This window comes from Dermacoccus sp. Ellin185, assembly GCF_000152185.1.
GTDB lineage: Bacteria > Actinomycetota > Actinomycetes > Actinomycetales > Dermatophilaceae > Dermacoccus > Dermacoccus nishinomiyaensis.
The window spans coordinates 1-55,749 of record NZ_AEIQ01000042.1; the positions used below are offsets into that span (position 1 = coordinate 1).

At 69.3% G+C, this 55,749-nt stretch carries 57 protein-coding genes and 1 pseudogene (1 of these 58 only partly in view); 22 read left to right on the top strand and 36 right to left on the bottom strand.

Annotated features, from left to right (window positions below):
- The 11 genes from hemA to HMPREF0321_RS02545 form a co-directional block, all read right to left on the bottom strand.
- Positions 1-672 (bottom strand): glutamyl-tRNA reductase (gene hemA / locus HMPREF0321_RS02500; RefSeq protein ID WP_006943985.1); only part of this gene is annotated, 672 nt, incomplete at its 3' end.
- Positions 669-1,343 (bottom strand): redox-sensing transcriptional repressor Rex, encoded by a 675-nt coding sequence (locus HMPREF0321_RS02505; RefSeq protein ID WP_006943965.1) that lies wholly within the window; start codon positions 1,341-1,343, stop codon positions 669-671. The genes HMPREF0321_RS02505 and hemA, both read right to left, overlap by 4 nt.
- Positions 1,344-1,539: 196 nt before the next feature.
- A complete protein-coding gene (locus tag HMPREF0321_RS02510) occupies positions 1,540-1,842 on the bottom strand; it encodes a glutaredoxin family protein (protein ID WP_006944000.1) in 303 nt (100 codons plus the stop codon).
- Between the two features lie 85 nt (positions 1,843-1,927).
- Positions 1,928-2,026, bottom strand: coding sequence for a 30S ribosomal protein bS22 (locus HMPREF0321_RS15315; RefSeq protein ID WP_003792170.1), 99 nt, complete (start codon positions 2,024-2,026; stop codon positions 1,928-1,930).
- Between the two features lie 236 nt (positions 2,027-2,262).
- The gene (locus tag HMPREF0321_RS02515; protein ID WP_006943961.1) at positions 2,263-3,459 is read right to left on the bottom strand and encodes an acetoin utilization protein AcuC; all 1,197 of its coding nucleotides are present in this window, start codon (positions 3,457-3,459) and stop codon (positions 2,263-2,265) included.
- Positions 3,460-3,463: 4 nt separating this feature from the next.
- On the bottom strand, positions 3,464-4,021 hold the full coding sequence (locus HMPREF0321_RS02520; protein ID WP_006943987.1) for a GNAT family N-acetyltransferase: 558 nt from the start codon (positions 4,019-4,021) through the stop codon (positions 3,464-3,466).
- Between the two features lie 265 nt (positions 4,022-4,286).
- A complete protein-coding gene (gene proC / locus HMPREF0321_RS02525) occupies positions 4,287-5,096 on the bottom strand; it encodes a pyrroline-5-carboxylate reductase (protein ID WP_006943993.1) in 810 nt (269 codons plus the stop codon).
- Between the two features lies 1 nt (position 5,097).
- Positions 5,098-6,042 carry a hypothetical protein gene (locus HMPREF0321_RS02530; protein WP_139023531.1) on the bottom strand — a complete coding sequence of 315 codons (945 nt, stop codon included), beginning with the start codon at positions 6,040-6,042 and terminating at the stop codon, positions 5,098-5,100.
- A 92-nt stretch (positions 6,043-6,134) separates the two neighbouring features.
- Entirely contained in the window at positions 6,135-6,941 is an 807-nt protein-coding gene (locus HMPREF0321_RS02535; protein ID WP_006944003.1) for a sugar phosphate isomerase/epimerase, read from the bottom strand.
- Complete coding sequence (locus HMPREF0321_RS02540; RefSeq protein ID WP_006944028.1) at positions 6,938-7,861, bottom strand: Ppx/GppA phosphatase family protein; 924 nt, start codon at positions 7,859-7,861, stop codon at positions 6,938-6,940. Before HMPREF0321_RS02540 ends, HMPREF0321_RS02535 begins: the two co-directional genes overlap by 4 nt.
- Before the next feature lie 18 nt (positions 7,862-7,879).
- Positions 7,880-8,731: a hypothetical protein gene (locus tag HMPREF0321_RS02545; protein ID WP_006944001.1), complete on the bottom strand. Its 852-nt coding sequence runs from the start codon at positions 8,729-8,731 to the stop codon at positions 7,880-7,882.
- An 88-nt stretch (positions 8,732-8,819) separates the two neighbouring features.
- Here HMPREF0321_RS02545 and HMPREF0321_RS02550 point away from each other — a divergent pair, with 88 nt between their 5' ends.
- The 8 genes from HMPREF0321_RS02550 to HMPREF0321_RS02580 all read left to right on the top strand — a co-directional run bounded on the left by HMPREF0321_RS02550 (position 8,820) and on the right by HMPREF0321_RS02580 (position 16,086).
- Complete coding sequence (locus HMPREF0321_RS02550; RefSeq protein WP_006944013.1) at positions 8,820-9,671, top strand: hypothetical protein; 852 nt, start codon at positions 8,820-8,822, stop codon at positions 9,669-9,671.
- Positions 9,672-9,831: 160 nt separating this feature from the next.
- Complete coding sequence (locus tag HMPREF0321_RS02555; RefSeq protein ID WP_006943984.1) at positions 9,832-10,077, top strand: hypothetical protein; 246 nt, start codon at positions 9,832-9,834, stop codon at positions 10,075-10,077.
- The gene (locus HMPREF0321_RS16925; RefSeq protein ID WP_255569631.1) at positions 10,078-10,170 is read left to right on the top strand and encodes a toxin-antitoxin system HicB family antitoxin; all 93 of its coding nucleotides are present in this window, start codon (positions 10,078-10,080) and stop codon (positions 10,168-10,170) included.
- Positions 10,171-10,197: 27 nt separating this feature from the next.
- Positions 10,198-11,190, top strand: coding sequence for a phosphotransferase enzyme family protein (locus HMPREF0321_RS02560; protein WP_006943978.1), 993 nt, complete (start codon positions 10,198-10,200; stop codon positions 11,188-11,190).
- A 189-nt stretch (positions 11,191-11,379) separates the two neighbouring features.
- Positions 11,380-12,759 carry a DNA repair protein RadA gene (gene radA / locus HMPREF0321_RS02565; protein WP_006943940.1) on the top strand — a complete coding sequence of 460 codons (1,380 nt, stop codon included), beginning with the start codon at positions 11,380-11,382 and terminating at the stop codon, positions 12,757-12,759.
- Between the two features lie 358 nt (positions 12,760-13,117).
- On the top strand, positions 13,118-13,963 hold the full coding sequence (locus HMPREF0321_RS02570) for a CoA ester lyase (RefSeq protein WP_006943934.1): 846 nt from the start codon (positions 13,118-13,120) through the stop codon (positions 13,961-13,963).
- Between the two features lie 132 nt (positions 13,964-14,095).
- Positions 14,096-15,193, top strand: a complete 1,098-nt coding sequence (disA, locus tag HMPREF0321_RS02575; RefSeq protein ID WP_040014335.1) for a DNA integrity scanning diadenylate cyclase DisA — start codon at positions 14,096-14,098, stop codon at positions 15,191-15,193.
- Entirely contained in the window at positions 15,190-16,086 is an 897-nt protein-coding gene (locus tag HMPREF0321_RS02580; RefSeq protein WP_006943954.1) for an A/G-specific adenine glycosylase, read from the top strand. Before disA ends, HMPREF0321_RS02580 begins: the two co-directional genes overlap by 4 nt.
- Positions 16,087-16,127: 41 nt before the next feature.
- Here HMPREF0321_RS02580 and HMPREF0321_RS02585 read toward each other — a convergent pair whose 3' ends face one another.
- The 4 genes from HMPREF0321_RS02585 to HMPREF0321_RS02600 form a co-directional block, all read right to left on the bottom strand.
- Positions 16,128-16,715, bottom strand: a complete 588-nt coding sequence (locus HMPREF0321_RS02585; RefSeq protein WP_006943996.1) for a gluconokinase — start codon at positions 16,713-16,715, stop codon at positions 16,128-16,130.
- Positions 16,716-16,875: 160 nt separating this feature from the next.
- A complete protein-coding gene (locus HMPREF0321_RS02590; RefSeq protein WP_006943952.1) occupies positions 16,876-18,330 on the bottom strand; it encodes a GntP family permease in 1,455 nt (484 codons plus the stop codon).
- A gap of 157 nt (positions 18,331-18,487) precedes the next feature.
- Positions 18,488-18,988, bottom strand: a complete 501-nt coding sequence (locus HMPREF0321_RS02595) for an amino-acid N-acetyltransferase (RefSeq protein WP_038569464.1) — start codon at positions 18,986-18,988, stop codon at positions 18,488-18,490.
- A 164-nt stretch (positions 18,989-19,152) separates the two neighbouring features.
- Positions 19,153-21,777 (bottom strand): ATP-dependent Clp protease ATP-binding subunit, encoded by a 2,625-nt coding sequence (locus HMPREF0321_RS02600; protein ID WP_006943950.1) that lies wholly within the window; start codon positions 21,775-21,777, stop codon positions 19,153-19,155.
- A gap of 249 nt (positions 21,778-22,026) precedes the next feature.
- On the opposite strand from HMPREF0321_RS02600, the gene HMPREF0321_RS14620 reads away from it, so the two are divergent.
- Entirely contained in the window at positions 22,027-23,481 is a 1,455-nt protein-coding gene (locus HMPREF0321_RS14620; protein ID WP_006943936.1) for a hypothetical protein, read from the top strand.
- Positions 23,482-23,553: 72 nt separating this feature from the next.
- Here HMPREF0321_RS14620 and HMPREF0321_RS02610 read toward each other — a convergent pair whose 3' ends face one another.
- The gene (locus tag HMPREF0321_RS02610) at positions 23,554-24,060 is read right to left on the bottom strand and encodes a DinB family protein (protein WP_006943948.1); all 507 of its coding nucleotides are present in this window, start codon (positions 24,058-24,060) and stop codon (positions 23,554-23,556) included.
- 39 nt (positions 24,061-24,099) lie between these two features.
- The gene (locus tag HMPREF0321_RS02615; RefSeq protein ID WP_006944046.1) at positions 24,100-24,894 is read right to left on the bottom strand and encodes a Ku protein; all 795 of its coding nucleotides are present in this window, start codon (positions 24,892-24,894) and stop codon (positions 24,100-24,102) included.
- Between the two features lie 49 nt (positions 24,895-24,943).
- Here HMPREF0321_RS02615 and ligD (HMPREF0321_RS02620) point away from each other — a divergent pair, with 49 nt between their 5' ends.
- The gene (gene ligD / locus HMPREF0321_RS02620; protein WP_006943935.1) at positions 24,944-25,924 is read left to right on the top strand and encodes a non-homologous end-joining DNA ligase; all 981 of its coding nucleotides are present in this window, start codon (positions 24,944-24,946) and stop codon (positions 25,922-25,924) included.
- Positions 25,921-26,799, top strand: coding sequence for a non-homologous end-joining DNA ligase (gene ligD / locus HMPREF0321_RS02625; protein ID WP_006944050.1), 879 nt, complete (start codon positions 25,921-25,923; stop codon positions 26,797-26,799). Before ligD (HMPREF0321_RS02620) ends, ligD (HMPREF0321_RS02625) begins: the two co-directional genes overlap by 4 nt.
- Before the next feature lie 121 nt (positions 26,800-26,920).
- On the opposite strand, the gene HMPREF0321_RS02630 is transcribed toward ligD (HMPREF0321_RS02625), so the two are convergent.
- The 5 genes from HMPREF0321_RS02630 to HMPREF0321_RS02650 all read right to left on the bottom strand — a co-directional run bounded on the left by HMPREF0321_RS02630 (position 26,921) and on the right by HMPREF0321_RS02650 (position 30,400).
- Complete coding sequence (locus tag HMPREF0321_RS02630; RefSeq protein ID WP_006943971.1) at positions 26,921-27,256, bottom strand: Lsr2 family protein; 336 nt, start codon at positions 27,254-27,256, stop codon at positions 26,921-26,923.
- A gap of 161 nt (positions 27,257-27,417) precedes the next feature.
- Complete coding sequence (locus HMPREF0321_RS02635) at positions 27,418-27,672, bottom strand: hypothetical protein (protein WP_038569485.1); 255 nt, start codon at positions 27,670-27,672, stop codon at positions 27,418-27,420.
- 71 nt (positions 27,673-27,743) lie between these two features.
- Positions 27,744-28,601, bottom strand: coding sequence for a pantoate--beta-alanine ligase (panC, locus tag HMPREF0321_RS02640; RefSeq protein WP_006943928.1), 858 nt, complete (start codon positions 28,599-28,601; stop codon positions 27,744-27,746).
- 90 nt (positions 28,602-28,691) lie between these two features.
- Positions 28,692-29,651, bottom strand: a complete 960-nt coding sequence (locus tag HMPREF0321_RS02645; RefSeq protein WP_006943972.1) for a Rossmann-like and DUF2520 domain-containing protein — start codon at positions 29,649-29,651, stop codon at positions 28,692-28,694.
- Positions 29,652-29,842: 191 nt separating this feature from the next.
- Positions 29,843-30,400, bottom strand: a complete 558-nt coding sequence (locus HMPREF0321_RS02650; RefSeq protein ID WP_006943968.1) for a hypothetical protein — start codon at positions 30,398-30,400, stop codon at positions 29,843-29,845.
- Positions 30,401-30,470: 70 nt separating this feature from the next.
- Between HMPREF0321_RS02650 and HMPREF0321_RS14625 the strand changes: the two genes are divergently transcribed.
- Both HMPREF0321_RS14625 and HMPREF0321_RS02665 read left to right on the top strand, forming a co-directional pair.
- Positions 30,471-31,619 carry an SAM-dependent methyltransferase gene (locus HMPREF0321_RS14625; protein WP_006944054.1) on the top strand — a complete coding sequence of 383 codons (1,149 nt, stop codon included), beginning with the start codon at positions 30,471-30,473 and terminating at the stop codon, positions 31,617-31,619.
- A 292-nt stretch (positions 31,620-31,911) separates the two neighbouring features.
- Positions 31,912-32,202, top strand: a complete 291-nt coding sequence (locus HMPREF0321_RS02665; RefSeq protein ID WP_006944037.1) for a hypothetical protein — start codon at positions 31,912-31,914, stop codon at positions 32,200-32,202.
- 48 nt (positions 32,203-32,250) lie between these two features.
- Here HMPREF0321_RS02665 and HMPREF0321_RS02670 read toward each other — a convergent pair whose 3' ends face one another.
- Positions 32,251-32,793, bottom strand: coding sequence for a CGNR zinc finger domain-containing protein (locus tag HMPREF0321_RS02670; protein WP_006943974.1), 543 nt, complete (start codon positions 32,791-32,793; stop codon positions 32,251-32,253).
- An 83-nt stretch (positions 32,794-32,876) separates the two neighbouring features.
- On the opposite strand from HMPREF0321_RS02670, the gene HMPREF0321_RS02675 reads away from it, so the two are divergent.
- The 3 genes from HMPREF0321_RS02675 (at position 32,877) to HMPREF0321_RS16330 (ending at position 37,028) form a co-directional block, all read left to right on the top strand.
- Entirely contained in the window at positions 32,877-33,962 is a 1,086-nt protein-coding gene (locus HMPREF0321_RS02675; protein ID WP_006943939.1) for a DMT family transporter, read from the top strand.
- A gap of 452 nt (positions 33,963-34,414) precedes the next feature.
- Positions 34,415-35,590, top strand: a complete 1,176-nt coding sequence (locus HMPREF0321_RS02680) for an NADH-quinone oxidoreductase subunit D (protein ID WP_006944020.1) — start codon at positions 34,415-34,417, stop codon at positions 35,588-35,590.
- Between the two features lie 334 nt (positions 35,591-35,924).
- Entirely contained in the window at positions 35,925-37,028 is a 1,104-nt protein-coding gene (locus HMPREF0321_RS16330; protein WP_006944052.1) for a DUF6801 domain-containing protein, read from the top strand.
- A gap of 182 nt (positions 37,029-37,210) precedes the next feature.
- Here the strand turns inward: HMPREF0321_RS16330 and HMPREF0321_RS14635 are convergent, their stop codons facing one another.
- The 9 genes and pseudogenes from HMPREF0321_RS14635 to HMPREF0321_RS16930 form a co-directional block, all read right to left on the bottom strand.
- Positions 37,211-37,744 carry a DUF3180 domain-containing protein gene (locus HMPREF0321_RS14635; RefSeq protein WP_006944007.1) on the bottom strand — a complete coding sequence of 178 codons (534 nt, stop codon included), beginning with the start codon at positions 37,742-37,744 and terminating at the stop codon, positions 37,211-37,213.
- Positions 37,741-38,712, bottom strand: coding sequence for a 2-amino-4-hydroxy-6-hydroxymethyldihydropteridine diphosphokinase (gene folK / locus HMPREF0321_RS02695; RefSeq protein WP_006944019.1), 972 nt, complete (start codon positions 38,710-38,712; stop codon positions 37,741-37,743). The genes HMPREF0321_RS14635 and folK overlap by 4 nt, the downstream gene beginning before the upstream one ends.
- Positions 38,709-39,668 (bottom strand): dihydropteroate synthase, encoded by a 960-nt coding sequence (gene folP / locus HMPREF0321_RS02700; protein ID WP_139023532.1) that lies wholly within the window; start codon positions 39,666-39,668, stop codon positions 38,709-38,711. Before folP ends, folK begins: the two co-directional genes overlap by 4 nt.
- Positions 39,669-39,688: 20 nt before the next feature.
- Positions 39,689-40,282, bottom strand: a complete 594-nt coding sequence (gene folE, locus HMPREF0321_RS02705; protein ID WP_006944026.1) for a GTP cyclohydrolase I FolE — start codon at positions 40,280-40,282, stop codon at positions 39,689-39,691.
- A gap of 5 nt (positions 40,283-40,287) precedes the next feature.
- The gene (gene ftsH, locus HMPREF0321_RS02710; protein WP_006944042.1) at positions 40,288-42,336 is read right to left on the bottom strand and encodes an ATP-dependent zinc metalloprotease FtsH; all 2,049 of its coding nucleotides are present in this window, start codon (positions 42,334-42,336) and stop codon (positions 40,288-40,290) included.
- Between the two features lie 237 nt (positions 42,337-42,573).
- On the bottom strand, positions 42,574-43,125 hold the full coding sequence (hpt, locus tag HMPREF0321_RS02715; protein ID WP_038571717.1) for a hypoxanthine phosphoribosyltransferase: 552 nt from the start codon (positions 43,123-43,125) through the stop codon (positions 42,574-42,576).
- 73 nt (positions 43,126-43,198) lie between these two features.
- Positions 43,199-44,260, bottom strand: a complete 1,062-nt coding sequence (gene tilS / locus HMPREF0321_RS02720) for a tRNA lysidine(34) synthetase TilS (protein ID WP_006943953.1) — start codon at positions 44,258-44,260, stop codon at positions 43,199-43,201.
- Positions 44,257-45,312 (bottom strand): zinc-dependent metalloprotease, encoded by a 1,056-nt coding sequence (locus HMPREF0321_RS02725; RefSeq protein ID WP_006944029.1) that lies wholly within the window; start codon positions 45,310-45,312, stop codon positions 44,257-44,259. The genes tilS and HMPREF0321_RS02725 overlap by 4 nt, the downstream gene beginning before the upstream one ends.
- Before the next feature lie 91 nt (positions 45,313-45,403).
- Positions 45,404-45,577 (bottom strand): annotated as a pseudogene (locus HMPREF0321_RS16930) (ferritin); the annotation flags it as partial.
- Between the two features lie 206 nt (positions 45,578-45,783).
- On the opposite strand from HMPREF0321_RS16930, the gene HMPREF0321_RS15900 reads away from it, so the two are divergent.
- Positions 45,784-46,023, top strand: coding sequence for a hypothetical protein (locus HMPREF0321_RS15900; RefSeq protein WP_136788504.1), 240 nt, complete (start codon positions 45,784-45,786; stop codon positions 46,021-46,023).
- On the top strand, positions 46,013-46,246 hold the full coding sequence (locus tag HMPREF0321_RS02735; protein WP_040014337.1) for a CopG family transcriptional regulator: 234 nt from the start codon (positions 46,013-46,015) through the stop codon (positions 46,244-46,246). The genes HMPREF0321_RS15900 and HMPREF0321_RS02735 overlap by 11 nt, the downstream gene beginning before the upstream one ends.
- Before the next feature lie 105 nt (positions 46,247-46,351).
- Here the strand turns inward: HMPREF0321_RS02735 and dacB are convergent, their stop codons facing one another.
- Positions 46,352-47,749 (bottom strand): D-alanyl-D-alanine carboxypeptidase/D-alanyl-D-alanine-endopeptidase, encoded by a 1,398-nt coding sequence (dacB, locus tag HMPREF0321_RS02740; protein WP_006944031.1) that lies wholly within the window; start codon positions 47,747-47,749, stop codon positions 46,352-46,354.
- A 126-nt stretch (positions 47,750-47,875) separates the two neighbouring features.
- Between dacB and HMPREF0321_RS02745 the strand changes: the two genes are divergently transcribed.
- Entirely contained in the window at positions 47,876-48,466 is a 591-nt protein-coding gene (locus tag HMPREF0321_RS02745) for an inorganic diphosphatase (RefSeq protein WP_006943947.1), read from the top strand.
- Positions 48,467-48,792: 326 nt separating this feature from the next.
- Complete coding sequence (locus tag HMPREF0321_RS02750) at positions 48,793-50,052, top strand: CapA family protein (RefSeq protein ID WP_217490510.1); 1,260 nt, start codon at positions 48,793-48,795, stop codon at positions 50,050-50,052.
- 36 nt (positions 50,053-50,088) lie between these two features.
- Here the strand turns inward: HMPREF0321_RS02750 and HMPREF0321_RS02755 are convergent, their stop codons facing one another.
- The gene (locus tag HMPREF0321_RS02755; protein WP_006944027.1) at positions 50,089-51,342 is read right to left on the bottom strand and encodes a TerD family protein; all 1,254 of its coding nucleotides are present in this window, start codon (positions 51,340-51,342) and stop codon (positions 50,089-50,091) included.
- Positions 51,343-51,380: 38 nt separating this feature from the next.
- Positions 51,381-52,769, bottom strand: coding sequence for a nitrate/nitrite transporter (locus tag HMPREF0321_RS02760; protein WP_006943986.1), 1,389 nt, complete (start codon positions 52,767-52,769; stop codon positions 51,381-51,383).
- Between the two features lie 323 nt (positions 52,770-53,092).
- On the opposite strand from HMPREF0321_RS02760, the gene HMPREF0321_RS02765 reads away from it, so the two are divergent.
- Positions 53,093-54,022, top strand: a complete 930-nt coding sequence (locus HMPREF0321_RS02765) for a bile acid:sodium symporter family protein (RefSeq protein ID WP_083803181.1) — start codon at positions 53,093-53,095, stop codon at positions 54,020-54,022.
- A gap of 88 nt (positions 54,023-54,110) precedes the next feature.
- On the opposite strand, the gene HMPREF0321_RS14640 is transcribed toward HMPREF0321_RS02765, so the two are convergent.
- On the bottom strand, positions 54,111-55,238 hold the full coding sequence (locus HMPREF0321_RS14640) for a hypothetical protein (RefSeq protein WP_006944036.1): 1,128 nt from the start codon (positions 55,236-55,238) through the stop codon (positions 54,111-54,113).
- 161 nt (positions 55,239-55,399) lie between these two features.
- Between HMPREF0321_RS14640 and HMPREF0321_RS02775 the strand changes: the two genes are divergently transcribed.
- Positions 55,400-55,749: the 5' portion of an ABC transporter ATP-binding protein gene (locus HMPREF0321_RS02775; protein ID WP_006943938.1), read on the top strand. The gene runs 571 nt beyond the window's last position; only the first 350 of its 921 coding nucleotides appear in the window; its start codon is at positions 55,400-55,402; the stop codon falls past the right edge of the window.

Genomic DNA, 55,749 nt, shown 5'->3' on the forward strand with positions numbered 1-55,749 from the left:
GTCGGCGAGGCGGCGGGCGGCGTCGAACGTGCGGTTGACGACCGTCACCTCGCCAAGACCGTGACGCACGAGCGTGTGGGTGGCGAGGGAGCTCATGGCGCCCGCCCCGACGACGACGGCGCGCACACCCGTCAGGTCGCCGAGCATGTTGCTCGACAGGTCGAGGGCGCGCTCGACGAGGGAGCGGCTGACGGTGTCGATGCCCGTCTCGGAGTGCACGCGCTTGCCGACGCGCAGCGCCTGCTGCACGAGCCGCGACATGACGGGGCCGATGCGCCCGGAGCGCTGCCCCTCGCGCAGGCTCTCGCGCAGCTGGGCGAGGATCTGGCTCTCCCCCACCGCGAGTGAGTCGAGGCCGGCGGCGACGTTGAACAGGTGCGCGACGGCGCGTTCGTCGAAGTGGACATAGAGGTGTTCACGCAGCTCGCCGAGGCCGACACCCGTCGCGGCAGCGAGCGCCTCACCGATCTCGGTGACGGCGCCGTGGAACGTCGTCGCATCGGCGTACACCTCGACGCGGTTGCACGTCGACAGCACGATCGGCTCGTCGACGTTCTCCCCCGCGAGCAGCCGCTCGAGCAGCGCCTGCTGACCTGCGGGGTCGAGAGAGGCGCGCTCCAGCACGGCGAGTGGCGCCGAGCGGTGGGACAGGCCGAGGACGATGACGCTCATGCCAGGAGCTCCTTCGTGGTGCGAGAGCGGGCGAGGCGTGAGTGCTGCTCACGGAACGCGAGGATCTGGAGTTCGCCCGCCATGTCGACGCCGCGCACCTGCACGTCGGCGGGCACGGTCAGGACGGTGGGGGCGAAGTTGAGGATGCTGCGCACACCGGCGACGACGAGGCGGTCGGCGACCTGCTGCGCCGCGGTGGCGGGCGTCGCGATGATGCCGATGACGCCCTCCCCCGGCTCGGGTCGCAGCGCCTCGAACGGGACGATGACGCGGCCGCCGACGTCCGTGCCGACGACGCGCGGGTCGTCGTCGATGAGCCACTTGATGTCGAAGCCCTTGACGCCGATGCCGCCGTACGTCGCGAGCGCACGCCCGAGGTTGCCCATGCCGACGATGGCGACGGACCACTCGCGCTCGAGGCCAAGAGCGCCGGCGACGTGGTCGGCGAGGGTGACGATGTCGTAGCCGACACCGCGCACGCCGTACGAGCCGAGGGCCGACAGATCCTTGCGCAGCTTGGCGGAGGAGACCCCGGCCTGCTCGGCGAGCGCCTCGGAGGAGATTCGCTCCTGCCCCACCGCGGCGCGCTCGTTGAGCACGCGTAGATACACCGGTAGCCGATTCACGGTGGCGTCGGGAATCTCCCGGCGCTCTACGTGCTCGGTGCTCACGGCAGCTACGGCCTTTCCTCGGGGCTCACGCGCTCACTTCGCGGTGCGGGGCGCGTATACCAAACGCCCGCACAGGCGTTCGCGGGACCCCCCGAGCTTAGACCTTGTGCACCGAGGCACAAAGTGGCGTGACGTCGTTCACGTCCGCGTGATGACGCGGAATGAGGGCCATTTCGACGCGACGGGACCTTGGTCCCTACCTCCGCCGACGCCCGCCCGTGACGGCGCGGCGCAGCCGATCCTCGTCGACGCGCCAGTAGTCGTGCTGCTTGCCGTCGACCAGCGTGACGGGGATCTGCTCGGCATACTTCGCGACGAGATCGGGCTGCTCGAGCATGTTGATCTCCTCCACCTCGGCGCCCGTCTCGGCGGCGACCTTCTCGACGACGGCGCGCGCGTCGTCGCACAGGTGGCAGCCGGGCTTGGTGATGAGGGTGATTCTTCTCACAGCATCATCGGGGGTGCGCCCGAGAGCGCGTCGCAGCGGGGAGACGTTCATCGCATCAGCCTAGGAGCATGCCCCGAGCATGCAACAGGCCCCTGCCGCGGGGCGGCAGGGACCTGGAGCGTCAAGAGTGATCAGGTCACTTCTTGTTGCGACGCTGGTGACGCGTCTTGCGAAGCAGCTTGCGGTGCTTCTTCTTGGCCATGCGCTTGCGGCGCTTCTTGATGACGGAGCCCATGAGTGAACCGTTCCTTACCTGTTGTCCTTGGCGATGCCCGTGCCGACATTCGCCGGTGCGTTCCTGCCCCACCGCGAGGTGGGTCGGCCACGGGAATATCTGAGCCATCCTATCGTCTGCTGTTTTGCTGCGCGACTCGTGGGGGTGACGCGCCGTTCACCGGCGAGTGCTTCGACGTCCCGTCGTGGCGCTCGCGCCCATCGCCCACGGGTCGTCACTGCCGGGCAAGGTGGACGTCAGTCGAACCAGACGTCGAGGCCATGATGCGGGAAGACGGCTTCACGTGTCGCCATGACGGCCTGGTCGACCTGCGACTCGGGATGCATGCCGGAGGCCCACGACTGGAACCATACGTCGTCGTTCTCGGCGACACCGTCACCCATCTTCGTCGGCGCCGTGCGCCCCGTGATGGCCTCGACGTGGCGGCGCCACTCGTCCGGCGTCGGCGTCTCGAGCGGGATCGGGTGATCGGCGGCGATGGCCGTCAGGTGCGTCCACGAGCGCGGGACGACGTCGACGAGCTCGTACCCGCCGCCGCCGAGCGCGACCCAGCGCCCGTCGCACACGTCGTGCGCGAGCTCGTGCAGCGACTGATGCGCCATCTTCTGCGCGTCGACCGTCAGCACCATGTGCGCGAGCGGGTCGGAGTAGTGCGAGTCGCAACCGTGCTGGGTGACGAGCACCTGCGGCGCGAAGGCCGTCACGACAGGGTGGACGACGGCGTGCAGCGCGCGCAGCCACTCGGCGTCGCCCGTGCCGGGCGGCAGCGACACGTTGACGGCCATGCCCTCGGCCTCGGGCCCGCCGCAGTCGCGGGCGAAGCCGGTGCCGGGGAACAGCACGGTGCCCGACTCGTGGATCGAGATCGTCAGCACGCGCGGGTCGTTCCAGAACGTCTTCTCGACGCCGTCGCCGTGGTGGACGTCGATGTCGACGTACGCGACGCGCTCGACGCCCTGATCGAGCAACCACTGGATGCCGATCGCCGCGTCGTTGTAGATGCAGAAACCGCTCGCCGCGTCGGGCATCGCGTGGTGCAGGCCGCCGGTGAAGTTGACCGCGTGCTCGTACTCACCGGTGTGCACGGCCTGGACGGCGCGCAGCGTACCGGCCGCGATGAGCGCGGAGACGTCGTGCATGCCGACGAACGCCGGGTCGTCCTCCGTGCCCAGACCGAACGACGTATCGGCGTCCGCCGGGTTCGCCGATGCGGCCTTGACGGCGTCGACGTACGCGCGCGAGTGGACGCTGAGGAGGAACTCGTCGCTTCCGTCGGGCAGGCGCGGCGCCTCGACGTCGACATGCCCCAGAACGCCGAGACCCTCCGCGAGGCGCGCAGTCAGCGCGAGCCGCAGAGGGTTCATCGGGTGACCCTCACCGAAGTCGTACCGCGTCAGCGCGGCGTCCCAGATGACGAGGGTCGGGTGGGGCATGACGTCAGTGACGCGCGTCGAGGACGTCGCTCGGGATGGAGGTCTCGTCGGCACCGACCGGGTAGACGAACGCAGCCTCTTCCTCGGACTCGGTGTCGGACGAGTTCGGGTTCATCGGACGACGGTGCTCGGTCGGCAGGAAACCGCGGCTCGACGCGAACGCCACACCACGCGCGTTGTCGGTGCCGACCCAGTAGATGACGGCGCCCAGGTTCTCCTTGCGCGCCTGCTCGAGAACAGCTTCGAGCAGCGCGACGGCGACGCCCGTGCCACGCGCGTCGGGCGTGACCCACAGGCCGAACAGCTCGCCGTACGGCGACTCCTCGTCGTCACGCACATCGCTGCGGAGCGAGACGACGCCGACCTTGTCGCCGTTCTCGTCGGTCGCGAGGATGCGGCGCGCACGCGCCATGCGTCGACGCCACGCGCTCTCGTCGAGCTGCTTCTCGGCGGACGACGACGCCGCGAAGGCCTCGGGCGACTCCTCGAGAGCGCTCAGGCGAACGTCGCGGTAGATCTGCCAGTCGTCTTCGCCAAGGGTTCGTACAGTCAACGCAGTCATACGCATATCGAACCACGTTTGGCTGAGCCGATGGGCGCTGGGGGGGCCGTGCGCCGGATGCCGGGGGCAGCGGCCGCGATGAGGCGCGCAATCTGCTTGCCCGTCAACGTTCTTGGATGGGTGAACATCGGGTGAACGAGCGATCGAGGGGCGGACGGAAGCGAGTCGAGGAAGCGCCGAAGCGTCGCACGAACGACACGCCCCACTGATTCAGCCGTGTTGATTCTTCCCTGCTGGTTCTTCCCGCCGATCGAGCCCTACGAGCTCAACCCATCGACGCGGACTTGTCGTGGCAGGCCTTCATCGCCGCCACCATCGCCGCGCGCACGGCCCGCTGGTCGAGTTCGGCGAGCGCCGTGATCGTGGTCCCGCCGGGGCTCGAGACCTTCTCGCGCAGCTGGACGGGCGACTCCCCCGACTCCGCGAGCATCGTGCCCGCGCCGACGATCGTCTGAACGGCGAGCCGGTGCGCGACATCGCGCTGCAGGCCGAGCAGGACGCCCGCCTCGATCATCGCGTCGGCGAGGTAGAACAGGTACGCCGGGCCGCTGCCGGAGACCGCCGTCACGGCGTCGTGGTCCTTCTCGGCGACCGTGATGACGTCGCCCGACGCGGCGAGGAGCGTCTTCGCGCGCGCCAGCTGGTCGTCGTCGCAGTGTGCGCCGGGCGTCACCGCGTGCATGCCCGCCCCGACCATCGCGGGAGTGTTCGGCATGACGCGGACGACCGCGGCGCCGTCGGGCAGGTGCTCCTCGAGCGAGATGGTCGATCGCCCCACGGCGAGGCTGACGACGACGGCGCCGTCCGCGAGATGCGGGCCGATCTCCTCGAGCACGTCGTCGAGCTGGTACGGCTTCACGCCGAGCACGACCGTCTCGGCGCTCGCGACGGCGTCGGGGTTCGACGTCATCGTTGCGACGCCGTACTTCTCGCGCAACTGCGCGCCACGCTCCTCGCGACGCGACGTGGCGACGACGTCATCCGCGTCGAAACCGCCTGCGAGAGCGCCGGCCATGACGGCCTCGTTCATGTTGCCGGTGCCGATGAACGCGATGCGGCGGGCGGACTTCGTCATGTCATCTCCTGCGTCGAACGGGGTTGGGCAGCGTCAGTGCCAACGACGGCCGTCCCGCGAGCGCGCTCGCGACGTATGTCGACCACATCGGGCCGTACGGGACGACGACGCGGCGCGCGAAGGCGTCATCGTGGTGGGTCGGGGCCGTGACGCCGAGCGGGGTGACGACCTCGGCGCCCTGCGCGTCATGGCGGCGCACGAGGGAGGCGGCGATGTCGAGCAGCAGCGCGTCGTCGGTGTCGAAAGCCGTGACGGCCTGCGCGTCGAGCAGCGCCTTCGTGATATCGACGAACGCGTTGCCGCTCTCGCGCGCCGATGTCATGCCGAGCGCGGCGTCGAGGCGTTCCGTCGTCAGACGCACGCGACGCCCGTTCGTGGCGAGGTCGCTCAGGTCGTCGGACGCGCCGCGCAGGCGGGTGGGCAGCACGATGCCGGTCTCCGGAAAATCCTGGCGCAGTTCGTCGCCGAGCACGTAGACGGCCTGGATGTAGAGGGGGTCGGTGACGGTGAGCGTCAGCGTCACCCCCGCGTTGCGCGCGGCCTGCCCGACCTCGCGCAGACTGTTGATGAGGACGCCGCCCCAGACGTCATCGGCGAAGACGCCGAACGTGCCGACGTCGATCGTCAGATCCGGTGACGGCGCGCCGGTCGCGGCGAGCGCGCTCACTGCGCCGATCGTGTCGGCCTGGACGGTGAGCAGGTCGTCCGTGCTCGCCGGCGGCACGAGCAGCGGGCGCCACGAGATACGGGGATGTTCGTCGGGGCTTTCAGCGGTAGTGGCGGCTGCTGCGCTCGTGAGTTCGTCGGTGAGGCGGATGGCGTCGTCGATGCTCTCACCGGCGACGAGCGACTTCGCCGCGGCGCGCGCGATCGGCCCACGCGACGCCGCCGAGACGACCTTCGACGTGGCTGCGGGCAGACGCGGACCGAACGAGTACTTCGGCATCGGCGCCACCTCCTTCGTCGACGTTTCGACCCAGCCTACGTGGCCCATCCGTGCGTCGGCACACCGTCTCGCGGCTGCACGGGGCGGGTTCGTCAGAACGGCGAACTGATGCGTCCGGCCCCGATCGCGAGGTGCAGCCGCGCGAACGCGAGCGCCTCGGCGAGGTCGACGAGCCGGTCTTCGTCGGACAGGCGTCGCGTGCCGACCTCGACGACGACGTCGCCGCCGAACTCGTCACGCGCGAGCATCTCGAGCATCTGCGCGCACGGCTGCGTGCCGCGCCCCGGAACGAGGTGCTCGTCCTTGTAGGAGCCGAGCCCGTCGGCGAGGTGGATGTGGCTGAGGCGGTCGCCGAGTTCTTCGGCAACGGCGATGGCGTCGCTGCCGGACGTCGCCGTGTGCGACAGGTCGAGCGTCGTGTGCGCGTAGTGGTTGCGCCGCAGATCCCAGTGGGGCAGGTACGCCTGCACCTCGCGTCCGCGAGCGCGCCACGGGAACATGTTCTCGACGGCGAGCTTGATCTCCGGGTGGCGGGCCTCACGTTGCGCGACGCCGTCGACGAACCCCGTCGCGTACTCCTTCTGCCACCGGAACGGCGGGTGCAGGACGACCGTGCCGGCTCCCACGTCGCGCGCGAGGTCGACGGAACGGTCGATCTTGCCCCACGGCTCGTTGCCCATGACACGTTGCGTGAGCAACAGCGTCGGGGCGTGGATCGACAGGATCGGCACGCCGTGACGTTCGGACAGCTCGCGCAGGGCCCGCGCGTCCTGGCTCGCCGGTTCGGTCCAGACCATGACCTCGACGCCGTCGTAGCCGAGTTCGGCTGCGATGCGGAAGGCCGCCGCCGTGCTCAACGGGTAGCACGACGCGGTGGACAGACCGACGCGGATGCTCACGCCAGCGCGTCCAATCGGCGCAGGATGAGCCCCTCGCGCAACGCCCAGGGGCACACGTCGAGGGAGTCGACGTCGAACAGATCCATCGTCGCCTCGATGACGACGGCACCGGCGAGCACCTGCGCGCTGCGTTCGACGCTGACGCCGGGCAGCTGCGCGCGTTCGGTCGCCGTCATCGCCGCGAGTCGCGGGACGAGGTCACTGAGGCCTGCGCGGGCGAGCGAGCGCGGCGCGAACGGGCCGTCGCTCGACGGCGCGGCCCCCGTCAGGCGCGCGAGGGAACGGATCGTCTTGCTCGTGCCGACGGTGCGATCAGGTGTGCCCCAGCGCGTCAGATCCCGTGCGACGCCGGCGATCTCGGCGCGCACGCGCGTGCGCAGGGCGCGCAGATCTTCCGCGGACGGCGGATCGCCCGCCAGCTCACGCGTGAGGCGCCCGGCCCCCAGCGGCAGACTGACGGCGGTGTCGGGCGTCTCGTCGATACCCGTCGCGAGTTCGAGCGAGCCGCCGCCGATGTCGATGCCGAACAGTCGCCCGCTCGACCAGCCGAACCAGCGGCGCGCGGCGAGGAACGTCACGCGCGCCTCCTCCTCGCCCGTCAGCACGCGCAGCTCCTGGCCGGTGTGCTCACGCACATGATCGAGGACGGCCTGACCGTTGGGCGCCTCGCGCACCGCGGACGTCACGAACGACATGAGTTCGCTGATGCCGGTGTCTTCGGCGATCGTCACGCATTCGCCGACGAACTGCGTCAGATCGGCGATACCGGATGCGTCGATGAAGCCGTCGGCGGTGACGTGTTCGGACAGGCGCAGCACGCGCTTGTGCGACATCGCGGGCAACGGCTGGGCGCCGGGGTGCGCATCGACGACGAGCAGGTGCACGGTGTTGGAACCGACGTCGATGACTCCGAGGCGCATGGTCGCAGGGTATCCGGCTCAGCGGAACGTGGGGTACCAGGCGTCGTAGTCGGTCTCCAGCTGGGTGAGGCCCTTGTGGAAGTGCCGCTGCGCGAGGGTCTCGATGTCGGTCGTCGTCGTGACGGCGTCGGTGTAGAACGCCATGACGGCGCCGTTGCCGTACGTGTCGCGCAGGAAACGCGCGAACGTGAACGCCACGTAGTACGCGTCGGCGGCGTTCGCGCCGCGCAGTTCCTCGTCGCTCGGCAGATGCGGACGGATGTCGGTGCGCTTGTGCGGCGCCTGCGGGACGAGCTTCTGGCCGACGTACTCGGCCCACCCCTCGAGCAGCCACAGCGGCCGCGTCTCGCGCAGCTTCTCGAGCGTGAGGGCGTGGAACGCCTCGTGTGCGAGCGTCTCGCGGGCCGTCACGTCGTTCGCGTGACGCACCGTCCACGGCGCGGCGACGACGAACGGCAACGTGCCGCCGCGCGTCACCGTGCTCGCGAGCTGGCTGCCCGGCTCGGTGCCCGTGTACTTCTTGAAGTCGGCGTCGTCGCGCGGCACGACGACGAGCAACGGGTTCGCAGAGGCGTGACGGTCGAGGCCGCGCACGGCGGAGACGGCGCGCTCACTCGCCGTCACGATGCCGGAGGGGATGACGGCGTGCGCACCGGCGACGATCATCGCGCCACCCTTCGACTGCGTGCGCGGCGTAGCCCCGGCCTTCTCGGCGATGCCGCTCTGCGCCATCCGGGCCGCGGGCGTGGTGGCGGGGCTCGTCGTCGAACTCGAGGTGGGGTTCGAGGCGCTGCGCGTCGTGAGGGCGCTGCACCCGGTCAGCAGGGAGAGTGCGAGGGTGCCGGCAGCGAGGCTCGTGCGCGAGGTCATGCGTGGCCTCCCCTGTCGGCGTCGCGGGTGTCTGCGGCGGAACCTCGACGATACCCGCGCCGGGCGGCGAGCACCTATCATCGCGGGCGTGGCTGAATGCGATCTCGAGATACCGCGCACCTGGGTCGAGTTCGACGACCCGGCGAGCGAGGCGGACGCCGTCGAGCGCTACCGCTGCGACCTCACGTGGTTGACGTCGAACTGGACGTGCACGTTCGGCGACGAATGCTGCGGCATCGATGCGTCGAAGCCCGACCTGGGATGCTGCGTGCTCGGCGCGCACTTCACCGGCGACGAGGACGAGGCGCACACCGCGTCGGTCATGAAGACGTTGACGCGCGACGAATGGCAGTTCTACGACGAGGGCCACTCGGCTGACGGCTGGGTCGAGGTCGACGAGGACGGCGACCGCAAGACGCGCGTCGTCGAGGGTGCCTGCATCTTCTTGAACCGGCCGGGATTCGGTGACGTCACCTCGTCGGTGGAGGGTTCGGACGACGTGAGGACGGCCGGCCCCGGCCTGGGTTGCGCGCTGCATCAGAAGGCGTGGGCGACGGGCGTCGAGCCGTGGTCGCTCAAGCCCGAGGTGTGCTGGCAGTTGCCGATCCGACGTTCGTATCGTCGCGTGACGCTGCCCGACGGTGAGGAGTATCTCGAGACGACGATCGCCGAGTACGACCGTCGCGGATGGGGTTCGGGCGGCCACGACCTCGACTGGTACTGCTCGGGCAACTCCGAGGCGCACGTGGGAGCCGAGCCGGTCTACGTCTCGCAGCGACCCGAATTGGTCGAGCTCATGGGCCAGGCCGCCTACGACGTGCTCGTCACGTACTGCGAGGCGCACCTCGCAGCGGCTGCCGCGCTGGCCGTCACCCCTGCCGGACGCGACCTGCTGCCGTTGTACGTGCATCCCGCGACGCTGGAGGCCCAGGGCCGCTGACGCACTGTCGTGCATGAGGATGCCCTGCTCGGTGGGGCGGCAGGCATGGCCCGCTCACACCCCTTGGCGTTCAATACCGTGACCGTGGAAACATTGGGATGCGGCGACGGGCGAAGCGAGCCCTCGACGCCGCCGTCAAGCCCCAGAGGAGCACTGTGCCGTGAACGCCACCGCCCCCTCTGCCGCCGAGTACGACTACCGCGTGGTCTGGTCATCGGTTGATGGCGCGTTCGTCGCCACCTGCGCCGAGTTCCCCTCGCTCTCATGGCCGGCCGACTCCCAGACGGCTGCGCTCACCGGCATCGCCACCTTGGTGGACGACGTCCTGACCGACATGCGCGCGTCGGGTGAAGAACCGCCGCTGCCTTTTTCGCGGCGGACGTACTCGGGAAAGTTCAACGTCTGACTGCCGCAGGAGCTTCACCGTCGACTGGCGCGGGAGCCGGCCCAACAGAATGTCAGCCTCAACCAGTACGTCGTGAGCAAACTGGCGTCGTGACGAGCTGCGGCATGGTGCACTGCCGGGGTGACTCTTGAACCGGCCGTGGAGATGCTCTGGGAAGATGCCGACCCGCCTGTCGTTCTCGCGGAACGGTTCGGCTTCGACTCCGCAGGTGCCGCGGCAAACTGGGTCGCGGGCGCGCTTTCTTCTCGGTACTCGCTGGCACCTGACGCCTGCGACCGCATCATCCTCAGTGACGGCAACGCTCTCGCGTGGGTCACGTGCGATGGCGAACCGTTCATCGCAAAGTGGTCCGTGGTGCCGGATCGCTTCGCGCGGCTGGCCGCCACGGCGCGGCTGACGACATGGCTCGGCGATCGCGGGCACCCTGTCTCCGCACCTGTCGCCGCACTGGACGGCCGCACTCAGCTCGAGCTCGACGGCATCTCACTCAGCGTGCAGCGGGTCGCGCCCGGCCAGCACCTCGACGTCGGGGATCTGCAGCTCGTCCGTGAGGCAGGCGCCACACTGGCTCGACTCCACGCCGACCTTGCCGCTTACCACGACGCCGCTGATTTCCCGCGGCCACGAACGCCCGCCCTCTCGTCGAAGGAATCCATCGAGGCCTGGGCTGCAGGTGATCTGCAGCATCTGCCGGCTGACGCGGTGAGACTTCTCGTGCGCATGCTGGCGAACGTGTCGGATGCCCAGCCGCCCGCACATCTCGTCCACGGCGACTACCGGTCGGCAAACATCCTGACGCGGGACGGTGAGATCACGGCCGTGCTCGACTTCGAAGAGTTGCGCTTCGACTCCCCCGTCGGTGAACTCGCGCGATCCGCCGTCATGCTCGGCACGCTCTTTCACGGCTGGGAACCGGTCTCTCCCGCTGTGCATCGAGCCTTCAAGGATGGCTATGAGGACGTCAGAGCACTGTCGGAGGACGAGTCGAGATGGTGGCCCCTTCTGACGCTGTGGTGGTCGCTGCTCATGGTTCCGGCCGGCGACGATCCGACAGGGTGGGGTGCGGCTACCGACGAGATGGCGCGCCGCCTGACCCGCGACACCGAGTGCTGACCTGGCCGGGTGCCGTCATCCCTCGATTTTCGCCGATCTTGCGTCATGAGCGCGCGCCGTTTTCACGCGTTGATGACACAACATCGCGACGGCCGTGGCTGAGGGGGCGAAGGACGCTCCCGAGGGCGGCTGAGCGCACGATTACCCGCTATCCCGGGGTTGTCGGCGCTCACGTCTAGGGTTTCGACCATGGCGAGCAAGGCTTCGAAGCGAACGACGTACCGCTGCACCGAGTGTGGGTGGCAGACGGTCAAGTGGGTCGGGCGATGTGGTGAGTGTCAGGCGTGGGGCACCGTCGAGGAGGTCGGCGGGCCCGTCGCCGTGCGCACGCAGGCGGCGTCGAAGGTCGCCAACCCGGCGAAGCCGATCCGCGAGGTCGACGCGACGAAAGCCTCCATCACGACGACGGGGGTCGGCGAGTTCGACCGCGTCCTCGGTGGTGGCCTCGTACCGGGCGCCGTCATGCTCGTCGCGGGAGAGCCGGGCATCGGCAAGTCGACGCTGCTGCTCGACGTCGCCGCGCGCGCGGCACGCGCTGACACGAAGGTGCTCTACGTCAGCGGCGAGGAATCCGCGGCGCAGGTGCGTCTGCGCGCCGACCGCACGGACGCCGTCGCCGACACGCTCTACCTCGCGAGCGAGACCGACCTCGCCACCGTGCTCGCGCACATCGATGCGGTCCAACCGACGTTCCTCGTCATCGACTCCGTGCAGACGATCGCGAGCGCCGAGGTCGACGGTTCGGCCGGCAACGTCTCGCAGGTGCGCGAGGTCGCGGCCGCCATCATCCAGGTGGCGAAAGCCCGCAACATCTCGACGGTGCTCGTCGGGCACGTGACGAAGGACGGTTCGATCGCCGGCCCCCGTCTGTTGGAGCACCTCGTCGACGTCGTCATCACCTTCGAGGGCGAACGTCACTCGCGTCTGCGGCTCGTACGCGCGGTCAAGAACCGCTACGGGCCGACCGACGAGGTCGGTTGCTTCGACCTGTCCGACGGCGGCATCCAGGGTCTGTCGGACCCGAGCTCACTGTTCCTCACCTCGCGCGACAAGCCCGTCGCGGGTACGTGCGTCACGGTGACGCTCGAGGGTCGCCGACCACTCGTGACGGAGGTACAGGCGCTCGTCGCGCCGTCGGCAGGTGGTTCGCCGCGCCGCACGACGTCAGGGGTCGACTCCTCGAGGACCGCGATGATCCTCGCCGTCCTCGAACGCCGCGCGGGTGCCCCCGTCAGCCGTGCCGACTGCTACGTCTCGACGGTCGGGGGCGCGAAGCTGAGCGAACCGGCGTCCGACCTCGCCGTCGCGTTGTCCCTGCTCAGTTCGGCACAGGAGAAACCGCTGCCGGCGGGGCTCATCGCCGTCGGCGAGGTGGGACTTTCGGGAGACATCCGCGCCGTCAGCGGTGTGGCGCGACGTCTCGCCGAGGCCGCGCGCATCGGGTTCGACAAGGCGATCATTCCTGCCGGGTCGCTCGGCACCGAGAAAGCCCCCGCGGGCATGCGAATCGCCGAGTGCGCCGACCTCGGCTCGGCGATGCGTGCCGTCGGAACGGCATCAGGTGATTGAGCGGCCCGGTCAGCGATGCCCCGAGGGCCCGGATTCCCACCTGCCAGTTGAGTCGTTTACGTCCCGACGATTCAGTCACGACTGACTCATCCTCACCCACGTGACGCAGCCGCCCCGCCACCGCGCCCGAGACACCCCAGGCGACCATCAGCACCCCCACCGACCACGACGTGATCCATCCACCCACCCCGGCCACGGTTTCCCTAACCTGGAAGACAACCCCTCACCACGTGTGGCCACCATCACAGGCCGCAATCGGTACTGCGAAGTAACCCAAACCCGGCACTAAGGTGCCAGAGGCATCGAGCGCGCCGCATGGCTGCGCCGAGTACGACGACGACCTGAGGATGAACCAGACGTGTTTTCCGGACGTAACGCCCGCGCTGCCGCTCTGCCCGCGCAGCTGTCCCGTAGCTGGCTGCTCGCCAGCGCCATGAAGCCCGAACTCTTCGACGCGGCCCTCGCCTCCGAGGCCGATTCCGTCATCTTCGACATCGAGGATGCCGCGCCTGCGGCCGACAAGTCCACGGCGCGCGACAACGTCGTCAAGGCCCTCGAGGACGGCGCGACCGGTTGGGTGCGCATCAACGACATCAACACCGAGTTCTGGGAGGACGACCTCAACGCCCTCCACGGCATCCCCGGCCTGCGCGGCGTCATGCTCGCGAAGACGGAGAAGCCCGAGCACGTCACGCTGACGGCGATGCGCCTCAACCCGGGAACCCCGGTCCTCGCGCTCGTCGAGTCGGCCATCGGCATCGAGAACGCAACGTCGATCGCGTCCGCCCCGGGCACCTTCCGCCTCGCGTTCGGTGTCGGCGACTTCCGCCGCGACACCGGCGCGGGCGCCGACCCGATGGCGCTCGCGTACGCACGCTCCAAGCTCGTCGTCGCCTCCCGCGTCGGCCAGCTGCCCGGCCCGATCGACGGCCCGACCCTCACCGACTCCGAGGACGAGCTGCTCGAGGCGTGCAAGGTCACCCAGAACATGGGCATGACGGGCAAGCTGACGCTGCGCATCGACCAGACCGACCCGATCAACCGTGGCCTGTCCCCCAGCCACTCCGAGATCGAGTGGGCCGCCGAACTGCTCGACTCGCACGAGCACGGCGGCGGTACGCGCGACGGCAGCTACGCGCCGCGCCTGGCACGAGCGCAGAAGATCCGCAATCTCGGTGAGTCCTACGGGCTCTGGACGGTCTGATCAGCAGACATCGCGACACCTGAGCGGGTGGGTGCGGGCCGCCACGTCACGATGTGGTGTCGGCGCGTGCTCGCCCGCACCCGCAGTCAGTAGAGTTCACGGTGGGTGAGGAACGAGACGAGCAGGTGGGTCATGGCAAAAGAGGCAAGTGTGACTGAGCGATCCAACGAGGCCCTGCTCTGGGAGACCCTCGCCGTCATCGCTCCCGGCACCGAACTGCGTGACGCGCTCGAACGCATCCTGCGCGGGCGCACCGGAGCGCTCATCGTCGTCGGGCACGACGACGTCGTCGACAAGATCTCGACGGGCGGCTTCCCGATCAACATCGACTTCTCCGCGACGCGCCTGCGCGAACTCGCGAAGATGGACGGCGGCATCGTCGTCAGCTCCGACCTGGAGAAGATCATCGGTGCGGCGATCCAGTTCGTCCCCGATTCGAGCATCGAGACGCGCGAGTCCGGCACCCGTCACCGCACGGCCGAACGTGTCGCGAAGCAGACCGGTTTCCCCGTCATCTCCGTCAGCCAGTCGATGCAGATCATCGCCGTGTACGTCGGCGGCATGCGTCACGTGCTCGAGGGCTCGCCCGCGATCCTGTCGCGCGCCGGGCAGGCGCTGCAGACGCTCGAGCGGTACAAGAAGCGCCTCGACGAGGTCACTGGCTCCCTCTCCGCTCTCGAGATCGAAGACTTGGTGACGGTGCGTGACGTCGCCCAGGTGCTGCAGCGCCTCGAGATGGTGCGGCGCATCAGCGAGGAGATCTCCTCCTACGTCGTCGAACTCGGCACCGACGGACGCCTCATCGACCTGCAGCTGCAGGAACTCATCGGCGCCCTCGGCAACGACCGTGAACTCGTCATCCGTGACTACCTGGAATCCGCACGCGACGGCTACCCGCTCGAACAGGCCGACGCGAACCTCGCCTCGCTGAGCAACGACGACCTCATCGACGTCAGCGCCAACGCGCGCGCGGTCGGCTTCCCCGTCGCGGGTGACGCGCTCGACGCCCTCGTCACTCCGCGCGGCTACCGCCTGCTGTCGAAGGTGCCGCGCCTGCCCGCCGCCATCATCGATCGCCTCGTCGACCACTTCGGCAGCCTGCAATCCCTGCTCGCCGCCGACTTCGACGACCTGCTCACCGTCGACGGCGTCGGCGAATCGCGTGCCCGTGCGGTCCGCGAGGGTCTCTCGCGCCTGGCGGAGAGCAGCATCCTCGAACGCTACGTGTGAGCACGCCGCTGCCCGAGGAGCGTCGCGACGACCTCGTCGCACGTCTCAACGCCTGGTTCCTCGATGCCGCGCGCCCGCTGCCATGGCGCTCCCCCGACACGACGCCGTGGGGCATCTTCCTGTCCGAGGTCATGAGCCAGCAGACGCCCGTCGCGCGCGTGGCTCCGATCTGGCAGGAATGGCTCGAGCGCTGGCCCACCCCGTCGGACCTGGCGGCCGCCGCGCCAGGTGAGGCCGTCCGTCACTGGGGCCGCCTCGGCTACCCGCGTCGTGCCCTGCGGCTGCACGACGCCGCCGTCACGATGGTCGAACGGCACGGCGGCGAGGTGCCGTCGACGCACGACGAGCTGCTCGCGCTGCCCGGCGTCGGCGAGTACACGGCAGCGGCTGTCGCGTCGTTCGCGTTCGGTGAGCGCGTCACCGTCATCGACACGAACATCCGACGCGTCGAGGCGCGTACGGTGACCGGCGTCGAGTTTCCCCGACCCAACCTGAGCGCCGCAGAACGCCGACTCGCCGCGCTGCTGCTGCCGCAGGACGATCACGTGCTGTGGAACGCCGCGTCGATGGAGTTCGGAGCGGTCGTGTGCACCGCGAAGGCCCCCGCCTGCGGTACCTGCCCGATCATCGACGCCTGCGCCTGGCAGCTCGCGGGCGCGCCCGTCTACGACGGCCCCGCCCGGCGCGGGCAGGCCTGGGCCGGCACCGATCGGATGGTGCGCGGCAAGCTGCTCGCGGTGCTGCGCGAGGCGCACGGCCCCGTCGAACGCGCCCGCCTCGACGAGGCCTGGGACGACGACGCCCAGCGTGAGCGCTGCCTCTCATCGCTCATCACGGACGGTCTCGTCGACCCCATCGACGACGAGCTGTTCGCGCTGCCCGGCCACCGCTGAGCCACCCCCTCAGACGACGATGTCGGTCGGTCAGTGAAGCGTCAGCTCGCGTGATCGGCGTGCGGCCCGGCCTCCGTCGGCTTCACGTACGCAGCCTCGGAGTTGGCCGGCGCGTGGAGGTGGAGCGATTCCATCACCTCGGCGAGAACCGCTTCCTGCCCACCCTTCGCCTCGACGACGATGCCCGGCTCGTCAGCCTGCAGCGGCTCGAGCGTGTCGAGCTGGCTCTGCAGCAGGGACGCCGGCATGTAGTGGCCCTTGCGCTCGGCGAGACGCTGTTCGAGCTGCTCGCGCGAGACGTCGACGTGGCAGAACGACACCGTCGGGCGCCCCTCGCGGAGCAGCTCACGGTAGCTGCGCTTGAGCGCACTGCACGTGATGACGGCGCTCTTGCCGAGGCTCTCGTGCTCGTCGATCCACTCGCCGATCTTCGTCAGCCACGGCCAGCGGTCCTCGTCCGTCAGCGGGATGCCGGCGCGCATCTTCTCGACGTTGGCCTGCGGGTGCAGGTCGTCGCCCTCGACGTACGTCCACCCCATGGCGTCGGCGAGACCCGTCGCGACGGTCGTCTTTCCCGAGCCCGAGACGCCCATGACGATGACGAACTGGGACTGCGGTTGTGTGCTCATGCTTTTCACCCTAACGTTCGATTCTTCACCCGAGAACTGGCTCTGGCCACCGGCCCGTTCGCGGACATCGGTCCCCCTGGACGACGAACCCCCTTGCGCGCAGATGCACCCGGGTGCATCTGCGCGTAAGGGGGTTCGGTGAGTGCGAGCGCCCTGCGTCTCAGACGATGAGGTGCAGGATCCAGACGCAGGCGAAACCGACGACGGAGATCACCGTCTCCATGAGCGACCACGACTTGAGCGTCTGCACGACGCTGAGACCGAAGTACTCCTTGACGAGCCAGAACCCGGCGTCGTTGACGTGGCTGAAGAACAGCGAACCCGCGCCGATGGCAAGCACGACGAGGGCCAGCTGGTTGGAGTCGAGGTGCGCCACCATCGGCGCGACGATGCCGGCCGCGGTGATCGTCGCGACCGTCGCCGAACCCGTCGCGAGACGGATGCCGACGGCGACGAGCCACGCGAGCAGCAGCGGCGAGAAGTTGCTGCCGTCGGCCCAGTCCTTGATGACGTTGCCGACGCCCGCGTCGACGAGGAGCGTCTTGAAGCCACCACCGGCGGCGACGATGAGGATGATGCCGGCGACGGCGGGCAGGCCCGCGCTCATGATGCCGTTCGTCTTCGCGATCGACAGGCCGGCGCCCTCGCCGAGCAGGATCATCGCGACCATGGTCGAGATGAACAGCGCGACCGGCGGGTTGCCGAGGAACTCGATGACGGACAGCGCCGTGCCCTTCTTCATGCCGGCGATCTCGGCGATGGCCGAGATGAGCATGAGGACGACGGGCAGCAGGATGCACGTGATCGCTGCACCGAACGACGGGCGACGCGTGGGCGTCGTGTCGTTCTTCGCGTCGACGGCGGTGGCGCCGTCGTGCTCGCCACCGCCATGCGCGCCCGAACCCGCGTCGCGGACCGAGCCGTCGGCAGCGAGCGCCGCAGGAGCATCGACGGGCACGAGACGCGCGACGAGGCGCCCGAGCAGCGGGCCGGCGACGATGAGCGTCGGGATGGCGGCGATGATGCCGAACAGCAGGGTGCGGCCGGTGTTGGCGTGGACGGCCTCGATCGCGGCGGCGGGGCCGGGGTGCGGCGGCACGAAACCGTGGAGCACCGACAGGCCGGCGAGGGCCGGGATGCCGATGAGCAGCACCGGCTGCTTCGTGCGGCGCGCGACCGACAGGACGATCGGGATGAGCAGGACGACGCCGATCTCGAAGAACATCGGCAGGCCGATGATCGCGGCGACGAGCGCCATCATCCACGGCAGTGCGGCGGCCTTGACGCCGCCGACGAGCTTGTCGACGATCGCGTTGCCGCCGCCGGAGTCGGCGAGCAGCTGACCGATCATCGCACCGAGGGCGACGAGCAGACCGACGGAGCCGGCGGTCTTGCCGAAACCGGTCGTGAAGCTGTCGACGGCGGGCTTGCCTGGCACCTGGGCGACGGCGGCGAGCGCCGCGCTGCCGAGGATGAGGCCGAGGAACGGGTGGAGCTTGAACGCGCTGATCGCGAGGACGACGACGGCGATGCCGGCGAGCGCCGCGAGGGTGAGTTGCCCGGACGACGCGTGGGAGATCGGCCCGGTCGCGTCCGCTGCAAGAAGGTGAACCATGTGCGATGGCCCTTCCCTGATGGGTGGTCAATGAGGCGCGGCCACTCGTCCAAGAACGGCCAACCGGCTCACAGTAGTCGTCGAGCCCATGCATGCACCTCTGCATCGGCTGACGAATGGACAACAAACGTTTTGCTCAACCGCGCTCTTCCGAGCGTCAGAGCGTCAGCAGCATGCGCGTGTTGCCGAGGGTGTTGGGCTTGACGCGGTCGAGGTCGAGGAATTCGGCGACACCTTCGTCGTACGACTGCAGCAGTTCGTCGTAGACGGTTCGCTCGATCGGGATGCCTTCGATCTCGACGAACCCGTGGCGCGCGAAGAAGGCGGTCTCGAACGTCAGGCAGAACACGCGGTCGACGCCGATGATACGCGCCTGGTGGATGAGGGCGTCGAGCAGGCGCCCTCCGACGCCGTGGCCGCGGACGTCGCCGGACACGGCGAGCGTTCGCACCTCCGCGACGTCCTCCCACATGACGTGCAGCGCACCGCATCCGACGATGTCGTCGTCGAGCTCGGCGACGATGAACTCGCTCAGGTTCTCGTAGTAGCTGACGGCCGGTTTGTCGACGATCGCCTTCGACTCCACGTACGGCGTCACGAGCCGTCGGATGCCTCGCACATCGGCGGCGCGGGCACGGCGAAGCACGACGGAACTCATGCACTCCACCCTAGGCACTCGCTTCGGGGCCGCAGCCGCGCGTCCCAGCTGACGAACCCCGTCAAGCCCACCCGACGAGAACACGACGGTGCGGCCCGCCTCCCCCCAGGGAGGCGGGCCGCACCGCACAGGTCACCGCGCATCAGACACGGTCGGAACGTCGATCAGACCGCGGCAGCGCCTTCGCCGCCACCGGGACCACCGCCGACGGCGCCACCGAAGTCGATCGGACCCGACAGGTCGTCACTGCTCGGCGTCGCGCCCTTCATGTCGGTGTCGACCTTGTCAGACGCCCGCGTGTGCTTCGACAGCGAGATCGGCGTGCCGGAGAACGTGAACGTCGCCTCCTTGCCTTCGCCCTCGACGTCGACGAGCACGAGGTCGCCCTTCGAGATCTCGCCGAAGAGGATCTTCTCGGACAGCTGGTCCTCGATCTCGCGCTGGATCGTGCGACGCAGCGGACGTGCACCGAGAGCCGGGTCGTACCCGCGCTTTGCGAGCAGATCCTTCGCGCCCTGCGTGAGCTCGATCGCCATGTCCTGATCCTTGAGGCGCTCGTCGAGCTTCGCGACCATGAGGTCGACGATCTCGACGATCTCGGCCTGCGACAGCTGCGGGAACACGATCGTGTCGTCGACACGGTTGAGGAACTCGGGACGGAAGTGCTGCTTGAGCTCCTCGCCGACCTTCGCCTTCATCCGGTCGTAGTTGCTGCGCTGGTCGTTGCCCGCGGCGAAGCCGAGGGAGACGCCCTTCGCGATGTCGCGCGTGCCGAGGTTCGTCGTCATGATGATGACGGTGTTCTTGAAGTCGACGACGCGGCCCTGGCTGTCGGTCAGGCGGCCGTCCTCCAGGATCTGCAGCAGCGAGTTGAAGATGTCGGCGTGAGCCTTCTCCACCTCGTCGAACAGCACGACCGAGAACGGCTTGCGACGCACCTTCTCCGTCAGCTGGCCACCCTCTTCGTAGCCGACGTAGCCGGGGGGCGAACCGAACAGACGCGAGACGGTGTGCTTCTCCGCGTACTCGGACATGTCGAGCGTGATGAGCGCGTCCTCGTCACCGAAGAGGAACTCGGCGAGCGACTTGGCGAGCTCCGTCTTGCCGACACCCGTCGGGCCGGCGAAGATGAACGAACCACCGGGACGGCGCGGGTCCTTGAGGCCCGCACGCGTGCGTCGGATGGCCTGCGACAGCGCCTTGATGGCGTCGTCGTTGCCGATGACGCGCTTGTGCAGCTCGTCCTCCATGCGCAGCAGACGCGAGGACTCCTCCTCCGTCAGCTTGAACACGGGGATACCGGTCGACGCGGCGAGAACCTCTGCGACGAGCTCCTCGTCGAGGACGGCGGCGAGGTCGACGTCGCCGGCCTTCCACTCCTTCTCCTTGGCCTCCTTCTCCTCGACGAGCTTGCGCTCGTCGTCACGCAGGGCAGCGGCCTTCTCGAAGTCCTGGCTGTCGATGGCCGATTCCTTCTCACGACGCACGTGAACGATCTTCTCGTCGAACTCGCGCAGCTCCGGCGGAGCCGTCATGCGACGGATGCGCAGACGCGCGCCCGCCTCATCGATGAGGTCGATCGCCTTGTCCGGCAGGAAGCGATCGGTGATGTACCGGTCGGCCATGTTGACGGCCCCGACGAGCGCGGCGTCCGTGATCGTGACGCGGTGGTGCGCCTCGTAGCGGTCGCGCAGGCCCTTGAGGATCTCGATGGCCTGCGGGATCGTCGGCTCGTTGACCTGGATCGGCTGGAACCGGCGCTCGAGCGCCGCGTCCTTCTCGATGTGCTTGCGGTACTCATCGAGCGTCGTCGCACCGATCGTCTGCAGCTCGCCACGAGCCAACATCGGCTTCAGGATCGAGGCAGCGTCGATGGCACCCTCGGCCGCACCGGCACCGACGAGGCTGTGGATCTCGTCGATGAACAGGATGATGTCGCCACGCGTGCGGATCTCCTTGAGCACCTTCTTGAGGCGCTCCTCGAAGTCACCGCGGTAGCGCGAACCGGCGACGAGCGAGCCCAGGTCGAGGGTGTAGAGGTGCTTGTCCTTGAGCGTCTCGGGCACGTCACCCGCGACGATGTCAGCGGCAAGACCCTCGACGACGGCCGTCTTGCCGACGCCGGGCTCACCGATGAGCACCGGGTTGTTCTTGGTACGGCGCGACAGCACCTGCATGACGCGCTCGATCTCCTTCTCACGCCCGATGACCGGGTCGAGCTTGCCCTCACGGGCAGCCTGCGTGAGGTTGCGACCGAACTGGTCGAGCACCGTCGAACCGGCCGGGGTGCCCTCGGCGGGGCCACCCGACGACGACGCGCCGACGCCCGCGGCCTGCGGCTCGCCCTTGCCCTGGTATCCGGACAGGAGCTGGATGACGGTGGTGCGCACCGTCGACAGGTCTGCGCCGAGCTTGACGAGCACCTGCGCGGCGACGCCCTCACCCTCGCGGATCAGGCCGAGCAGGATGTGCTCGGTGCCGATGTAGCTGTGACCGAGCTGCAGCCCCTCGCGCAGGGACAGCTCGAGAACCTTCTTCGCGCGCGGCGTGAAGGGAATGTGGCCGGACTGCGTCTGCTGCCCCTGGCCGATGATCTCCTGAACCTGCTCGCGGACGGCGTCCAGCGAGATACCCAGGGATTCGAGCGCCTTCGCGGCGACGCCCTCCCCTTCGTGGATGAGGCCCAGGAGGATGTGCTCCGTGCCGATGTAGTTGTGGTTGAGCATGCGCGCTTCTTCTTGCGCGAGCACCACGACCCGACGGGCGCGGTCGGTGAACCGTTCGAACATGTCATCTCCTCGATGCCGAGATCTCACACGATGCTAGCCGGGGCGGGTGACGACGTCAGCGTGACGCCGCATCCACCACCGGTCTTCGAAGGTGCCAACGCCGCGTGTGCCCGCCGTGTTCCGCTCCGGGCGCGTTTGGCTGCTGCGTTCGCCCAGGGCGGAACCTCGCGCCCCGATCCCGGTCGGCAGGGGCGCATGCCCTCGTGGGTCTGCCCCACCCATGACGGTCGTCACGGATAGGCTGGACACATGACTGACGGCCCCCTCGAGCTTCGCGTCTTCGGCCTCGACTTCGCGGTGAACGTGCAGCCCGAGCGTCGTGACGCCGTCGCGCGTCAGTGGCACTGGTGCCGCCCGGACGCGCCGTCACAGCGCACGATCGCGCCCTTGCCGAGCGCGCCACATCGGGTGGGTCGGGGTGGCAGTTCGGTCGGCAGCGAGAGCGCTGCAGGCTTGCGAGCAGCCGGGACGGCTGAGGTCGAGCCGGTCGACATCGCAAAGACGATCACCGTCGATCGAATCGATGACGCCCCCGGCAGCGGCTCCGACACCGGCGACTACACGTTGACGACGACGCTCACCGGCCGCGCCATCTCGGCGCGTGCGGGCGAGTTTGTCATGCTCCACGCCGGTGGAGTCTGCGACCCCGACACGGGCGTCGTTGCCGGTCTGTTCGCAGCGTCGGGCACCGGCAAGACGACGGCGACGCAGCACTACTGCACGCACGGCTACGGCTACGTCACCGACGAGACGCTCATCTTCAACGACCGCCGCGACGTCATGCCCTACCCCAAGCCGCTGTCGGTGCTCGTCAACCCGGGTGTCTCCGGCGTCAAGACGCAGCACTGCCCCGACGACCTCGACATGGCGCCGCCTCGTGACGGCGCGTTGCGGCTCGGGCCGCTCGTCCTGCTCGACCGCATTCGTGACGACGCCCGCCCTGACGAGAGCGTCAACGGCGGCGATGCGGAAGCTGACGCCACGCGCGCCGCGCCCGACCGTATCGATGCCGAGGACGACAACAGCGCCAGCACTCACGAGCCCGGCGAGGCCGAGCTGAGCGAGATGCCGCTGTTCGAGGCGTTGACGCTCATCCTGCCGCAGTCGTCGGCGATGCCGCAGATCGACGGTTGCCTCGACCTGCTCGCCCGGATAGCCTTCGCCGGCGGCGGCGTCCAACGTCTGCGTTATCGCGAGATCGCCGACACGCTCCCCCTCTTGCGCGACGTGTTCACGCTGGCGCCGCAGGAGCCGTTCTGGCGTCACGTGCCCGGCACGTGGTGGACGCAGCAGCCCGACGTCGACCCCTACCTGCCGCTCGCGTCGGCGACGCTGGATGCCGACGTCACGGCCGGCGATGGCGACGATGATCGCGCCTTCGCCACGCGCGAGGATCCCGTCGCGAGCCCTGCGGACAGCGCCGAGGCCCTGACCAACGACACCGTTCTGACGCTCGCACCCTTCGTCGACGCCCTCGTCGACGAGGACGCGCTCGAGGTGCTGACGCTCATCGGCTCGACGCCCGCGCACCTGCACGGTCTCGGCGCCGTCATCCACCTGACGCTGCTCGACGGCCCCCGCTCGCTGGCTGACCTCGTCGACGTCTGCACCGCCACCCTCGGCGAGCACCCGGATGCCAACGCGCTCGTCAGACGTGCGGCCCACGACCTGCTGACGAACCGCGTCGTCCGCGTCATCCGCTGACACCTGCCCCGCTGGGGCGTTCCGCGCCGATCGACATGGCCGGCGCCGCCAACAGCCGGGGCGCCGAGGCGATCACCTCGAGCGGCTACGTTCCATGAGGACCTGTTCGCGCAGGATGTCGGCGTGCCCGCAGTGCTGGGCATGCTCGCGAAGCACGTGGAGCAGGATCCAGCGAACGCTCAACGGGCCGCGCCGGTTTCCTGACCAGATGGTGTCTCCGCCCACCCCGTCCACGGCGCGTCGCGATCGTTCGCAGGCGCGAGCGAAAACGTCGAGCACAGACGCCGACGTGTCGGCGTCCGTCAGGTCGAACGACTCGTCGGGCCCGGGCTGCAGGCCGAGTTCTGCACGGCTGCGCCCTGTACGGGCCTCCTCGAACCAGACCCGTTCGACGAACGTCGCGTGCTTCACCAGGCCGAGCAGCGTCGTCGTCGACGGGACGAGCCGACGTCGGGCCTCGGCCTCGCTCAACCCGTCGAGGGACGTAGCGATCATGGCACGGTGCTGGTCGATGAACACCCCGATCTGCTGCTCGAACGAAGCGTCGTAGACGTCGGGCGCGTCGGGGTTCGCCATCATCGTCCGAGTATCACACGGCGCCCAGCGCGGCTGAGCGCGTCAGCTCGCTGCTTCGCCGCGTGCTTTCTTGGCCCGGTCGACGCTGGCCTGCAGGGCGGCGAGCAGGTCGACGACCTCGGCGCTCTCCTCCGGCTTGTCTTCGGGTTCCTTGACCTCGCCGCCCGCGAGCTTGGCCTCGACGACCTCGCGCACGGCCTGCTCGTAGGTGTCCTCGTACGCCTCGGGGTCGAAGTCACCCGACAACGACTCGACGAGCATCGCCGCCATCGCCTGCTCCGAATCCGTCACCTCCGCCTTCGCCTCGAGGACGGCGAAGTCGGGCTCGCGCACCTCGTCGGGCCACAGCAACGTCTGCAGGACGATGGCCTTGCCCTCGACGCGCAGGACGGCCACCGTCACGCGCGTGCGCAACGACACCGTGACGACGGCGACGCGCCCGCTCTCCTCGAGCGCGCTACGCAGCAGGGCGTACGGCTTGAGTGCCGCCTTGTCGGGCTCGAGGTAGTAGACCTTGTCGAGCACGAGCGGGCTGATCTGCTCGGCCGGCACGAACCGGTCGACGGCGATCTCCTTGCTCGTGACGAGCGGCAGGTCGGCAAGGTCTGCGTCCGTCAGCACGACCATCTGCCCCTCGGGCGTCTCGTACCCCTTCGCGATGTCGCTGTAGGCGACCTGCTCGCCGTCGATCGAGCAGACACGCTGGTACTTGATGCGTCCGCCGTCCTTCTCGTGCACCTGACGGAACTGCACGTCGTGATTCTCCGTCGCCGAGTACACGCGTACCGGCACGTTGACGAGGCCGAAACTGACGGCACCCTTCCAGATCGCTCGCATGCCCTTCGCGCCCTTCTCGCTCGTGCGGTGTCACATCTAGGGTGAGCCTATGCGCCCGATGCTCGCGACACCGACACCTCACGTGCCGTGCGGGCCCGCGTGGCGCCACGAGGTGAAGTGGGACGGCATCCGCGCCATCGTCACCGTCCGCGGCGGTGAGGTGACGATCGCGACGCGCTCCGGCGCCGACTGCTCCGCGCGCTTCCCCGAGATCACCGGTTCACGCCTGCGCGACTTCGACGACCTCGTCCTCGACGGCGAGCTCGTCGCCCTGACGAACGGGCGGCCCGACTTCCGCGCCGTCATGCACCGACTCGCCCCCGGCGGCGGACGCTCACGCATGCGCGCCGCCAGCCCCGACGAAGCCGCGGCCCTCGCACGAACTCCTGTGCAGCTCATGACGTTCGACGTGCTGCGCGCCGCCGGGCACGACGTCATCACCCTGCCGTGGAGCGCGCGTCGTGAACTGCTCGACGGCGCCGGAATCGGTGGCTCGGGCGACGACGGATCGAGCGCCACGGCCTCCGCGATCCAGGTGTCGCCCGCGCATGACGACGGCGACGCGCTGCTCGCCGCGACCCGTGACGCGGGCCTCGAGGGCGTCGTCAGCAAGCGCGTCGATTCACCGTATCGCCCGGGCGTGCGCAGCGAGGACTGGCTCAAGAGCGTCCACCGCACCCGCGAGACGTTCGTCGTCCTCGGTTGGCGACCGGTCGACGGCACCGTCGGCGCGCTGGGCGCGATCCTCGTCGGCGAATGGGCCGACGGCGAGCTCGTCTATCGCGGACGCGTCGGCACCGGATTCTCGGCCGCGGCCGGGCGCGCGCTGCTCGAGTGGCTGACGCCGGCGCCCGAGCCGGCCGTGCCGCGCGATGCTCTCGCCGCGGAGGACGCCGTCGGCACCCACTGGGTGCGCCCCGAGATCCTCGTCGACGTCACCCACCTGGGGCGCAGCTCCGGCGGGCGGCTGCGTCAGCCCGCATACACCGGGCTGCGCCTCGACATCGCCGCACGTGAGGACGACGCATGAGCCCCGAGGTGAGCCCCACCGTCGTCGAGGTCGACGGGCGGACGCTGCGCCTGACGAATCTCGACAAGATCCTGTACCCCGCGACGGAGACGACGAAGGGTGAGGTACTGCACTATTACGCGAGCGTGGCACCGCGAATTCTCGCGCAGACGAAAGACCGGCCAGTCACCCGGCTGCGTTTTCCGCATGGTGTCGGAAAACTCGAGTTCTTCGAGAAGAACACCCCATCGGGCGCACCGCACTGGATCGAACGCGAAGAGATCGACAAGGTCACCTACCCGTTCGTCGATTCCGTCGCCGCTCTCAGCTATTTCGCGAACCTCGCCTCCCTCGAATTCCACACTCCCCAGTGGCGCTGGCGGGATGGCGAACGCGAAAATCCTGACCGCATCGTTCTCGACCTCGACCCGGGCGCTCCCGCGGGGCTCGACGAATGCGCCGCGGTCGCCGTCATGCTGCGCGAACTGCTCGGTTCTCTGGGCTGGCCCAGCGTTCCTGTCACCTCGGGCAGCAAAGGAATGCAGATCTACGCACGCCTCGACGGCACCCATTCGAGTGACGACATTCGCGAGTTCGCCCGCACCCTCGCGGAGAAGCTCACCGAGATGCGCCCCGAACTCATCACCGCGAAGATGACGAAATCACTACGCCCCGGCAAGGTGTTCATCGACTGGTCGCAGAACGTCGCGGCCAAGACGACCATCACCCCATGGTCGCTGCGTGGCCGCAACCGGCCGTTCGTCGCCACGCCGCGAACGTGGGACGAGATCGAGACGGCCCGCACCAAGCCCGGCTCCCTGCGGCAGCTCGACCTCCACGACGTGCTCGACGAACGACTCGACCGGCCCGACCCGATGGACGCCCTGCTCCGCTGAACGAATCAAACAACGAGACAAGAGCACGCAAGCGCGTCGAGCCGACACGACAGAAGGGCCCTGCACTTTCCACACGGAAAGCACATGGCCTCTCTGGAAGTTCTTCGCGCCGTGGCGAACGTCAGTTCTTCGTGGCGGCGTCGTAGGCCTTCATGAGGTCGGCCGAGACGCGGCCTCGGTCACTGACCGTCCAGCCGTTCGCGCGGCCCCAGTCACGAATGGCATTGAGGTCGGAACGACCACCGCCGCGCGTGGAGGACGCCTTCGACTGCTGCTTACGACCGCCGACCCGACGAGCGTGACCGACCCAGGTGGCGAGAGAATCACGCAGCTTGGCGGCGTTCTCGTCGGACAGGTCGATCTCGTAGTTCACACCGTCGAGGGCGAACTGGATGGTCTCGCTCGCGTCCGAGCCGTCGATGTCGTCTTCCAGCGTGACATGGATGCGCTGAGCCATGATCGGCTCCTTTCGAAGTGCGAATGATTCTGCCTCGCGGGGGCGAGGCGACGAACCCGACATTACCGTCCGATAAGCGAAAGAGCGAAACCCGGCAACCGATTTCGCTCTTTCCCCGAGTATTTTTTCAGACGCAATTCACGCGACTGGAATGGGGGCGATCATTCCGGGGGCGTCGTCGCGCGAGAACTCATCGTTCCGGGTGCAGCCTTCGGCAGGTGCGCATTCTGCAGACGCGCCTCCTCCTCGCCGGGCGCGACGGCACCCTTCGTCAGGTCGTGTTCGCGCTCCCATTGCGCCTGCGCGACGCGTTCACGCCGGTCGCCCTCCATGATGTGACGCAGGATGAGGTAGAACAGGCCGAGAATTCCGATCGACGGAATGAGCGTCTCGATGGCCGGCCACAGGCTGTCCACGGGCTCCACTTCCTTTCACGTGCAGCCGCGTCGCCGGGCCGCTCCAGGTGTTCAGTCTACGAGGCCGCGGTTCAGGCCTCGCGACCGCCGACGACGAGGGGGACGTTGTCGATCAACCGGGTCGTACCGACCTTGGCCGCGACGGCGAGCAGCGCCTCCCCGCGGAAGTACTCGGGCACCTGCTCCAACGTGACCGGGTCGACGAGCACGAGGTAGTCGACGAGGGCCAGCGGTTCGCGCACGAGGACGTCCCGCGCAGCGCGCCGTACAGCGGCAGGGCCGGAGTTACGAGCGGCCTCACCGGCCTGGAGGGCCTTCGACAGGCACAGCGCGACCTCACGGTCGGCGTCGCTCAGATAGGCGTTGCGGCTGCTGAGGGCGAGCCCGTCGGACTCGCGGACGGTCGGTACGCCGACGATCTCGACGGACATGTCGAGGTCACGCACCATGCGCTTGATGAGCAGCAACTGCTGCGCGTCCTTCTGGCCGTAGTAGGCGCGCGTCGGGTGCACGATGTTGAGCAGCTTGTTGACGACCGTCAGCATCCCGTCGAAGTGGCCGGGGCGCGACGCACCTTCGAGGACGCCGCCCAGCGGGCCCGCCGAGACGCGCACGCCCGGCTCACCGTCGGGGTAGACGACGTCAGGGCTCGGAGCAAACACGAGGTTGGCGCCCTCGCGCTCGCAGATCTCCAGGTCGCGCTGCAGCGTGCGGGGGTAGCGCGACAGGTCCTCCCCCGCCGCGAACTGCAGCGGGTTGAGGAAGATCGTGACGACGACGGCGTCGTTCTCCTCGCGCGCGCGACGGATCAGCGTCGCATGCCCCTCGTGCAGGGCCCCCATCGTCATGACGACGCCGACGCTGCCGCCGAGGCGGCCGCGGGCGTCGGCGAACTCGGTGCGGGCGTGGGTGACGACAGGTGCGGTCATGCGTGGCTCCCGGTGGCGTGGTCAGGGACGGGGCTCGAACCTGACGGGGTGGGTGTCGGAGATTGTGGAGGAACGATCGGAGCGGACGGATCAGGGCGTCGGGGGCTCGGGGCCCACCCCGCCCTGGTCTGGTGGCCCGCCGCGCCCCTCGAGCGCGGTGAGGACGGCGTCGATCTGCATCGGGGTGAGAGCGCCGCGCGCCGAGCTGCGTTGCGCGGTCGCGAGCGCGAGCGCGCGGTAGGTCGGGGGAATGTCGAGTGCCACACCAGTGTGGGCGAGCGCCTCGAGCATGTCGAGGTGACGCGTCAACGTGCCCGCGTCGCCGCGCGCGACGGGGCCCGTCAGCGCCTTGTCGCCGCGTTCGAGGGCGTTGTCGAGCGCGGCCTCGAGCAGCGGACGCAGCAGGCGGCCCGGGTCGTCGACGTCGATGCGGCGCAGCAGCTCGCCGGCCTGCGCGACGAGGGTGACGAGGTGGTTCGAGCCGTGCGCGAGCGCCGCGTGGTACTGCGTGCGATCGGCCTCGTCGACGGTGAACGGCTCGCCGCCCATGTCGAGCACGAGCGCGTCGGCGACCATGCGGTGGTCGGGCATCGCCGTGACGGCGAACGGGCAGCCGGCGAGGCGCGTCAGGTCGACCGCGGTGCCGCTGAACGTCATCGCCGGGTGGATCGCGAGCGGCACCCCGCCGGCCTCGACGACGGGCGCGAGCACGCCGATGCCCTGCGCGCCGCTCGTGTGGACGACGATGCGTGGGCCGAGTGTGCCGGGGAAGTCGAGGCCGTGGACCAGAGCGGCGAGTTCGTCGTCGGGCACGGTGAGCAGGACGAGATCGGCGGCCGCTGCGACGCCGGCCGGCTGCTGGACGGGGACTCCGGGCAGCAGCGCCTCAGCCCTCTCGCGGCTCGCCTCGGACACACCGCTGACGGCGACGACGTCATGCCCCGCCTTGCGCAACGCCGCCCCCAGCACCGCACCGACTCGCCCCGCACCGATGACGCCGACGCGCAGGCTCGGCGCACCCGGGAGCGGGGTCGGCTGCTCGAAAGTCACCCGCCCAACGCTACTCCCGTCCGCGAGGTCCTCGAATCACTGCGGGGCCGTGTGCTCGGTGAGGGATGCGCGTTGGTCACTCGACGGGGGCGCCCGGCGCTCGATGCGTGCGTTTCGGGCCGCTCGACGGGACGCGGCGTCGCACGTCGGGCCGTCAGTGCGGGCGACTCGTTTCGATGCGCTGCCGGCGCTCAGGCGCGGGGCAGTCGCTCGATCAGATGCGTCAGCTCACGTCGCGAACAAACGCGGACGATCGGCAGCTGAGGTCGTCGAGCTGCGACGTCGCCGATGAGCCCCCGGTAGCGCGCGTGGCCCTGCCACGACCAGCGCACGATGTGCTCGGGGTCGGTGAAGAAGGTGCGCAGAGGGCCTTCGGTGTTCCCGTTCCACAGTTCTTGGCGAAACAGACGTCGCCGCAGCGTCCGGCTGACGACCTGCCGCGTCACGGTGCCGCGCGGCAGATCGAGCCAGATGAGCAGTTCGGCGCGCTCGGCGAGCAGGCCACGCACCTCGCTGTATTGCCACTCGGTGACCCACGCCTCGGTCGCGACGAACCGCGCGACGTCGTCATGAAACTGCGGGCGCGGTTGCCACCCGGGGCCGTGGAACAGCGCGTCTATCTCATGATGCGGCACCCCGATCCGATCGCTGACGAGCGCACACGCCGTCGTCTTGCCGCTGCCCGACGGCCCCGCGATGATGACGCGTCGCGCCGGCGGCAGGTCGGCGTCGAGCGAGAGGAAGGGCATGGCCCCATTCTGCCGCTGTCATGGTCGGCACATGGGCGGTCGACGCGTGGGCGCGACGTAGAGTCGCGACGTGACGCAGCAGTTCGAGAACTCCGACATGCCGGTGAGCCACGCGGTGCCGTGGCGCGACGCCTGGCAGGCCGCGCTCTACGGCCGTGACGGTTTCTATCGACGTGACGAGGGCCCCGGGGGCCATTTTGCGACGAGCGCGCAGGGCATTCCCGGCGTCGATGAGGTGCTCGCGCAGGCGATCGTCGCCATGGCCGAACGCATCGACGCGGACGTTGTCGTCGACTTCGCCTGCGGCCGTGGCGAACTGCTGGCCACCATCAGCCGGTTCGTCGATGACGTCGACCTCGTGGGCGTTGACGTCGTCGAGCGTCCGCCCGAACTCAGCAGCCGCATCGCCTGGGTGCGTTCTGCGGGAGGGGCGTCGATTCCGTCGCTCGACGTCATCGCAGGTCGTCGGGCGTTCGTCGTCGCGCACGAGTGGCTCGACGTCGTGCCGTGCGACATCGCGGAGGCTGACGACGACGGTGTCCTGCGCGAGGTACTCGTCACGCTCGACGGGGACGAGACGCTAGGTGCCCCACTCCCTCCCGACGCCGCCCGGTGGGCCGCCCGTCATGCCCCAACGGCGATGCCTGTCCACGTCGGCGATCTTCGTCCACATTCGTCGGCGGCCCAGCCCACGATCGATGCCCCCGACGATCCGCCGCCCCACCCCGTGCTTGACGACGCCCTACCTCCGGCCGATGGCCGCGATAACGCCAGCCGTCGCGAACCCGGCGAGCGCGTCGAGATCGGCATGACGCGTGATGCGGCCTGGACGGCGCTCGTCGCGGAGGTGACGCGTCATGCCGCGGCTGGCAGCGTCGTGGTCGGAATCGACTACGCGTCCACGAGCGGTACGCGGCCGCCGTTCGGCACCCTCACCGGCTTCCGTGACGGCAGCGAGTGCGCGCCCGTTCCCGACGGTTCGTGCGACGTGACGGCGCACGTCGCGCTCGATTCCCTCGATGTCGACGACGTGCGCACCCAGCGCGACGTACTGCTCGAACTGTTCGGCGAGCTGGCCCTGGAACCCGTTCCGCTCGCCCTCGCCTCGAGCGACCCACCCGTCTACCTCGCTCGCCTCGCGGCCCGCTCGGCGCTCGCGACGGCCACGCATCCGGGTGGCCTCGGAGCCTTCGCGTGGTTCACGCGCACGATCGGCTGACGCGGCCGCCGCCACCCTCGACCACCCGCAAACGCCCGTCGTGCCGGGTTGTCGCCCCCGCCTGGCACGATCAGCCTCGAGACGCGCCACCTGGCCGCGTCCGGCGAGGGGGAGTCGAACGGCCCACAGCAGCAACGCTTCCGGCGGCGCGAGTCGCGCGACCGAGGCACCCGGCGGGAAAAGTCGAGGCCCGGCCGCGAGCGAACAGGACGCGTCCAGCACCCAGGAGGCGACGTACGAGGATCGCGGCGACGCCGGGTACAAGCAGTCCCTCGGCCACCTGCAGATCCAGATGATCGCCGTCGGCGGCGCCATCGGGGTCGGGCTGTTCCTCGGCTACCGGCGCGCGGTCGCGCGCGGCGACGCTCACGTCGTCGACTTCCGCCTGCCCGGCGCGCCCGTCACGACGTGGATCTGCATCGTCTCCCTCGTCGCCGTCGCGCTCTACGTCATGCTCGACTTCAGTTCGGCGAATTGGTACTACAACCTCGTCGCGGGCGTGCTCATGCTCGTCGGCACGAACGTCGGCTACGAAATCTCGCGACAGCGCCTCGCGCGCAACGGGCTGCCCGACCTCGGCTAAGGTGCTGACGACTGACGCGGCATCGACAGGGCCGAACGGAGCCGAGCGTCAGGACACCGATTCGGCCGCCTTGCGCGCGCGATAGGCGGCGACGTTGGCGCGGTTTCCGCACCCGCGATCGCAGTAGCGGCGGGAGCGGTTCTTCGACAGGTCGACGAGCACTCCCCCGCAGTCACCGGCGCACATCTTGAGGCGGTCGAGTTCGTCGGCGCGGATGACGTCGACGAACGCCATGACGGCGTCGACCGCCATGCGGCTCGCCAGTGGCGCGTCGGACGGCGTCGCGTGCAGGTGGTAATCCCACTCGTCGTGACGCACGAGTTGCGGCAGCGCACGGTACTGCAGCATCACCTCGTTGACGAACGCGACGAGTTCGTCGCGCGACAGTGACCACGCCTCGAGGAATCGGGGGCGCAGGGCGCGCACCTCGTCGAGTTCGGCGTGCGTGCGCTCGTGCGTGCCGGTGTACCCCCAGGACTCGACGAAGGCGTCGAGGTCGGCGATCTCGGTGAGGGTGTCGTCGGGCGTGGCGGTGTTGACGAGCGCGGCGACGGACAGCAGACCGTCCTCCGTGTCATGACCAAAGGGCATTTTGACTCCTGACCTCTTCCAGGTCTAACGTAACCGGTGTTCCTGGTTTTTACCACTTACGCGAGAGTTGGAGGTGTTCCCCCATGGCTCCCAGCCAGATCGCACACGACATCGAGCCCATCCCCGTCGCCACCCGCAGGCGCGCGGGCCGATCCGGCGCGATGTCCCACACGAGCATGGGCCTCATCATCGCCATTGTCTCGTGTGCGGCGTTCGGCACGTCCGGTTCGTTCGCGAAGGCACTGCTCGGCTCCGGGTGGACGCCCGTCACGGCCGTCGCGGCCCGCATCAGCATCGCAGCGCTCGCGCTCGCCATCCCGACGGCGATGGCGCTGAGTGGGCGCTGGCACGTGCTGCGCGACAACATCAAGCCGATCGTGCTCTACGGCATCTTCGGCGTCGCCGGCTGCCAGCTGTTCTACTTCAACGCCGTCACGCACGTCAGCGTCGGTGTCGCACTGCTCATCGAGTACCTCGCGCCGATGCTGCTCGTCGGCTGGGCGTGGGCGCGCTACGGCCGCACGCCGCGGCGCTTGACGATCGCCGGGACGGCTGCGGCCATCGTCGGGCTGCTGTTCGTGCTCGACGTGTTCAACGGTTTCAGCGTCGACCCCATCGGCATCGCGTGGGCGCTGGGCGCCGCGCTGTGCCTGACGGTGTACTTCGTCATCGCGGGCGACGAGGAGTCGGAGCTGCCCCCGATCGCACTCGCCGGTGGCGGCATGAGCGTCGGCGCCGTCATCCTGCTCGCGATGTGCGCACTCGGCGTGCAGCCGGTCTCGGTGAGCACCGCCGACGTCACGTTCGCCGGTTCGCAGATGCCGTTCTGGGTGCCGGTGCTCGGCCTCGCGCTCATCGCTGCGGCCCTCGCCTACGCGACGGGCATCTACGCCGCCCGCGCACTCGGCACGACGGTCGCGTCGTTCATCTCGCTGCTCGAGGTGCTGTTCGCCGTCGCCTTCGCGTGGATGTTCGTCGGCGAGGCCCCGACGCTCGTCCAGGTCGTCGGCGGCGCGTTCATCGTCGGCGGTGTCGTGCTCGTGCGTCTCGACGAGTCGCGTCACGCGGAGAGCTTCGGCCCCGTCGTCGCGGCCGAGCACGACGCCGAGATCGAACGCTGGCTCGACGACGTCCGCCCCACGCGCGACGAAGAGTGCGTCACGCGCTGAGCCGCTGAGGGCCTATGGCCGCACGACGCTGTCGCCTCGGCCCCTCGGCCCGGAATCGACACGAGGTGCGCAACCCACCGGGGTTGCGCACCTCGGAGCCGAAACGCCGCCATGCGCGATTACAGCCCTGAAGGACCGCGCTGAGAGCCGAAAGCCCGCATGGTGGAGTTTCAGCCCCCACCCGACGTTCGCGCACCGCACTGGGCGCACGCGCCCGAGGCTCCCCACCACGCCGATATACCGACGCGCCGCGCACGGCCCCGCCATGATGGCCCCGGCGCTACTCGCGACGTCAGTCCTCAGCCGCAACTCGGCCACCACGGCCACCACGGCCCCCAGGTCACCTCGCCACGTCGTCGTCTGCCACGTCGTCACGCCTCGCCGCCCACGTGCCCCACTCCATCAGGGCGCGGCGCCGCGGCGGGCGTCGTCGCGTTTGGCAAACTGGGGGCATGTCGTCTCCTGCGTCGTCCCCGCGTGAACTCACCGTCGGCATGGGCGCGGGTGGGCTCGCGACGTCGGACATGGTGCTCAACATCGGCCCGCAGCATCCGGCGACACATGGCGTGCTGCGCCTACGCATCACGCTCGACGGTGAGCGCATCACGAAGTGCGAGCCGATCGTCGGGTACATGCACCGCGGCGCGGAGAAGTTGTTCGAGGTGCGCGACTACCGTCAGATCCTCGTGCTCGCGAACCGTCACGACTGGCTGTCGGCGTTCAGCAGTGAGATCGGCGTGGCCCTCGCCGTCGAGAAGATGCTGGGCATGGAGGTGCCTGAGCGCGCGACGTGGACGCGGACGCTGCTCTCCGAATTGAATCGCGTGCTCAATCACCTCATGTTCCTCGGTTCGTATCCACTCGAATTGGGCGCCATCACGCCGATGTTCTACGTGTTCCGTGAGCGCGAAGAGCTGCAGGGCGTCATGGAGGAAATCGCGGGCGGCCGCCTGCATTACATGTTCAACCGCGTCGGCGGCCTGCGCGACGACATTCCGGCCGGGTGGCTCGATCGCGCCGCGGCGGCCGTTTCTCTCGTGCGTTCACGCATGCCGGAGATCGAGAGCTTCATCGTCGGTAATCCGATCTTGAATGCGCGGACGAAGGGCGTTGGCGTCGTTTCTCGCGAGATGGTCGAGCAGTACGGCATCACCGGGCCGATCGCGCGCGCGTCGGGCGTCGACGTCGACCTGCGCCGCGACGACCCATATCTCGCCTACGGAGAGCTGTTCGCTCCGGGCGGGCCGGGGCGCGTCATCACGCGCTCCCAGGGTGATTCGCTGGCTCGTCTCGAGGTGTTGCTCGATCAGACGCATGTGTCGCTCGATCTCGCGGACGCCTGCATCGAAGTGCTGCGGAGCTTGCCGCCGGGGCCGGTGAACGTGAAGTTGCCGAAGGTGCTGAAGGTGCCTGAGGGCGATGGGTATGTGGCGACGGAGAATCCGCTCGGTTTCAACGGGTATTACATCGTGTCGCGCGGTGAGAAGACGCCGTGGCGGTTGAAGTTGCGTTCGGCGTCGTTCAACAACATGGCGTGCCTCGGCGAGGTGATGAGGGGGCAACTCTTGGCCGACATGGTGGCGATCTTGGGGTCGATGTTCTTTGTGGTCGGGGATATAGACAAATGAGTCCCGCCGAGCGGAGCTGAGGCCGACGTCGGAGCTTGCGGAGCATGCCGGCCTTGGCGCAGCGAGGTGGGTCTCATTTATCAATCAGATATCGACAAGTAGATGCAGCCCTTGCGCACGGTACGGGCCCGGCCTGAGCGCCAGGCAGCGACACCGCCCCATCGTTCGTCCGAGCCACGCCGGATCGCGCGGCCCTCTTCTCGCGCACCGAGAAAACCTACGCTTCCGTAGGTGAACCGCCGCAAAAGCGATGTGTGTCACGTCACACGGGGTTACGCTCAGGTAGGGCCTGCGCCCGTCGACCCCCTGTTTCGACCCTCAGGAGTTGTTTTCCATGAGCAAGCACTCAGTTCGCCCCGCCTCTCGCACCCGCCGCGGTCTTGCATCGATTGGCGCCCTCAGCCTCGTCGGCGGCGCCTCCCTCATCGGTGTCGCAGCCATGGCGCCGAGCGCCAGCGCGGCCACGGAACTCGTCTACACGTGCAACACGGCCGTCGGCGACAAGGACGTCACCGTCGCCATCGACACCAACGCTCCGACGAGCGGCACCGTCGGTTCGCCCATCACCGTCTCGAAGGTCACGGGCCAGATCACGCTGCCGGGCGACCTCGGCAACGCGATGGCCGGTTTCCTCGGCTGGAACTACGTCAGCGGGTCGACGCCCAACACGGTGACGATCGCGGGCCCCGACGGCACGACCACGCAGGACGTGCAGCTGACGACCGCGAAGACGCACATCTTCAACAACGGCTGGGTCAACGACGGCACCTACGGCGGTTTCGGGCCCGACGGCCACCTCGTGCTGCCCCTGGCAGGCTCGCCCGACACAACGATGACGCCGAAGAACGCCGGTACGTACACGATCTCGGCGCCTGACACGTTCATGTCCACGTTCACGGGCACCAAGGCGGACGGAACAACTGCGTCCCTCGACAGCGCCTGCACCTACAAGAGCGGCACGAAGGTCGTCGACTCCATCACGGTGACGGCTTCGGCCCCTTCGACCTCGACCACGCCGACGAGCCCGACCACGGAGCCCACCAGCCCGACGACGTCGCCCACCACGTCGACGGAACCCACGAGCCCCACGACGTCGCCCACCACGTCGACGGAACCCACGAGCCCCACGACGTCGCCCACCACGTCGACGGAACCCACGAGCCCGACGACGAGCACGTCGCCGACGACGTCGACCTCGCCCACCACGTCGACGAGTCCCACGACGAGCGCGAGCACCAGCCCGACGGCGCCGTCCACGAGCACGGCCAGCTCCACGGCGATGCCGTCGCCGTCGCACACGACGGGCGGCGGTGAGGGCCCGAAGGTCGACACCGACTACGTCGGCCACGACTCGATGAACCTCGCCGGCATCGGCCTCGCTGCGGCGGGTGTCGTCGCCATCGGCGGCGCGGCGTTCGCCGGACGTCGAGAGAACTGACGTCGGCCGGCGGGCCTCAGCACCCGCGCCCCGCATGACGATGAGGCCCGTTCACCACGAACGGGCCCCATCGGCATGCGGCCGGCTGTGAAGCGGCCGCGAACTCTTGACCACCTGCGCGGTTCACGGTCGACGCGTGCAGCCGTCCACCGATCCACCCTGCAAGGAAGCGGGCTTGCGCGTCAGCGTTCGTCGTCGGGAATCGTGCACCAACGCTGCACGACGAACCCCAGCACGCTGAGCACGACGGAGCTGACGACAAGCACCCCGAGCAGCAGCACGGCCGAACGGACCGAGGGCACGCTGAGGCGCGCGAGCTGGGTGACGGCCTGCCCCGCATACCATCCGGCGAGGATGCCGCCACCGATGGCGGCCGTCTGCGAGAGCACGACGATACGTCGGGCCGTGTCGGGCGCCACCGTCTCGCGCCCCTGGACGACGGCTGCGGCGGCCGCGCGGATCTCGCTCTCGTCGGACCCGGCGCGGCGCGCGGCGTCCGCTTCCTTCTTCGCCTTCGTGCGGGCGCGCACCTCGTCGCGGATGCGCCATCCGCCTGCGACGAGCAGCCCGCACGCCGCGAGGACGACGAGCACCTCCCACCACGAGTGCTGCGGCACGGCGCGCCCACTGTTGCGCATCAGCTGCAGGAGGCCGCCGCTGATGAGCGCGACGAGCAGCCCCGCGACGACGGCGGTGACCGGTCGGACGGGCTTCATGTCAGGCCTTCCTCGAGGTCGATGTGGTCGTCGTCGTCCCACGACGGGCCGCGGCGCACCCCGGACGCATCGACGCGCTGCACGGCGTCGAGCAGCGGCAGGACGCCGTCAGGGGTGCGCACCGCCATCCACGGCGCCGCCTGGGCCCACGGGACGAGCACGAACGCGCGCTCATGAGCCCGCGGGTGCGGCAGGGCGAGGGGCGACCATGACGCGTCCGCCGCGCCGGCCTGCACCCCGTCGCGCTCGTCGGCGAGCACGATCTCGTCCTCGCGACCGGCCTCGCCGAGCGTCACGACGTCGAGGTCGAGGGTGCGCGCGCCCCAGCGCTCACCGCGGACGCGGCCGTGATCGGCTTCGATGCGATGCAGCTCGCGGATGAGATGCCCCGGCGCGAGGCGGGTGACGCCGACCACGACGGCGTTGAGGTAGTCGGGCTGCGCGACGCCCCCGACGGGGTCGGTCTCGACGAGGGGCGACACCTGGGTCACCTCGAACCCCTCGAGCGCCCGCAGCGAGTCGAGCGCCGCGCGCAACGTCGCGACCCGCCGTCCGAGGTTCGTGCCCATCGCGATGACGACGCGGCGGCGCTGCTCGCGGCGAACGCTCACCGACGGGCCTGCCAACACCCCGGTCGACGGAGTGAACGCGACACCTGCGGGAGCGTGCGGCTTGTGGACGGTGACGTCGACCGCCTCGACGATCTCCCACGCGAGGCAAGCGTCGGCGACGCGCTCGGCGAGCGTCTCGATGAGATCGACCGGCTCGCCGGAGCACACCTCGACGGCGCGCGCGGCGACGTCGGCGTACGACAGCGACGCCTCGAGATCGTCGCTGCGGCCCGCGGGGCCCAGGTCGGCCTCGAGGCTGATGTCGAGCACGAACGGCTGGGGGATGCGCTTCTCGAAGTCGAGCACGCCATGGCACGCCGTCACGGCGAGGCCGGTGAGGGTGATTCGGTCACTCATCGGGGCATACCTCCGCTCACTCGCTCCCCGGACGACCGAGGCGCCACGGCCCTGCGCGCCGTGGCGACGACGTCGAGCGCTGCGAGCGTCGACGGGACGTCATGCACGCGCACCCCCCATGCGTCGTGCTGTGCGGCGAGGACGCTGGTCGCCGCCGTCGCGGCGTCGCGCGCGGCGGGCGGGACGGACGCGCCGTCCGCGATGAGCTGCGGCGTCCGCCCTGCGACGCCGAGAAAACTCTTGCGCGACGTGCCCCACAGCACCGGCAGCCCGTCGACGTCGAACTCGCCCATGCGCGCGAGCAGTTCCCAGTTCTGCTCGGCCGTCTTCGCGAACCCGAAGCCGGGGTCGACGACGAGCCTGCCGTCGCGGACGCCGGCCTCCCGCAGCGCGGCCACGGACTCGGCCAGCTCGCGACACACATCCGTGACGATGTCGTCGTACGCGGTGTGCTGCTGCATGTCGACGGAGTGCCCGCGCCAGTGCATCGCGACGAACGTCGCGTCACTCGCGGAGGCGACGTCGCGCATCGCTGGGTCGGCGAGCGCGCCGCTGACGTCGTTGATGATGTCCGCTCCGGCAGCGACGGCGGCCTCGGCGACACTCGCGCGCATCGTGTCGACACTCACGCGCGCACCCGCGGCGGCCAGTTCACGCACGACGGGGATGACGCGTCGGGCCTCCTCGTCAGCGCTGGGACGCTGGGCTCCCGGACGGGTCGACTCGCCGCCGACGTCGAGGATGTCGGCGCCCTGCGCCACCAGCTGCAGGCCGTGCTCGACCGCGGCGGCCGCGTCGAACCAGCGTCCGCCGTCGCTGAACGAGTCGGGCGTGACGTTGACGACTGCCATGACGAGCGGACGCCGCACCGGTCCATCCGCACGCGGCGACGAACCGTCGAGCGCATTGCCGTTCGAATCACCTGGAGACGAACGATCCGTGCGCGTCTCACTCATGCGTTCCTCCGACGAGTGCGTCACTTGCCCATGACGAGGCTCATCGCCTCGGCGCGGGTCGCGGGGTTGCGCAGTTGGCCGCGGACGGCCGAGGTGATCGTGCGCGCGCCCGGCTTGCGGATGCCACGCATCGACATGCACAGGTGCTCGGCTTCGATGACGACGATGACGCCCTGCGCGTCGAGGTGTTCGACGAGCGCGTCGGCGATCTGTGTCGTCAGCCGCTCCTGAACCTGCGGGCGCTTCGCGAACACGTCGACGAGCCGCGCGAGCTTGCTCAGCCCCGTCACCCGGCCGGACGTGGACGGGATATACCCGACGTGCGCGACGCCGTGGAACGGCACCAGGTGATGCTCACACGTCGAGTAGACCTCGATGTCGCGCACGAGGATGAGCTCTTCGTGGTCGACGTCGAACGTCTTGACGAGCACGTCCTCGGGGTTCTGTCGCAGGCCCGCGAAGATCTCCGCGTAGGCGCGTGCCACGCGGGCGGGCGTCTCGACGAGCCCCTCGCGGTCGGGGTTCTCCCCGACCGCGAGCAGGATCTCGCGGACGGCCGCTTCGAGGCGCGCAAGGTCGACCTCGGCGCCGACCACGTCGTGCGTCTCAGCCACGGCGCTCAGTCACCCAGGCCAGGCCCGACGTCGCTGGGGCCCTGCAGGCCAGGGCCGGCCGGCGGCTGCGGCGGGTAGAGGCTGATCTCGCCGTCGGGACGCTCGTCGGCGTGCGGGTTCTTGCCGAGGTCGATAGCGCGCTGTTCGGCGGGCGTCATGACCGGGCCGCGCGTGCTGACGTGGCGCTGTTCGCTCGAGAGCCACACCTCACGCACCGGCTCCTTGCGCACGGCGGAGAAGATCTCAGCCAGGCGCGGCGCGTCGAGGGTCTCCTTCTCGAGCAGTTCGAGCACGAGGGCGTCGAGGATGTCGCGGTTGTTGTTGAGCGCGCGCCAGGCCTCGTCGTGTGCGCCCTCGATGAGCTTGCGGACCTCGACGTCGACCATCGCGGCGACCTGCTCGGAGTACTCGCGGTTGTTGCCGCCCATGTCGCGGCCGAGGAAGACCTCGCCGCCGGAGTTGCCGAGGTGCACGGCGCCGACGTTCTCGCTCATGCCGAACTGCGTCACCATCTTGCGGGCGATGTCGGTGGCCTTCTCGATGTCGTTGCTCGCACCGGTGCTCGGGTCGTGGAACACCATCTCTTCGGCGACACGGCCGCCGAGGGCGTACGCGAGCTGGTCGAGCAGTTCGTTGCGCGTCGTCGAGTACTTGTCGTCGGTCGGCAGCACCATCGTGTAGCCCAGCGCGCGCCCGCGCGGCAGGATCGTGATCTTGCTGACCGGGTCGGTGTTGTTCATCGCGGCGGCGACGAGGGCGTGGCCACCCTCGTGGTACGCGGTGACCTTGCGCTCCTTCGCGCTCATCGGGCGCGACTTCTTCTGCGGGCCGGCCATGACGCGGTCGATCGCCTCGTCGAGGGCCTCGTTCGTGATGATCGTGCCGTTGGTGCGCGCGGTGAGCAGCGCAGCCTCGTTGAGCACGTTCTCGAGCTCGGCGCCGGAGAAGCCCGGTGTGCGGCGCGCGACCGACATGAGGTCGACGTCCTTCGCCATCGGCTTGCCCTGGGCGTGCACCTGCAGGATGTGGTGGCGGCCGCCCATGTCGGGCGCCTCCACCGCGATCTGACGGTCGAAACGGCCGGGACGCAGCAGTGCCGGATCGAGGATGTCGGGGCGGTTGGTCGCCGCGATCAGGATGACGCGCGTGCGGTCGTCGAAGCCGTCCATCTCGACGAGGAGCTGGTTGAGCGTCTGCTCACGCTCGTCGTGGCCTCCGCCCAGGCCGGCGCCGCGGTGGCGGCCGACGGCGTCGATCTCGTCGACGAAGATGATGGCGGGGCTGTTCTCCTTGGCCTGCGCGAACAGGTCACGCACACGGCTCGCACCAACACCGACGAACATCTCGACGAAGTCAGAACCTGAGATCGTGTAGAACGGCACGTTCGCCTCGCCGGCGACGGCGCGTGCGAGCAGCGTCTTGCCCGTGCCGGGCGGGCCGTACAGCAGCACGCCCTTGGGGATCTTGGCGCCGATCTTCTCGTACTTCTCGGGGTCGGCGAGGAAGTCCTTGATCTCCTTGAGTTCCTCGACTGCCTCGTCGGCGCCCGCGACGTCGCTGAACTTCGTCGTCGGCATGTCCTTGCTGTGCAGCTTCGCCTTCGACTTGCCGAACTGCATGACCTTCGAACCGCCGCCCTGGGCCTGGCTCATGAGGAACCAGAACAGACCGACGAGCAGCAGGATCGGCAGGATGTTCATCAGTAGGGTGACGAAGATGCCCTGACGCTGCGGGTCGTCCGTGTATCCCTTCGGGGGCGTGTGCGCGCTCAGGGAGTCGACGACCTGCTTGCCGCGCGCGTCGACGTAGTCGGCCTCGACGCGCTTGACGTCCTTGAGCTTGCCGATGTCCTGCTTGTCCTTCAGCGTCAGACTGACGCTGTCGGGCGTGACCTTCGCACTCTCGACCTTTTCGGCGTTGATGAGGGAAATGGCCTGCGAGGTGTCGATGCGCGAATACCCGCCGATGTTGCTGAACATGTAGAACAGCAGAGCCACGGCGAGCGCGAGGACCACGTACAGGCCCGGCGTGCGCATGATTTTCTTAGCGTTCATCTGTTTGCGGGGCGAGCCCCGACCCTCTCATCGAAGAAGTGCCAGTCAACAAACCGCCAACGCGCGGCGCGGCGGCGATGTTCCCGCTCCCTGCGCGCGACGACAGCAGATGCGTCTCGATAGGACAGTGTGACCCACTGAACGCGCCGCTGCGCCGCGGGTTCGCGCACAGCGCAACCGTGCGTCGTCCGGCGCGGCCGGTGGCGACGCCGGCGTCAGCGCCGCGAGGACGCTCGATCAGGAGTACACGTGCGGCGCGAGCGTGCCGATGTCGCGCAGGTTGCGGAACTTCTCGTCGAAGTCGAGCCCGTAGCCGACGACGAAGGAGTTGGGGATGTCGAATCCGACGTACTTGCAGTCGATCTCGACCTTCGCAGCCTCCGGCTTGCGCAGCAGCGTGCAGATCTCGACCGACGCGGGGTTGCGCGACTCGAGGTTGCTGCGGATCCAGCTCAGCGTCAGGCCGGAGTCGATGATGTCCTCGACGATGAGGACGTGGCGGCCGGAGATGTCGGCGTCGAGATCCTTGAGGATGCGCACGACGCCGGAGCTCTTCGTCCCCGAGCCGTAGGAACTGACGGCCATCCAGTCCATCGGCACCGAGCCCGGCAGCGCTCGCATGAGGTCGGCCATGACGAGGATTGCGCCCTTGAGCACGCCGACGAGCAGCACGTCCTTGCCCTCGTAGTCACGCCAGATCTGCGCAGCGAGCTCTTCGAGCTTCGCGTGAATCTGTGCCTCGGTGAACAACACGTTCTCGAGGTCGTTTCCCATCTGGGAAGAGTCCATCACCGGCTCCTCGTCGTCTCTGCCGGTCTTGCCGGCGCTCGCCACCGCGCGTGCTCGCGGGCGGCCGTCCACGTCATTCTCCCTTGCGGCGTGGGCTGATGGTCATCTCGCCCCCGACGCGTCGAACCTCAACGCTACCCGGGACGTCGATCGGCCCCTGCCCCGACCAGGCGACGAGCAGCCGTTCGACGTCGAACAGGTGCCCGCTCGACAGTTCGGCGTCGCGGGCGCCGTGCAGGACGAGGAGGCGGCGCAGCGCGCGGATGCGCAGCGCCGGGTCGAGCCCGGCCAGCGCCTCGACACTCCACGTCGCGGGCCAGGCTCGGGCGTCGTCGGTGCCCGCGGAGCGTGCGAGCGCCTCGTCGGCGAGGCGGTCGAGCAGGTCGGCGTCGCGGCCGGCGGCCGCTGCCGTGCGGAACAGGCTGCGGCGCAGTGTCGGTGCCGCGAGTTCACGTTCGAGTGCCGCGAGGGTGTGGCGCGCGCGCACCCGGCTGAAGGCCGGGTCGTCGTTGTGCGGGTCGTGCCATGGTTCGAGGCCGAGCGCTTCGCAGGCGAGCTCGGTGTCGACGCGCCGCACCGGCCCACCTGGCACGATCTCGGGGCCGAGCAGGAACGGTCGCAGCAGGCGCGCACGGTCGGCGCGCATGCCGGCGAGCGCTCGGGTGCCGCTGCCGCGCATGAGGCCGAGCAGCACCTGTTCGGCCTGGTCGTCGGCCGTGTGCGCGAGTACGGCGCGCGCCGCGCCCACTGCGTCCGCGACGTCGAACAGCGCTCGACGACGGGCCGCGCGGGCCGCCGCTTCGAGCCCTTCCGGCGCGTCCGCGTCGACGATGACGGCGACGGTGCGCACGTCGTCGTCCGCGAAGCCGAGCTGGTCGACGCAGGCGCGGCGCGCGCGTTCGGCGACGTCCGCCGAGCCCGCTTGCAGCCCGTGGTCGACGATGACGACGTCGACCGCGACGCCCTGCTTCGGCGCCTCGAACGCGAGGGCCGCGGCGAGCGCCATGGAGTCGGCTCCCCCGCTGACGCCGGCGACGACGCGCCGCTCACCCGCGGCATCACTCGAGAACGTGCGCTGCAGCGCGGTGCGGACGGCGAGGCGCGTCAGAGCGACGCTGGGGTGCGGGCCACTCATCGGAACAGCGACCCGTGGATGCGTTCGACCCACAGCTGAGGGCGCTGGATCTCGGCGGGCGTCGGCAGGTTCTCGGGGGCGGCCCAGACGGCGTTGAAACCGTCGATTCCCACCTTTTCCTGCACGCCGCGCACGAACGCTGCGCCGTCACGGTACTGGCGCATCTTGGCCTCGAGGCCCATGAGGCGTCGCAGCAGCTTGTCGATGTTGCCGAGACCGGCGCGGCGGTCGCCGAAGCGGGCGCGGATCGTCTCGACGCTCGGCACGATCTGCGGGCCTACGTCGTCCATGACGACGTCGGCGTGGCCTTCGAGCAGGGACATGACGGCGGCGAGATCGGCCATGCGCGTGCGTTGTTCGGGGGTGGCGAAGATGTCGCTCAGCCCCATCGAGCCCTCCTTGAACGCCTCGGGCACACGTTTGGCGATCTCGCCGACGCGTGTCGCCATCTCCTCGGGCGTCGGCGCCATGTCGACCAGCAGGTCTCGGGCGGCGCAGACGACGTGCTCGCGTAGCCAGGGCACGGCGGTGAACTGCACGCGGTGCGCTTCTTCGTGCAGGCACACCCAGAGGCGGAAGTCGTGCGGGTCGACGTCGAGTTCGCGTTCGACCTGGACGATGTTGGGCGCCACGAGCAGGAGCGACGGCGTGCCGCCGGGTGCGATGTCGTACTGACCGAGCACCTTGCCCGACATGAACGCCATGAGCCCGCCGACCTCTCCCCCGCTCACCTTGGCGGTGATGGCGCGCGCGACCGGCCCGGCGGCGCGTTTGGCGGTGATCTTGTCGACGACGGGCGCGATCATCCCGTCGAGGGAGGCGATGTTGACGTCGACCCACGCGCTGCGGTCGACGACGCGCACCGCGCCGATGTCGTCGGGCGTGACGAGCTGCGCCGTCTGCGCGACTGGATCGTGGGCGCGGCAGGCGGCGTCACGCAGTTCGGCGACGGCGTCGCTCGCCTCGGCAGCACTGAGGCGCGGGCCGCCACGATGCAGTTTCTTGCCCGTCGTCGCGGCGAAACGCCAGTCGATGTAGCTCGGTTCACCCATGCTGCTCACGCTACCGCGCAGCGCCGACAGCCCCTTGACGGTCGCGAATCGCCCGGCGTCGAGTCCGAGAGCCCACGACGGGGCGGCACGCTCAGACCTCCGTCGTCTTGACGGGGCGGGCGCCGAGTTCGGCGTCGAGACGGAACAGGCCGGGACCGTCGCTGTCGGTGAACTTCAGACGCCCGACGATCTGCGAGACGGTGGCTTCTTCCTCGATCTGCTCGGACAGGAACCAGCTGAGCAGCGGACGGGAGTCGAGGTCGCCGATGTGAGCCCGCCACCCTCGACCGACTCCATCGCGTGATGCCCCAGCACGGTTCGCGCACCGAGGTCAGTCGACGGGCCAGCGGTAGGGCATGAGATCCCGTGGAGAGGCGACGTCCGTCGCAGTCACGAGCACCTCTGCGTCGAGGTTGTTCGGTGAGAGCTGTTGCACCGTGGCAGCAAGAACAGCGGCCAACGGCGAGCACGATGCCCGCCGAAGTCACTGTGAGCGTCAGGGTCGTCGCCTATGAGGCGAAGCACTGCTGCGCGGCATGGCGACCGATGCCGAGGGCGGTGCCGATGATGGCCGAGGTGACCGGAGAGGTGCTCATGGTGGCGCTGGCGCCATCTCGTTCGGGCGACCCGTCGAGGTGCCGCCCCATCGGGTGCTACGTCGCCTCGTCAGCGTTGGCCGCGACCTACCGGAAGGACCGTCATGACGTCTGAACCCATGAGCGCGCAGCAGAAATACGACTTCTATGCCGACGCAGCCAACCAGCAGCCCCAAGGCACGCCTCGTCGGCGGAAGGAACGGCTGAGCACACCCGTTCCGGTCCGCTTCCCGCCCGAGCTGCTCGAAGAGGTCAAGAGCGCCGCTCGAGCTGACGATCGGTCGGTCTCGGCTTGGATCCGCCGGGCCGTCGAGCACGAACTGCGCCGAAGCGCCTGAGCGGTGCGTCCGTTCTGGCAGCCTGAATCCACGGTCAACATGAGCGGCGACGCGACGGCCGGCGATTCGACAACGCATGCTGCCGAGCGTCAACACATGCTGAGTTCAGGGCAGCTTCGTCAGCTCGGCGACGAGGTGATCAACGGCTGTCTTGGCGCCGATGGCGCCGTCGGAGAACGTGCCGTTCGTCGTCACGGCGAACACGAGCGGGTGGCCGTTCTTCGTCGTTGCCAGGCCCGCGAGGGATGACGCGTCAGGCAACGACCCGGTCTTCGCCCGCACGAGACCGGCGCCGTCCTGCGACTCGGCGCGCATGTATCGATCGTGCAGGGTGCCGTTCCACGCCGAGACCGGCAACCGTTCGATGACGCGCGCATACGTCGCATCCTTGCCCGTCGATGCGCGCGTCAGCACGTCGCCGAGCACCCGCACCGGCAGCGTCGTGCCCGACGACAAACCGCTCGTGTCGACGAGCTTGACGCCGCTGACGTCGACGCCCTCACGCTTGAGCACCGACGTCACCCACGTGCCCGCCGCGGCCGAATCGCCGTGCACGCCGTCGAGCGCCGCAGCCTGACGGGCGAGGGACTCAACCATCGAGTTGTCCGAATCCTGCAAGGCGAGCCCGAGCAGGTCGAGCACCGGCGCCGACGTCACCGACCCGAGCTGCTGCCCCGCCACCGGCGTCGTCACGTTCTTGCCGTACGTCGCCGTGATACCGCGCTTGCCGAGTTCCTTGACGAATGCCTGCGCGGCGTCCTTCGTCGGGTCGGCGACGGCCGGGGTGCGGTTGTCGGCGCGCTCGGAGGCGAGCGCCAACGTCGTGATGCGCGCCGTGAAACCGTAGTCGAACAGCGCGTCCTCCCACCCCTTCGCCTTGTTCGGCCCGGGCGCGTACGAGGTGTTCGTGTCGACGGTGACCTTCGTGATGCCCTGCTTCTTGAGCGCCGCCGCGCTCTGCGCCGCGAGGTCGCCGAGGCCGGCGCGACCGGCGACCTTCGTCGCATCGCCCGCCCCCTCGGCGAGGGTCATGTCACCGCCGGCGACGAGCTCGACGGTGCTGCCCTCGAGCGTCGCCCGCGTCGTCAGTCCCTTGTCGAGGTCGAGTTCGCTATGGGCGATCGCGAACGCACTCGCGAGCTTCGTCACCGACGCCGGCGTCGTCGCCTTGCTCGAATCGTGTTCGTAGAGAACGGTTCCCGTCGACGCATCGCGTACCGTCACCGCCGTCGGCGAACCGAACCACGGGTTCTTGAGCGACGCCTCGACCGACTTCTTCACCTCGTTCGCGCTCGGCGCGGCCCCGACGCTCGCCGACGGCAACGGCGCCGACGCGGCCTTCTGCAACGGCTCATACGTCTTGCCCTCGACCGTCACGGCCTTGGGAGTGTTCGTCGGCGCGAGCGTCAGGACGCCCGGCACCACGTCGTAGGCATCGAGGGCGCCGTACCCCGCGAGCGCCGCCACGAGCGCACCGCTGAGGGCCCACGTCGGCTTCTTCATCGGGGCACCACCTTCATCGCGTCCTGCTGCCGCGCCATCGCACGTCGATGACGAGTTTTTCATCCGCGCCCCGGTACGGAACACTAAGGAACGACCATTACACCAGCTATCCGGAGGGCACGAACCATGGAGTTCGACGTCACCATCGAGATCCCGCGCGGCACACGCAACAAGTACGAGGTCGACCACGAGACGGGCCGCATCCGCCTCGACCGCATCCTGTTCACCGCGATGCACTACCCGGCCGACTACGGCTACATCGAGGACACCCTCGGTGAGGACGGCGACCCGCTGGATGCGCTGCTGCTCATCGACGAGCCGACGTTCCCCGGCTGCGTCGTGCGCGCCCGCGCCATCGGTGTCTTCCGCATGGTCGACGAGGCCGGCGGCGACGACAAGATCCTGTGCATCCCCGCCGGCGACCCGCGTCAGGATCACGTGACGGACATCAAGGACGTCTCCGACTTCACGCTCAAGGAGATGTCGCACTTCTTCGAGACGTACAAGGCGCTCGAGCCGGGCAAGTCCGTCGAAGAGGGCTCGCACTGGGTCGACGCCGCGGCCGCGCAGAAGACCGTCGAGGAAGCGCTCGAGCGCGCCAAGGCCGAGGGCATGACGACGGCGCGCTGGGCGATGCCGGGCCACGACGCCCACGAGACCGAGCGCTCCATCGACAAGGCACCCGGCGACTCCCAGGCCGAGAAGCCGACGAAGTGACCCACCCCTGAGCGTCACGCTCAGCGACGCCGCAGCCCCCGTCCGAGTTCGGACGGGGGCTGCGGCGCGTTCTGGCTGTTGGGTGGGGTTGACGATGCGAGATGAGATCCGACGTGGTTTCGGCAGCGTCAACCAACCTGCGCGAATGTGGACGTAGATCGCCGATGTGGACGTAGATGGCGAAGGTGGACGCCGTTCGCCGATGTGGACATGAATCGCAGGGGCACAGGCGGGTCTGCGCGACCTGCGGAGGCACGAGAGTGCTGCATCACCGGAACGCCTTCAATCGCTGCTGCGGCGGTCAATACCCCGTCTACTGTTGGCACATGAACCAGGGGACGAGGAACCACGGCATGCGGAAGGCCGCGACAGTGTTCGCGGTGGCCATGACGTTGAGCGCGGCGGCATGCTCATCGAACGACGACGGATCGAAGAGCGGCGGGTCGTCAGGCGCCGGGTCGTCAGGCGCGTCAGGGTCCAGCGGTTCTCAGGACGCCTCGGGCGCGTCGTCGGCGCAACCCGGCTCGTCGAGCGCGCCGGGTCTCGCGGCCGGCAAGAGCATCGACATCGGTGGTTCGGGCGACATCCTCGTCCACGTGCCCGTGCGCGACGACGCCGCGCACAATGCGGCGGCGAGGGGCGCGAAGGGCTACGACTTCGACCCGATGTTCGCCAACGTCACCAAGCCGATCAGCGCGCTCGATCTCGCGATCTGCCACATGGAGACGCCGCTGTCGACGACGAACACGAACCTTTCCATCCCCGCGACGCTCAGCTTCAACGTCCCGCACGAGGTCGCCGGATCGTTGAAGCGTGCCGGGTTCGACGGCTGCGACCGCGTCGGCAACCACGTCATCGACCGCGGCATCCAGGGCGTCGGCGAGACGAAGAAATCGCTCGACGACGCGGGCCTGAAGAACCAGGGGCCGACGTCGACGCCGAGCACCGGCCAGAGCGCCGTGATGTACGACGTCAAGGGCGTCAAGGTCGCGCAGCTCGCGTACTCGTACACGACCGGCAACGAGGCCGCATCGAACACGCACGTGCCGGCGCAGTGGCCGTGGCTCAAGTACTGGCAGTTCCCCGTCGTCACCGCCGAGGGCATCCTGGCCGACGCGAAGAAGGCGAAGGCTGCGGGCGCGGACGTCGTCGTCCTCAGCATGCACTGGGGCAAGGAGTACAGCATCCCGGCCTCCACCGAGCAACGCGAACTCGCAGCGAAACTGCTCGCGAGCGACGACGTCGACACGATCCTCGGCACGCATGTCCACGTGCCGCAGTCGTGCGAGAAGATCAACGGCAAGTACGTCGTCTACGGCATGGGCAACTTCCTGAGCAACCAGGGTCCGAGCGTCAATTCGAGCCTCAAACCGTCGACGCAGGACGGCATGATCGTCGACGTGAAGCTGACGAAGGGTGACGACGGCAAGGTGACGCAGCAGCTCACCTACCAGCCGACGCACGTCAACCTCGCCGGGCACGTCATCGAACTCGCGACGCCGACGAAGAACGCCGACGCCTACGGCCGTGTCAAGGCTGCGATGACGCAGCTTGGCAGCAAGTGCGACGCCACCCCCGCGAGCTGACTCGACGTGTCGCCCAGCTGAGCGAGCGCTCCACTCTCACTTGTAGAGGTTGAGCCCCCCGGCGTCCATGTGCACGGTGAGGTGGTCGTCGAGGACGGGGCGCAGTTCCGAGGTCGGCGCGGAGTACAACTCGAGCGAGTCGACGATCACCCCGTCGGGGCTGTTGACGACGATCCCCGGAACGCAGGTGTAGATGTTGTCGTGATCGCTCGCGTTGCTCGCGTCGATGCGGACACTCGTGCCGGCGCCGTTGTCGATCGACATGGACACCTGGTAGCGGCGAAACGACCCCGTGCCGTTCGATTGCGCCGAGTACACGACGGGCAGCACCGCCACGACCTTCGGGTTGAGACGGATCTCGATCGTCTCACTCGTCATCGGCGCAGGCGGGCTCTGCTTCTTGCGGCCGAACAGTCCCCCACCGGTGCGTGCCGTCCGTGCTCGTCCGACGTCGCCGAGATGCGTGACGGCGCCGTCCGAGGAGCGCTGCGTGGCATGGGGCTGCTCCTTGGTCCCGAACGTCGCGACCGTCTCGTCGTGGCCGTCGGCGTAGCGCACGAGAGCGAAGACGTCGTAGTCGGTGGCGGCCGGCCACTCGATGCGAGCCGTGATGACGGGCGACTTCTCGATCGAGACACGCTGCCCCTTCGTCAGGCTGATCGCCCCCGTGCGCTTGCCGAGATCGACCGGGCCGCTCGACGGCGGCGTCGGCGCAGCAACAGGAGGCGCAGCAACAGGAGGCGTGGCGGGGAGCGGTCCAGCTGTCGAGGCGGCCGCGAGGGGCGTCTGAGGCGTGTCGTTCTCGACGCTCACGCCGTGCTCGCGCAGGAGCGCGGGCAGCCCGCCGTCCCATCCTGCGGAGACGTTGCGCACCTTCCAGGCGCCGCCTCGCAGGTAGATCTCGACGAGCACCGCCGCGCGCTCGCTCGTGAATCCGGTTGCGGTGACGGCGTATCGCTCACCGTGCGTGTCGATCGTGACGGCGAGCTGCGGGGACGAGGCGAGCGAGCCCGGCGCCGCGTCGTCCATCGCGACGGCGACCGCGAGACGTTCGGTCTGCGGCGGGAGTGCGGACAGGTCGACGGTGATGTCACCACCATCGAGACGCACCGCGCCCTCGGGTGAGCGGGGCTGGTTGTAGAAGACGAAGTCGTCGTCGGTGCGCACGACCCCGTCTGCGGTCAGTTGCAGCACCATGAGGTCGACCGTGCCCGGCTGGGTGCCGACGACCGTGATGGCGAGGCCGGTGCCGCCGAGGGGCGCGTTGGCTCCCTTGCTCAACTCGTTCATTCCGCCACCCTGGCACAGGCTCGCGACGGCGGAGGGGCTTACGCGCGGGTAGCACCTCGGTGTTCGGCCGCCCCGGCGCGCTCGGTGCGGCGGCGGGAGACGCCCGCGCGCAGGTGCGCGTAGTCGTCGTCGGCGAGGACGACGTCGTGGGTGCGGCGGCGGTAGTGCCACATCATCGCCAGGCCCAGTGCCCACACGAGGTACTGCACACTCATCGCCTTGCGGAACGCCTCGACGTCGTACGTCGCCGGGCCGCCGGGGGCGACGTGGTCGAGCACGAGGCCGATGAGGACGATGCACGTCACGGACGCGACGTAGCCGCCGACGTTGACGATGCCGTTGGCGCTGCCGATGCGTGCGGCGGGGTTGAACGAGCGGGCGACGTCGAAGCCGACCATCGAGCCTGGTCCGCCGAACGCCATTGCGATGCACAGGAGCACGAGCAACCACAGCGGTGCACGGCCGGGCCACAGCAGCACGATCGTCCACAGCGTGATGACGGTGAGAACGACGGCGAACACGGCGACGGAGCGTCGGTGCGGGAAGCGGGCGGTGAACGTGCCCATGAGTGGGCTCGTGACGATGATCGTCACGACCATGATGCTGAGCAGCGTGCTGGCGGCGCCCTCGGACAGGCCCTGCCCCTTCGTCAGGAACGGGAAACCCCACAGCAGCATGAACACGTTCATCGAGAACTGCGCGGTGAAGTGCGCCCACAGGCCGAGCTTCGTGCCGGGCTCGCGCCACACCTGCGCGAGTTTCTGCCCGACGGCGCGCAGGCGGATCGAGTCGCGGCGCTCGTCGTGCGTCGGCGAGTCGATGACGACGAACCACATGACGACGCCGAGGACGACGCCGAACGCCGCCGCGCCGAGGTACGTCGTGCGCCACCCGAGGCTGTGCAGGCTGACGGCGAGTGGCCCTGCCGCGAGGAGCGAGCCGAGCTGGCCGGCGAACCCGGTGATCTGCGTGACCATCGGCGCGCGTCGCACCGGAAACCACAACGCCGCGATGCGCAGGACGCACACGAAGATCATCGCGTCGCCCATGCCGACGAGGACGCGCGCGCCGATGCCCTGCGCGAACGTCGACGCGAACGCGAACCACGCCTGCCCGAGCGTCATCGTCAGCGTGCCGGCGGCCAGCAGCTTCTTCGAACCGAACTGGTCGAGCATCGCGCCGACGGGCACCTGCATGACGGCGTAGACGAGCAACTGCACCATCGCGAACGTCGCGAGTTGTCCGCTCGAGATCCCGAAGCGCTGCGCCGCGAGGATGCCCGCGACGCCGAGCGACGTGCGGTGGAACACGGCGAGGACGTAGACGCTCACCGCCGCGGTCCAGATCGCCCAGGCGCGTCGCCCACCGAGCGGGGCGACAAGTTTCGAGGTGGGCGTGTCAACGGGCGCGGCGGTGTGGGACGTCATGGTGACGCCAGTTTAGTTCGGTTCTCGATGTTGCTCTCCGACGCTTCTACGCATGCGAGCGACCCCGCCGCAGCCACGACGCTCTGAGCGGGCCCCGACGGCAACGCTTTTCGCGCCCCTCCCACCTCGCATCGTCGGTACGGCTGGACCCGCTGCGTGAACATCGCCAACTGCTGTCGGTGCCCGCCTCTACTCTGACGAATGTGACGAACGAGCAGCACCCCACTCCCGCGACCACCGACTCGGTGACCACGGGCTCAGCGACCACCCACTCGACGAGCGGCGCCGACGCCGTCGAGACGCCCGCGCAGCGTCGCGCCGCCATGATCGCGGTGACGGTGCTGCCGATCGTCGTCGTCATCGCCGGGTTGTGGGGGTACAACAGCCCGTCGACGTTCACGTCACACGCGTCGTGGGTGCCGTACCTGCTCGGCGTCGTCATGTTCACGATGGGGCTGACGCTGACGCCGCGCGATTTCGCCGCCGTCCTGCGCCGCCCGTGGGCCGTGCTCATCGGGCTGGCCGCGCACTACGTCATCATGCCGGGAGCGGGCTGGATCATCGCGCACGCACTCAACCTCTCCCCCGAGCTCGCCGTCGGGCACATCCTCGTCGGCTGCGCGCCGAGCGGGACGGCGTCGAACGTCATGACGTTCCTGTCGAAGGGAGACGTCGCCCTCGGCGTCTCCGTCGCGACGGTCTCGACGCTCGTCGCTCCCGTCGTCACACCCCTGCTGACGGCGTTCCTCGCCGGGTCGTACCTGCACGTCGATGCGGGGTCGATGATGGTCGACATCGTCAAGACGGTGCTCGTGCCGATCGTGCTCGGCGTCGTCGTCAGGCTCATCATCCGTGACAAGGGCGTACGCGCCATCGCGCCCGCGCTGCCGTGGATCAGCGCGTTCGTCATCGCGTGGATCGTCGCGATCGTCGTGGCCGGCAGCGCCGGAAAGCTCGCGAAGGTCGGCGGCATCGTCTTCCTCGCCGTCGTGCTGCACAACGGTTTCGGGCTGCTGCTCGGCTACATCGCGGCCCGGTTCGCCGGGCTCGACGTGAAGGCGCGCCGCGCGCTCGCGTTCGAGGTCGGCATGCAGAACTCCGGCCTCGCCGCGACGCTGGCCAAGGTGCACTTCTCGCCGCTGGCCGCGCTGCCGTCGGCAGTGTTCTCGGTGTGGCACAACGTCTCGGGCGCCATCCTCGCGGCGTGGTTCGCGCGCCAGCCGGTCGGCGAACGCGAGCCGTCACGGGGCTGACACCGTCAGCCCGCGGGCGTGTCGGGCAAGTGCGTCCAACCGTCTCTGTTCGTGCGTGCAAGCGCGCGACCACGGAGTCCGGCCGCCGTCAGGAGTGGTCGTGCCCCAACGTCTTCGCGGCTTTGTCGGCGCGGCTCTTCACGCGGGCGAGCAGCCCGACGACGCCCGCCTCGAGGCAGGCATTGATGAAGACGAGGAACTGGTTGAAGTAGGCGTTGAGCAGATTGACGCCGCCGAGCATGAGCAACAGCGCCGCGATGCCCCAGCGGGCGCCGTCGGCGAGGCTGCTGCTGTCGTCACCGAGTCGTTTCACCGCTCGCCAGGCGAAGAACGCGGCGACGGTGCCGATGAGCGCGGCGACGCTCGCGGCCGTCCACGCGACCTTGCCCGGGTGGTCGCCGAGGAGACTGTTGTGGCCGCTGACGGCGTCCGGGCCGTAGGCCTGCCACAGCGAGTAGACGAACACGCCCGGACCGGCGAAGACACCGACGACAGCGAGCACGCCCAGCGCGAGACGGCTCAGCTTGCGCTGACGGCTCGGCGGCAGCAGCCGCTCCTCGACCGCGTCGAGACGCTCCATCATCCGCCCGACGCGACGCTCGTCATCGGGGACGGCCTGGCTTCGCGCCACGTCGAGAGCCTGCGCCAGCCCCTCGGCGATGGCGCGCTCCTGCCCCGTCGGCTCGTCGCGCCTGACGGCGTCGAGGTGACCCTCGATCGTCTCGACCTGGCTGCGCGTGAGCGGCCCGTCAGCCGCCGGTTTCATGAGTTCGAGCGCGGCGTAGAGGTGATTGCGAGCGTGGGGCGGCCGTTGCGAGCCCACCCGCATCGCGGCCACCCCGAGCGCCGCGAGAATCGCGTAGCACAGGGGCGCGGCGAGAGGGAAGAAGTAGTCGTTGTCCTTCGTGATGAACTTGCCGATCTCGTCGACGAACAACCCGACGCCGATGCCACCCGCGATCGAGGCGAACGCCGTCGCCCACCGATTGGCCAGGGACAGCACAAGCGTCAACGCGATCATGAGCAGCAACCCACCCCACACGGCGTGTGCGATGTGGAAGATCTCGCCGCCGACCTGGGGGTAGCCCGTCGCGAGCAGGTACCCGCGCGTCATGAGGATCGTGATGACGGCGGCGACACTCATCCAGCCGACAGCGGTGCCCGCGCCCGCCTTCGTCACAGGGCTACGCGTCGGTTTCGTCGGCGAACTGGGCATGCCTTCACTCTGTCATGCGTCCTGGCGCGGCGGAGCGTGGCCCCTGAACGGTCAGTACTGACTGTCGATCCCCACCGGAGGGGCGACTCGTGACACTTGTCATGGCGCGGTCGTGACGTCCGCCCGAGGCCCGCTCCGCCCACCGCGACGAGGCTGGAGGCATGAACAACGCAGCCATCACCCTCACCGGCGTGACGAAGACCTTTCCCGGCAAGCACGGGCGCGTCGAGGCCGTCCGTGGGGTCGACCTCGAGATCGCGCCCGGCGAGGTCGTCGCGTTCCTCGGCCCCAACGGTGCGGGCAAGACGACGACGATCGACATGGTCCTCGGCCTGAGCGAACCGACGACGGGCGGCGTCAGCGTCTTCGGCATGACGCCGCACGCGGCCGTCGCGCGTGGCCTCGTCGCCGCCGTCATGCAGACCGGCGGACTGCTCAAGGATCTGACGGTGCGCGAGAGCGTCGAGTACGTCGCCGCCTTGTTCCCCGACGCCCGGCCCGTCGACGACGT

Bases quoted from the DNA above. Each gene is read 5' to 3' on its own strand.
- HMPREF0321_RS15315 (WP_003792170.1), bottom strand. From the start codon at position 2,026: ATGGGCTCCGTCATCAAGAAGCGCCGCAAGCGCATGGCCAAGAAGAAG.
- HMPREF0321_RS02545 (WP_006944001.1), bottom strand. From the start codon at position 8,731: ATGACCTCGCGCACGAGCCTCGCTGCCGGCACCCTCGCACTCTCCCTG.
- HMPREF0321_RS02760 (WP_006943986.1), bottom strand. From the start codon at position 52,769: ATGACGTCCCACACCGCCGCGCCCGTTGACACGCCCACCTCGAAACTT.
- ligD (WP_006943935.1), top strand. From the start codon at position 24,944: ATGCGCCCGATGCTCGCGACACCGACACCTCACGTGCCGTGCGGGCCC.
- radA (WP_006943940.1), top strand. From the start codon at position 11,380: ATGGCGAGCAAGGCTTCGAAGCGAACGACGTACCGCTGCACCGAGTGT.
- HMPREF0321_RS02600 (WP_006943950.1), bottom strand. From the start codon at position 21,777: ATGTTCGAACGGTTCACCGACCGCGCCCGTCGGGTCGTGGTGCTCGCG.
- HMPREF0321_RS02650 (WP_006943968.1), bottom strand. From the start codon at position 30,400: ATGCCCTTCCTCTCGCTCGACGCCGACCTGCCGCCGGCGCGACGCGTC.
- HMPREF0321_RS02675 (WP_006943939.1), top strand. From the start codon at position 32,877: ATGGCTCCCAGCCAGATCGCACACGACATCGAGCCCATCCCCGTCGCC.
- HMPREF0321_RS02735 (WP_040014337.1), top strand. From the start codon at position 46,013: ATGACGTCTGAACCCATGAGCGCGCAGCAGAAATACGACTTCTATGCC.
- HMPREF0321_RS02595 (WP_038569464.1), bottom strand. From the start codon at position 18,988: ATGAGTTCCGTCGTGCTTCGCCGTGCCCGCGCCGCCGATGTGCGAGGC.
- HMPREF0321_RS14635 (WP_006944007.1), bottom strand. From the start codon at position 37,744: ATGAAGCCCGTCCGACCGGTCACCGCCGTCGTCGCGGGGCTGCTCGTC.
- HMPREF0321_RS02745 (WP_006943947.1), top strand. From the start codon at position 47,876: ATGGAGTTCGACGTCACCATCGAGATCCCGCGCGGCACACGCAACAAG.
- panC (WP_006943928.1), bottom strand. From the start codon at position 28,601: ATGACCGCACCTGTCGTCACCCACGCCCGCACCGAGTTCGCCGACGCC.
- folP (WP_139023532.1), bottom strand. From the start codon at position 39,668: ATGAGTGAGACGCGCACGGATCGTTCGTCTCCAGGTGATTCGAACGGC.
- HMPREF0321_RS14640 (WP_006944036.1), bottom strand. From the start codon at position 55,238: ATGCCCAGTTCGCCGACGAAACCGACGCGTAGCCCTGTGACGAAGGCG.
- HMPREF0321_RS15900 (WP_136788504.1), top strand. From the start codon at position 45,784: ATGCCCGCCGAAGTCACTGTGAGCGTCAGGGTCGTCGCCTATGAGGCG.
- HMPREF0321_RS02630 (WP_006943971.1), bottom strand. From the start codon at position 27,256: ATGGCTCAGCGCATCCATGTCACGCTGGAAGACGACATCGACGGCTCG.
- ligD (WP_006944050.1), top strand. From the start codon at position 25,921: ATGAGCCCCGAGGTGAGCCCCACCGTCGTCGAGGTCGACGGGCGGACG.
- disA (WP_040014335.1), top strand. From the start codon at position 14,096: ATGGCAAAAGAGGCAAGTGTGACTGAGCGATCCAACGAGGCCCTGCTC.
- HMPREF0321_RS02750 (WP_217490510.1), top strand. From the start codon at position 48,793: ATGAACCAGGGGACGAGGAACCACGGCATGCGGAAGGCCGCGACAGTG.
- HMPREF0321_RS02520 (WP_006943987.1), bottom strand. From the start codon at position 4,021: ATGACTGCGTTGACTGTACGAACCCTTGGCGAAGACGACTGGCAGATC.
- HMPREF0321_RS02680 (WP_006944020.1), top strand. From the start codon at position 34,415: ATGTCGTCTCCTGCGTCGTCCCCGCGTGAACTCACCGTCGGCATGGGC.
- HMPREF0321_RS02515 (WP_006943961.1), bottom strand. From the start codon at position 3,459: ATGCCCCACCCGACCCTCGTCATCTGGGACGCCGCGCTGACGCGGTAC.
- HMPREF0321_RS02590 (WP_006943952.1), bottom strand. From the start codon at position 18,330: ATGGTTCACCTTCTTGCAGCGGACGCGACCGGGCCGATCTCCCACGCG.
- HMPREF0321_RS02585 (WP_006943996.1), bottom strand. From the start codon at position 16,715: ATGAGCACACAACCGCAGTCCCAGTTCGTCATCGTCATGGGCGTCTCG.
- HMPREF0321_RS14620 (WP_006943936.1), top strand. From the start codon at position 22,027: ATGACTGACGGCCCCCTCGAGCTTCGCGTCTTCGGCCTCGACTTCGCG.
- HMPREF0321_RS02530 (WP_139023531.1), bottom strand. From the start codon at position 6,042: ATGCCGAAGTACTCGTTCGGTCCGCGTCTGCCCGCAGCCACGTCGAAG.
- HMPREF0321_RS02510 (WP_006944000.1), bottom strand. From the start codon at position 1,842: ATGAACGTCTCCCCGCTGCGACGCGCTCTCGGGCGCACCCCCGATGAT.
- folK (WP_006944019.1), bottom strand. From the start codon at position 38,712: ATGAGTGACCGAATCACCCTCACCGGCCTCGCCGTGACGGCGTGCCAT.
- HMPREF0321_RS02670 (WP_006943974.1), bottom strand. From the start codon at position 32,793: ATGCCCTTTGGTCATGACACGGAGGACGGTCTGCTGTCCGTCGCCGCG.
- HMPREF0321_RS02615 (WP_006944046.1), bottom strand. From the start codon at position 24,894: ATGCGAGCGATCTGGAAGGGTGCCGTCAGTTTCGGCCTCGTCAACGTG.
- hpt (WP_038571717.1), bottom strand. From the start codon at position 43,125: ATGGACTCTTCCCAGATGGGAAACGACCTCGAGAACGTGTTGTTCACC.
- proC (WP_006943993.1), bottom strand. From the start codon at position 5,096: ATGACGAAGTCCGCCCGCCGCATCGCGTTCATCGGCACCGGCAACATG.
- ftsH (WP_006944042.1), bottom strand. From the start codon at position 42,336: ATGAACGCTAAGAAAATCATGCGCACGCCGGGCCTGTACGTGGTCCTC.
- dacB (WP_006944031.1), bottom strand. From the start codon at position 47,749: ATGAAGAAGCCGACGTGGGCCCTCAGCGGTGCGCTCGTGGCGGCGCTC.
- HMPREF0321_RS02610 (WP_006943948.1), bottom strand. From the start codon at position 24,060: ATGATGGCGAACCCCGACGCGCCCGACGTCTACGACGCTTCGTTCGAG.
- HMPREF0321_RS02725 (WP_006944029.1), bottom strand. From the start codon at position 45,312: ATGGGTGAACCGAGCTACATCGACTGGCGTTTCGCCGCGACGACGGGC.
- tilS (WP_006943953.1), bottom strand. From the start codon at position 44,260: ATGAGTGGCCCGCACCCCAGCGTCGCTCTGACGCGCCTCGCCGTCCGC.
- HMPREF0321_RS16330 (WP_006944052.1), top strand. From the start codon at position 35,925: ATGAGCAAGCACTCAGTTCGCCCCGCCTCTCGCACCCGCCGCGGTCTT.
- HMPREF0321_RS02765 (WP_083803181.1), top strand. From the start codon at position 53,093: ATGATCGCGGTGACGGTGCTGCCGATCGTCGTCGTCATCGCCGGGTTG.
- HMPREF0321_RS02540 (WP_006944028.1), bottom strand. From the start codon at position 7,861: ATGCGCCTCGGAGTCATCGACGTCGGTTCCAACACCGTGCACCTGCTC.
- HMPREF0321_RS02665 (WP_006944037.1), top strand. From the start codon at position 31,912: ATGATCGCCGTCGGCGGCGCCATCGGGGTCGGGCTGTTCCTCGGCTAC.
- HMPREF0321_RS02755 (WP_006944027.1), bottom strand. From the start codon at position 51,342: ATGAACGAGTTGAGCAAGGGAGCCAACGCGCCCCTCGGCGGCACCGGC.